Here is a 44,703-nt window from a genome sequence, read left to right on the forward strand (position 1 = left end):
TTAAAAATTAAATGTCTCGCTCCTCATCAACCGGGTGCGTTAACTGAACAACCGTTGCGCATCAAACGGGCCACTTTGTTGCGTATACTGTTGCTTTCCGTTCCGGCGCACGCTTTCCGGAGGGCGTGGCTTGAACCGCTTCCTTCGCTGCGCTCCGTCCAGGGTCTCAAGACGCACGCTGATCCTCTCGGAGTTGGCGCCTGCACTTCAAGCGACGGAGTGTATTATATATAAAGTGTCCATTCAACAATAGGGCCATTTTGCTGCATAACGTTTATTGAGCTAACGGGGATTGGAGAAGTGGAAGTTTTGAGTAAAATATTCAAATCAAGTTTTTTAATTTTATTATTTGGAGCCTTATTCTTAGCTGGTTGTAACGGTAATGAAGTAAATCTAACAGATGGAGATAAACATATAACCGAAGAAATGGACGAGATTATTTCAGATTTCATTATTCAAAAATATTCCTCTATAAATTCTGATACGGAGAAGCAATTTGAAGTCCACAAAGTATATGGCACGAGTGAATCAAACGGGGTTCTAAGTGTCTATATGTGGTCTTATTATGGCGGTTTTAATAAAACCACTGGGATTGAAAACCAAGCTGGTCATTACTTACCAGCCCTAATTCAATTAAGTAAAAAAGGAGAAAAGTATTCTGTCATCAAATATACGGAACCCCAAGACGGTGACTTATATCAGTCTTCTACGAAAACAATGTTTCCTGAAAAGTATTTGAAGTTAATTCAACAAGACAGTGGAAATAGAGAAGAATTACAAAAAAAGATGGATAAGAAAGTAAAACAATGGTTAGAGAAACAGGAGTAGTTATGAGTCAAGTTTAATATTCTGGTAGGGTAGCATTATTTTAACAAAAAAGTGTATTTATGAATTTCTGGAATCGGGCGCGATTCCGTAAGAAGGATTTGGGCATACGCCTAATTAGCAATTAACCAATTAGAACTGTATAATAAAAGGTAAGATTGTACTGATAAAGGGGTTGTTTATATGAAGGCATTGGATCTTGACTCAAAAGAATTTAGAAGAGTGATGCATAATCTTCATCTCGAAAATCTAAGACTTTCTCCTGATGTGCAGGAAAAAGTCTTAGAACTCATAAATACAAAGACCTCAATTAACTCTACTTTAATTAAGGATATATTGCGTCATGGGAAAGTATAATGATGAAGAAAATGATGATTACCTAATAAAATACAATTTATTGGAGATTGATTCCCATAAAGAACTTGAAAGAGCAGAGGCATTGGCATTTTCTCTTCGTGCAATGGCACTAGAACAAAACGATTTCATATTCGAATCATTTACCTTGAAAAAGTTTCAACAACTGCATCATTACCTATTTCAAGATATCTACCCATTTGCAGGAAAATTTAGGGATGTTCAACTCATGAAAGGTGCTACTCGTTTCTGTCAAGTTCAATTTTTGAATAGCTATGCAAGTAATTTGTTTATGGAGTTAAATGAAGAGCCTCTTTGGAATTCATTGAATGAAGCTGCGGATCGTTTAGCTTATTTTAAAGCAGAATTAAATATGTTGCATCCTTTTCGTGAAGGAAATGGTAGAACTATCCGGATTTTTCTACATGCTTACGCAATTAGTAGAGGGATTGAGTGGTCGTATGAAACGCTGGAGAGTGAAAAGTATCTACATGCAATGATTCAATCTGTCACTGATTTAGAGTCACTAAGAGAAGTATTCTTGGAAACGATTCAATATGTTGAATGATGTAACGGGCCATAATGAATCAAGGACGATATGATATTAGCCGTACTAATACATTGATAAGGATGTTTTAAATGCTCGGAATAAAAGATTATAACCCTAAAATTTATACTAACCCATCCAGCATCTTAAAAGACCATAAAGTTCAGCTTGAAAGACTAAAAGGGAAACATATAAAAGATATTTGAGTAGCCTTGGAACAAGCTAGCAACGAATGGTTTAAAGATTGTCCAGTTATTATTCGTTTTGAAGAGTGTCAAATAGAGTTATGTGCCTTTAAGTGGGATGAATACTTTATTACATTTGATAAGATCTCTGTTTTACAAGATATTGAATGGTATGGAACTGATTTACCGATTAAATGGGAAATGAACAAGATAGACGGGTTGAATTTTGCGATTAATAAACGAGTAAATGATATTGAAATTATTGAAAGATGTGAACAGAATAGCAACGGCTTTTATTATTTAGATGGCATAGGGTTTCAATTAAATGATGGTTATTTTGCCGTCAGTAATGGATTGGATGAGAATTTAATTATCACTGACAGAAAAGAGGGACCGAATTATAAAAGAACAAATATATGAGGAACAACTCTTTAGCTATCGGGCGCGATTGCGTTACATGATTTATTCGTAGTCACTTAGTTGATTGGAGCGGAAGCCGGCGACTCCGGGAGGATCAGCGGGACAGGTGAAACACCTAGCGAGCGAAGCGAGGAGTGTGGTTCACCGCCCGCCCTCCGGAACGCGTCCGGCTGCAGCGCAGATCAACGGCTTAGAACCCCTATCCCGTTAACGGGGACGATTGTTGAAGAAAACGTTATTTCTTTCGTTCAATTAGATTCATCAAAAAGTAAAGTAAAGCCGCTCAGTTTTCCGAGCGGCATTACTTGTTAATATTGTATCCGAATCCGTCGTTAATTGAAATTCGTTGAGTTCCAAAGGCTACTAAAACTACCTTGTACCCAATAGCGTAGGCACAACTGCGGGGTCGGCCGAAACAAAGAGACAGCTAGCGTCCTTTGCTTGTTGGCTCTTTGTGGGAGGCAATCCCCCACGTGCCGGAGCGTTGATAGGAAGCTGATCCTCTCTAGCTACTATAACATTGACGATTCCTAAACATACTTCAATGTACTTTGCTAACTAATACTACTTAAAAAAACGAAGGAGCCATCCGCCAGCGCAGAAGTGAGTACAATGAAGAATTACTTCTCTATAAACAGAAATGTATTGAAGTATCTAGGAGTTACTTAAGACATCGCACCTAATTCACGTGATCTGGCTTCTGCGCTGTTGATGCAGTCGGCGATGACGGATTTGAAGTGGTGGGATTCTAATGCGTTGAGTCCAGCTGCGGTTGTGCCGCCTGGGCTGGTGACGTTTGTGCGTAAGGTGCTCGGTTCTTGGCCTGTTGTTTTGAGCATGGCTGCAGCACCTTCTAGTGTTTGGACGATTAATTCGCGAGCGTCTGCGCCGTTTAGGCCGCGGGCGACTGCTGCTTCTTCGAGTGCTTCGACTAAATAATAAATATACGCGGGACCGCTGCCGGAAAGGGCGGTTACTGCGTGTAGGTCGTCTTCTTCCACGACTTTTACGATACCGATTGCACTCAGTAGGCACAAGATAGAATCTTTCATTTCGCTTGCAACGTCTTCATTAAATGCTATGCCGCTTGCGGATAAACCGACGGTAGCGGATGTGTTTGGCATAGAGCGGGCGATAGGTCGTTTGCCTAGGCCTTTTTCGAATGTCTCGATAGAGATTCCTGCAATGACGGATAGGAACGCAGTATGCTCTGTGATGAACGGACGAATATCTTTCATCACTTGCACTACGTCTTTTGGCTTCGTTGCTAGCACGACTAAATCGATTTCTTGAATGAATGAACGATCTTCACAAACTTTCGTAATACCATAGCGATCTTCCAACTCGCATAGACGATCCGCATCTGAGCGATTCATGACATATACTTGTTTCCCCGGTAATACATTCTTTTCAACAATTCCTGCAATAATTGCTTCGGCCATTGAACCTGCGCCGATGAATAAAATCTTTTCCATGTAAAAACATCCCCTATAGTGATTATTCTGTCCTATATGTACATATAAAAAAGCGCTTTCGTCCCTAAACTTCAGGACGAAAACGCTTGGTTTCCGCGGTGCCACCTAAATTCGCTGTTTGTGAACAGCACAACTTCATGTCTTCTTTATCGCAGAAGATACGGTCGTGTTTCCACAACAGCTCGGAAGGAGGTTCAATGGGGAGTGGGATGCATGGCTCGCAGCCTTGACCATGCTCTCTTTCATCCGTCACCACATGTACTGATCTTCCTCGACGCTCGTTCCATCTATTTTCATGATTATGTCATGTACATACTAAAATGTCAAACCGTCATTAGCTCTCTAGAAACAGATAGACCATCAAAAGAACGATCAAGACGCTAATGGATACAAAGACGATTTTCATAATACTAAGCGGATAATTTCCAGAAACTTTTCCGGTTTGTCCATTGACGATAAATTGATAGACCTTTTGATTGAAATGAAAAGAGGAAATCCAGATCGGCAATAAAATATGTTTATACGTAATATTTGTATAATCCGTAGACAAATTCACGACTTGTACAATATCGCCCGCCACACTTCTCTCAATTCCACGCGTGATGCCGTTTTTCATAACATCTTGCGCTTCTGTAAAGCCTTGTTGCAAGGACGTTTGATAGCGTTCAGCTAAAAAGCCGGACATATATTCTAGCTTATAATCGGTTAAGCTCGTTAATTGGAACGGTTGTACTTTTTGCAGAAGCTTCGGTTCAACGGTGGAGGACGCTTTAATCAATACATCGTCAAAAAACTCCCGATAATTTCCGCTTTCCTGATGCCAACGGATTTTCTGCACTTGTTCGGTCACTTGTTTCGGCTTACCATCTTCATACACAGTACGAGTCACCGTTTCGTAGTAATAGTTACCGACGCGTACGACATAGTGCGACTGGGTATGACTGTCATACGTCCAGTAAGGCAAGTAGGCGCCAGAAATTTTATGTAGCCGGTACGTTTTTTTCAATTGTGTCGGTGCAAAGAAATGGCCTTTAATCCACACTCTAAACTTATCGAGTGCCTGGTCTTGTGAAATCTGGAAGGGGATGAGTAAACCGGGTTGGATTCCTGCATCCTTTTCCGTCACAGAAATATGAGAAGAGCCGCAAAACGAGCAGAAATCCGCTACTACATTCGCATCGAGTACAGACTCCGCCCCACAGTTTTGACATTGAAAGACACGCTTCTCTTCTTGCCATAGATGATTCCGACTGTTACCCGCAGACTCAAAATCTAGCTCTACTGTATGATTGTACGTCGCTTCAATCGGCATTTCATGACCGCAAAATGGACATTTTAATCCTTTTGATTCGGGATTATATTCTGTGTTTCCACCGCAGGACGTACATTTAATGTTCTCCGTATGTTCTACGACTGGCTGTTGTTGATCGTCAAATGAAGTCAAAATACATCCCTCACTTTACGTCAAAGTCTCACCGCATTCTGCACAAAACTTCGCATTTGGCAGATTGGCATGTGAGCACTTAGAACATTTTTTCTCTGAAATTTGTGCTGTGCCACACACATTACAGAACTTCGCGTCTTTTGGAATCTGCGCGTCGCAGTTAATACAAGTAGCTTTTTCAGCAAACGCTGATTTACCGCATTGTGGACAGAACTTGGCATCTGCATTGATTGTCGCTTGACAGTGTTGACAAGCTTTCGTTGGTGCCGCTTGCGTCGGTTGATTCGTTGGATTCATCGCATTGGACATCATTTGCCCCATCGACATCCCTGCACCCATACCGACACCCGCTCCAGCTAACCCGCCGCCTTCGTTTTGCGCTGCGTCACGAATCGCTTCAGCTGCTTGGTATTGCTGATATTGCTGCATATTGCCGAGCACTCCCATTGTCGTGCGCTTATCCATCGCTTCTTCCACTTCTTTCGGAAGGGATAGGTTTTCGATATACAATGAAGTAATCTCAAAACCGAACTCCGCAAAACGGGGGATCATTTTTTGTTTACTTGATTCACTTAATTCATCATAATGCATCGCTAAATCGAGCGCAGGAATTTGTGACTCTGCAAATAAATCGGACAGGCCTGAAATAATCATTTTCTTCAAATGACCTTCAATCGCGCTCGTATCATATGAACTGTTCGTTCCAAATAACTCACGTAAAAAGGCGACAGGCTCTTTCACACGGTACGAATAAATCCCATAGCCACGAAGGCGAATCATCCCGAAATCAGGGTCACGCATCATAATCGGATTCGACGTACCCCACTTTTGATTAATAAATTGCTTCGTATTAATAAAATACACTTCCGCTTTAAACGGTGAATTAAAACCATATTTCCAAGACTTTAATTTCGTTAAAACGGGCATATTTTGAGTGTAGAGAACATGTCTACCCGGACCAAAGACGTCCGCAATTTCTCCTTCATTCACCATGATTGCTACTTGGGATTCACGAACTGTAAGCTCCGCACCCATTTTAATCTCGTTATTATGCACAGGGAACTGATACACTAAAGTATTCGTATGTTGATCTTGCCATTCAATGACTTCAATAAATTGATTTTTGAAAAAGCCGAAAACTCCCATTGAAAACCCTCCATCTCGACAGTTTTTTTGCAAAACCTGCAATTTCTTGTAGTATACCATACGAAGAACAATGGATTTTGGTTTCATTTTGGAATAAATATTTATAAGCCGTCACGTGACGCATAGGAAAATAAGGTGTACAATAGAATGAATTGTCGTTCACTCTCGAGGGGGATTTTTTATGATACACAAAATTGCCACACCTACACCATTTGGCGTGGGAGATGTAAATAGCTTTTTACTAAAAGGAGATACGTTGACGCTAGTCGATACGGGTACGAAAACACCTGAAGCGCATGAAGTGTTAAAACAAGAATTGCGAAAGTTAGGTTATTCATTTAATGATATCGAGCAAGTATTCGTAACGCATCATCATCCCGATCATTGCGGTTGGGTGGAAGCGTTTGATCGTGCGGAAATCCAAGGGCATGCGTATTTGAATTATTGGTTGTCACGTGATCCGGAATTTTTGGAACGACATGATCGTTTTTATGAACAATCGATGCATGAAGAAGGTGTGCCTGAGGAATATAGTAAATGGGTCAAACGTTTTCGCCGTTCCGTTAAGTTGATGGGCAATCGTCCTGTCGATCGTATATTGAATGAAGGCGATGAATTGCCTGGGCATCCGGGTTGGATGGTGCAAGAGTCATTAGGGCATGCGCAGAGCCATTTATCTTTGTGGAATGAACGCGAAGGGATTTTGATTGGTGGCGATTTATTACTGGAGAAAGTTTCTTCCAACCCATTGGTCGAGCCGCCTTTTATAGAACAACAAGGTCGTCCACGGTCATTGCTTCAATACAATGCGTCCCTTACACGACTACTCGATTTACCAGTGAAGACCGTTTACGGTGGACACGGTGGAGAAATCTATAATGCACATGAATTGATTACAGGACGTCTCACGAAACAGCAAGAACGCGCCATGAAAGTATTTGAGATGATTAAAGAAAAGCCACAAACGGTGTATGAATTAACTAAGCGTCTGTTTCCAGCTGTCTACGAAAAAGAACTGGGGCTAACATTATCTGAAACGCTAGGTCAATTAGATTATTTGGTTTCCCGGGAAATGATTGAAGAAACGCTTGACAACACCGGAGTACATCAATATGCCGTCTGCTAAAACGGTTCTCATTACGGGTGCGACGAGTGGAGTTGGATTTGAACTAGCGAAGCGTTTGGCTAGTGCTGGTTTTCGCGTACTCGCTACGGGGCGTAATGCAGGTGCGTTGCAACAACTTCAAACGTTTGGAATTGAAGGGTTTTGTGCGGATTTGCGCGATACGAAGCAACTAGATTGGCTTGTGTCTCACGTAGGTGTGCCGGATATTATAGTGTACTCTGCAGGTGTCGGGCGCTTTCTTTTGGCGCAAGACGCAACGGACGACGAGATGGAAGAGATGTTTCAGTTGAATGTGTTGGTACCGATGCAGCTGACGAAACGTTTGCTGCCGGCGATGATGGAGCGAAAGAGTGGGCATTTACTGTTTATTGGATCACAGGCTGGGAAAGTGGCGACTCCGAAGACGTCCGTTTATGCTGCGACGAAACATGCGTTGATTGGTTATACGAACGCGTTGCGAATGGAAGTTGCGCCTTACCAGCTAGATGTTTCTGTCGTTCATCCGGGTCCGATTGATACACCGTTTATTGAGTTGGCGGATCAAACCGGAAGTTATAAGCAAGCGCTAGGCTCTCATGTATTATCAGTAGAATCGGTTGTCGATGCGATAGTGAAGACGATTGAGCGTCCGAAACGGGATGTCAATGTACCGCGTGTGATGGGATGGACGAGTAAGTTGTATGCACTTGCGCCTTCTGTTGTAGAAGTGGTCGGCAAGCATTTTTTTTATAAAAAGTAACACGAAACACATGATTGACCTTTGTTGAGGATCAATCGTGTTTTTTTTATTTTGTGTCAAATAATTATATTATGTCAAGTTTTTCGATGGTGAAAAGAAGTTTGAATAGTTTGCGATAAATGATATAGTAGTGTTGAAGTTTACAAAAAAGACATATAGTGAAGTATCTAAAAAACACGACTGACTGATTGCTCATTCAACTAGGATCTTACACCCTGATGAGTAGTGTTCTGAGTGGGCTCATGCAGAGGATTGAAGGGTGGGATTCATATGTTATCTAGTGAACATGGACAGAACATTTGGAAGTATGCATTTGCGAGCGTGGCGGTTACCGTCAGTTCCCTCGGTTTTGGACGAATGTCTTACGGAATACTTATGCCATTTATGAAAGAAAACCTGGAGATGTCGTATAAGGAAGCGGGAATGCTTGCGACGACAATTTCCATTGGCTATTTAGTCATGGTCATTTTTGTTGGTTTACTAGCGTCGAAAGTCGGTGCGAAAAAGCTTGTTATTTTCGGAACGGGACTTGTGTCGTTTGGTTTGTTTATGCTGTCATTTGTACCAAGCTACGGACTGACGATTACGGCGATGCTTATCCTTGGAATTGGAACCGCCTTCACCTATACGCCGCTCATCACGATACTCGTCGGCTGGTTCCCTAGAAAACGTGGGATGCTCATAGGGTTTCTCGTAAGTGGTATAGGGCTTGGGACGTTGATATCAAGTGCACTCATTCCATTTTTCACGACATGGTTCGGGGATATGGGCTGGCGCTATCTATGGTTCTTCTATGGGTTGTTATCGATTCTATCCATTGTCATTGCGATGCTTATTTTGCGCGATCCACCGATTCCGTTGCTGAGGAAAGAACAGCAGAAACGCTCGTTCTGGAAGGCCGTTTATTTTAATAAACGCGTACTGCGCGTGGCGTTCATTTATGGATTGGTCGGCTTTGTTTATTTAGTGCCACAAAGTTTTTTATTCAGTTATATTCTCGAAGTCGGATTGACGAAATATCAGGCAGGACAGATTATGGCGATTAGTGGCGTGATGGCGATTCTGAGCGGACCACTTTGGGGTGGCATTTCGGATCGTATTGGAAGAAAATCGGCATTATTATGTACGCTCGGTATTGGTGCGATTGCATTAGTTATTCCCGTGTTGTTCCCGGTCTACATTGGTCTCGTTGCAAGTCAGTTCTTTTGGGGGGCGACGATTGTTGGGATGCTATCGCTTTGTCAGGCGATGTCGACGGAGCAAGTACATCCGACGTATGCACCCGTTGCGCTTGGCTATGTGACATTTTTCTTTGCGGCGGGGCAGCTGTTTGGGCCGGGGATTGGCGGCTGGATTATTGATTATTTCCAGCACATTCCGTTGGCGTTGATCATGTGTAGTGTGTCGCTAGCGGTTGCGTTTTTGATGGCGACTCGAATGAAGGAGCATGCGGTCGATTTCGATGTGACGGAGCTGGAGGCTAAGCCGGTACATTCTACGTAACGATTGCATGTGAATAGGAACATAAGGTACTACGTCTTTGCATAATTTTGTGAAGACTTAGTTATTCTATAAAATACAACAAGTCACCTTCCACTAGTGAAAGGTGACTTGTTGTATTTACTAATGAATTTGCTTATTTTACTTCGTCGATTCTAGTAGTTTCATCGGCTGGGATTGGATCTACCGCAGGGGGTACTTTTTTAATGTCGTAATATTTGTCCGAACCTAATCCACCTTCACTTATCATTTTTGAAATTTCCATCGTCCGCATTTCGTTCTTAATAATGATTTGTTTTCTGTCATGATCGGTCATTTTTGTTCCCTCCTTTTCTGTGGAAACACGCATACTTACTTAACAATCTACTAGTAGTTTAACGTATATTTAGGAGCTACTGACAATTGTATGAAATGTTCAATTATTTTATGAATATATGCTTATCTATGAATCCAACGTACAATTAGAGACGTAACGAAGTGAATATACTTCATTTGATAACTACTTATAAAGTAGAAGAAACTGAGTGCTTTATTATTTTTCTGAGACCTGTCCACTTTTCGACCCCTGCTCTCTATATAGAGGGAAAAAGGGGTTTTTTCCTATGACACACTACCTTTCTACTTACGCCAAATTCACAACTAAAGAACAAATGGACGTGGCTGCACGCAAGCATTTAGATATTCACTTCAACGCGATGAATAAAACAGATCGTGCGGTGCTGGAGATGATTCGTTGTTATTCTGTGAAGTATTTAGCCGCACACTTGAAGCACGAAACGATGGAAAAGAAATTACAAGTATCAAATTCTACAATTCGACGTTCATTACGTAAATTAGTCAAGCTAGAAATCATTGAGCGAATTCATTTTGTACGACCTGTAATGAATGGGATGGGTGCGAATATTTATGTTATTTTGCCTGTGATTGACCAGGGGAAAATGAACAGCCCGAAGAAAGTAGATGAGCCTTGCTGTGACGCGGTTTCTGAAGTAGTTTTGCAGAAGGAAGCTTCTTTCTTTAAAACTAAAAACATTACACAAGGACCAAAGACGTCTCATCTTGCAGATGAAAAGTTATCCACAACGCTATATTCGAAAATGAAGGACTTACTTGCGTTAACTGGAGATACTTCGAAGGCGAGAGATCTATTTGCGATTCATCGTTCATTGTCAGGTCGGATGTTACGTTTTGAGATTCATCAGGGGAAAGAGAAGCTGTTTGAATATTTAGCGTATCGTGCAGCGAAGATTAGTGTGATGGCGACGAAGACGAAGAATATTCGTAATGTGGCGGGGTATTTTAGTGGTGTGTTGAGACAGTTAATTTCTGATGCATTGTTTGAAGATATTCATAAGGAATATTCGGTGTCGGTGGAGGAGTTTTATTGTCCGATTATGTGATTTTACACGCTAGGCTGTCTACATCAAGTTTGATCTTTCAATTTGGCGTACGCTTCGCAGGGGTGTAAACGTAGAAGATACGAGGCCCTTGTGAAATTCTTGATAGTATGTGAACCTAGTACCTTTATGGGTTACACCAAACCAAACTAAACTCAATGTGCGCCTCCTGTAAATCACCCTAGATTCGTTTATTTATATGTTGCAGTGTACCAATTAGGTCTAGACAATGGAGACTTGGATTTTGGAAACTTTGTTCATTTCTAAAGCGATGGGGCAAGTATCTTCCACCCAGCAGAGTATTTGTCGGGACAAATGAGTCATAAGGCGATGGAAGGGGAATTAGGTGTATCGAATCCGATGAACGCTGTGCAAGTTAGTAAATTAGAAGATGATTGGGTGAATTAATTATGTCAAGCCTACGTTGAATGGGGTGGGTCCGAATATTTATGTGGTGTTGCCGGTAGGGGGGATGCGATTTGATTTGGACGATATTGCTACTAACGGAATTCTTGATCAACATAAAACTCCCAGGGAACAATGACGTTCTCTGGGAGTTTTTTATCTAGCTTGCTATATAAAGGGCGGATCCTTAATTCGTCGCTTTATTGTCACCGTCTTCTTCGTCTTTTATGTCAGCATCCATATCGATATCTGCATCGGGTTCGACATCTACGTTTTCATCCGGTGTCACTTCAGCAGGTTCTTCGATATTCACATCGTCGTTATCTTCAATGACTGGATCTTCTTTTCCACATGCACTTAGTACACCGATTGATAAGAATGCTGCCGCTCCAACTTTTAGTAATTTATTGTATTTTAGATTCATCATAAATTATCCTCCTCTAATGATTTGGTTACTTATCCTACTTAGTTAACATTAGCCGAATGTAGTATTTTTAAACCTTTAGCGGAGGAAATAATTTTTTCGTCTAATCAAGATGACAAAAGTTGGGAGCGGTAGAGAGTTTCGTCCTATGTGAGAATTAGGGCGTCGGATGGTGAAATGTGTCATTAGTGTTTAGCGATTGATTGTTATAATTGAATAACTAGATTGAAAGTTTTGCATAGGTGATGTGGCGGAAATGCAGGGTACCACCTGGCGCTTCTGCATAAGCCAATAACCAAAGAATGTAAGATAACTACAAAGAATAAAGAAATAGTCGAGAAGGCTCTCGACGCTGTACCTTACTATCTTTTTTAATTTACAAAAGAAAAATAATGTAAGGAAACGTGTATCCTTAGGCAAATAGCGCTCTATATAGCTTGTGAAGAGGCAAACTACTGTCGCTCACAACTAGTTAATAGGGGGATTACTATGTCAATTTTAGAAAAGGAACCATTGCAGTTTGATCGAGCGTTAGCAGCGAAGATAGGATTTAATGAATCGATTGTGTTGCAACAACTTCATGCGTTGTTGTTGGATTCGGAAGATATGGAAGGTCAACAGTGGGTGTGTAAGTCGTATAATGCCTGGCGTGTCCAGTTTCCTTTTTGGTCGGTGGATACGATTAAGCGTACGATTAAGAAACTGGAAAAAGCGGGGTACATTCATTCGAAGCGAGTAGGACAGAAGGAAAAATGGTATAGCGTGAACTATGAAACGTGTACGACAGAAGCAATCACATTACTGCCCGTTTATTCGGATGAAAAGAACTAAATGACTTGAGTTGAAGCATCACGCTTCGACTCTTTTTTTTATGTATTTTTAAAAATATTTTTCACGATGTGTATCCTTACGCAAAAAGCCATCTATATAGAAGGTGAAGAGGCGAATAACAACCCTTACATTTTGTATGAGGAGGAAAACAGATGAAATTGTTAATCGATGAAGATCCGTTGCAAGTATTACCTTCATTGGCGAGAAAAGTAGGACTGAACGGTGCGATATTTTTACAGCAATTGCATTTTCGGTCATTGATTTCGAAAAGAGTACAGGATGGGCATCCATGGGTGTGCAAAACGTATGAGGAGTGGTCAGAAGAGTTTTCTTTTTGGTCAATTAATACAATTAAACGCATTACATATGACCTGGAAGACAAAGGCTATCTTTTATCAACATCCGCGTACAACAAAATGAAAGTCGATAATACAAAGTGGTATCGAATTGATTATTCAGCACTGGATATGCAAGCAACCCAAAAGGAGTCAGCAACGAAACCAACTTGGGTCGCTGTATCAACCCATAGTGAGTCAGTAGACTTACCCACTATGGGTCTGCCAATAACTAAAGAATGTAAGAATAAGAAAAATAAAGAACGTGTCGAGATAAATCTCGACGCTATACATGCTGTTATTGACTATCTCAATCAACAAACGAACAAGCAATTTAAAGCAAACGCAGCAGCTACGAAAAAAGCGATTAACGCTCGTTTGACAGAAGGCTACACAGTCGATGATTTCAAACGAGTCATTGATCTCAAAGTCTCCCAATGGCAAAACGATCCAAAGTTTCGTACGTATTTACGACCGTCCACATTGTTTAATCCGACGAACTTTGAAAACTATTTGAATGAAGTTCCAGTAGTGTCTAGACAAAAGAAACCACGAGAAATCCTACGTCCACCCGTATTTGATTTCAGCAAAGGAGAGATGTAAATGAATAGCGAATTAGCAGAGAAAAGTGTACTCGGTACGATGTTACAGGAAAACTATTTAATACTTGATAGCGGAATGAAAGAATGGTTCTTCCAGACACAAATCCATAAAAATATTTACGCATCGATGTGTGAGCTTGCTAGAAAAGGAAAGTCCGTTGATTACATCACAATGATCGTCGTTAGAGAGCCGGCAGAACTTGGTGGTGCGAACTACTTAGCAGAATTGAACCGCTTCGCAAATCCGACCCGTTTTGACGAATACAAAGAAATCGTCATCGATACGTGGAAAGAGCAGGAGAAGATTAAACTATTACATCTTGCACAGCACAATGACTGGACGATTGCACAGATTCAGAAAGCCTTTGATACGCTACAAGTAAATGACACTTTAGCACCGCAAACATCGATCAAACCAGATTTGATCGCTCAATACGAAAGACCATTTATTAAGCAAGAAGAAATGACTGGAATTACCACGGGGCTACGTGATTTGGATTATATTTTGAACGGCTTTCAAAAGAGCGAATTCATCGTCGTCGCTGCTAGACCATCAATGGGGAAAACCGATACGCTCAATCATTTCGCCTTGACTGCTGGCTTACATGGTCATCTACCGATTGTCTTTTCACTCGAAATGAGCCGCACATCCATCACCGACCGACTCATCGCCTGTGCGGGTAACTATAGCCGCTTGAAAATGCGTGATCCGCATAAATATTTTACAGAAGCACAAAAAGCGAATTGGACGAGCGCACTCAAGCACTTGAACCATGCCAATATTCATATCGATGACCGAAGTGGATTAAAGGTCAGTCAAATGAAAGCTACCGCACGAAAAATTATTAAAAGCTATCCAGACAAACGACCAATCATTTTCATCGACTACCTACAAATCATTCGTGCTGAACAACATGCTGGCAACCAAACACAAGCGATCGGTCAAATTAGCGCAGATCTAAAAACGATGGCCAAAGAATTCAACTGTCCTGTCGTTGTCTTGTCCCAGCTATCAAGAGCCGTCGAACAACGCCAAGACAAGCACCCAATGATGAGTGACCTACGCGATTCCGGCAACATCGAGCAAGATGCTGACGTCGTATGTTTCTTGTACAGAGACGATTACTACGACAAAGAATCAGACGCTGCAGACCACCTAGAAATCCACGTCGCCAAGCAACGCAACGGTCCGATTGGTAGTTTAGCTGTCTACTATAGCAAAGACACTGGCCAACTGAGAGACATTCAGTACGCTACCGATAAATGAGGGAACTCCTATGATCACCGTACGAGAATTATTTGATTACGCCTCAGAAACCGATATGTCGCTTACAGCCCATAGCATTTATTGGGCGATCATGAATAAGAAAATCCGTTTTGATGAAAATAGCGAGAAATTGAATGACATTGTGTTTGATCAACCGGCCATTCAGCAAATGATGAAAGAAAACAAGCTTCGCATCGGTCGGATTAAACTGTACGTCATGGAAACAAAACATCCAGGTTGGTTCGCGTTTTACTTAGCAGAGCATTCATTGGATGTCTATCGGCTACATGAAGAATTATTCCGTGAGCCAGGGGTAAAAGTGACACAAGCGGATCGGCTGATGGTGCGATTAATGGCATGTGCAGAAACCGGGAAAGAAGAGAGTTTGTATGATTATAGAAAGGGTGTGAGTTTGTTTCCTTGGTATGTGGGGCATGTGATGGCGGGGGAACGGGTGTTGCATCGGATGTAAGAGGAGTGGATCACAATGAATAATAGGTACCAGGTCCCCTAGCAATTTCCTCAAACCTTCTGTTGGGACCTAGTACTGGAAGTGATTGTCCTTTATTGAAACGGATATTCCCGCCTTTTAGGAATTAAATAAGTTGAAGGGGGTGCGCTACCTACTCAATTTATTCCTGCGTCTACTTACATTCAGTACCTAAAGTATCTGCATGTAAAACGCGATTGTATTCTCATATAGTTATAAAGCGTGCGGGCATGTCTACCTTCTTGCGTATACGGATTTATTTCGGAATACAGACGGTCCATAAACTCACAGTCACATTCACAGCGACTCCTACCCGTACGGTAACAAATATCATGTGCCCTACAAGCGGCATCTACATCATTGACAGGTGGACCGGGTCCATTACAACCAGGACCGCACCAGTTATAGCCTGGAAAGATACAAAAACGAGGTCCGCGATTTCTTTGGTTACACATTATTTAAGCCTCCTTTTCTATAGTTTATTCGAGGTTGCGTGAGTGTGTATAAACTGTTGACTAGGGGAGTGGAGATTAAGTTTTGCTAATGTGGGCTGGAACCCCAATTGCAGTTTAGCTGTCTACTACAGACACGTGCTAATTTAGAGGTATTCAGTAGGTCATGGATACGAAACGCCTGGGATGGTTTGCGTTTTACTTGTCAGGGCATTGATTGGATGTGTATAGATTACACGTGGAACAATTTCGTGAGTTGGGTGTGAAGGTGTGGCAATAGGATTATTTGATGGTGATGCGGGGGACCAGTGTCGCATCGGATCTAAATGTATGGGAGGGATGATAGATGGAGATTACGGATGTATTGCTGATTCCGGTAATTGTGGGGTTGGTGGATGCGTTGAAGGGTTATGGGGTGGAGAAGCGATGGCTGCCAGTGGTTTCGGTGTTGTTGGGTGTGGGTGGCGGGGTGTTGTATTTGTTTCCTGAGAATTGGAAGTTGGGTGTGTTGAGTGGTGTGATTCTGGGGTTGTCGGCTGGCGGGTTGTATTCTGGGGGGAAGGTTGTGGTTCAGGGAGGTGGGGAATAGATAGATGTTTTTATGATTGGCCCTTGTTTGTGTCGTTGGTTGACATGGATGGGGGTTTTTTGATTTTCTTGGGATAGGTTGGTTATTACAAATATTGTCGATTGTTGTGCAAAGTAATCTGGATATAGGTATAATAGGACTATTATTTGTAAGAATTAATGAAGTAAATTAAGAGAAAGTGTCTAGTATAAAATGATTGATGGGTGAAGGGAGGACTTTTATGTTTGGTTTATTTAGACCGAAGTGCGGGATTTGTAAACGGAAGATTACGGCTTATCAGCGGTATCGTTTGCCAAATAATAAGAAGGCTAAGATTTGTTTGGCTTGTTGTGAGTATGCGGAGAGGCGGGCGTGGCGTAGATTAGGTTAACATAGTGCTTAGAATACTTACGGCGAACAGTTCGGAAAATAGGTGCTAAATAAAAAGTGCCTATTTGAGAAACAATCGAGATTGTTTATGCAAACACGAAAGCTTCCAGCGAAGGTACTTTTTTCAATAGAACAAAATTACCGGATACCGCTGAGAAGCATAGAAACTTTGCTATACTTGATACTTAAATACATAAAAGTAAGTCGAAAAAGGGGATTTATATGAATAACTTTCAATCAAAAGTAAGTTTTATTTGGTCAATTGCAGAATTATTAAGAGGACCTTTCAAACCGGAAGACTATGGAAAAGTCGTTCTACCGTTAGTAGTATTACGACGTTTTGATAATGTATTAGCAGATACAAAAGAAGCGGTACTTGGAAATAATGAAAAGTTTAAGCATCTGCCAGAAGAATCAAAAGACGAAATTCTAAATCGTATTGCAGAGCAGAAATTCCACAACACAAGTAATTATGATTTTCATAAATTATTGAGTGATTCCGATAATATTGCGGATAATTTACGTGATTATATTAATGGCTTCTCAAAAATGGCACGCGATATCATCGAGCACTTTGACTTTGATAAGCAAATTGAAAAGATGGATCGTAATGACTTGCTGTATTTAGTCGTTAAACGATTTAGCGAAATCGACTTGCATCCATCAGAAGTTTCAAACACAGAAATGGGATATATCTTTGAAGAATTAATTCGTCGTTTTTCTGAGAATGCTGAGGCTGGAGATCACTACACACCTCGTGAGGTAGTGCGTCTGATGATTAACCTATTGTTCATGGACGATGAAGACATCTTGACTAAGCAAGGCATCACACAGACGATTTACGACAGCTGTGCGGGTACAGGCGGCATGGGTTCTGTTGCTCAAGAGTTTTTACAAGAGTTGAATCCAACAGCAGACCTGGAATTCTTTGCACAGGAAATTAACGAAGAATCGTATGCAATCTGTAAAGCGGATATTTTAATAAAAGGGGAAGAAGCAAGAAATATTCGTGTTGGAAACACCCTTTCTAACGATGCGTTCCCTGATATGAAGTTCGACTATATGATTACAAATCCACCATATGGAGTAGAATGGAAGCCAGTGCAAAAAGTAATTGAAGCGGAGTATGAAGATTTAGGATTTGATGGTCGATTTGGTGCAGGACTTCCTAGAATAAGTGATGGACAACTTCTATTCTTGCAGCATATGGTTTCTAAAATGAAGCCGATTACAGACGAAGATCCAAAAGGTTCACGCATTGCGATTATTATGAATGGATCACCCCTTTTCACAGGAGATGCAGGGAGTGGAGAAAGTGAAATTCGTCGCTACTTATTTGAACATGATTTAGTAGAAGGAATCGTCGCCATGCCACCCGATCTTTTCTATAACACAGGGATTTCAACGTATGTATGGATTCTGGCAAACGTTAAGGAACCGCATCGAAAAGGAAAAGTTCAACTCATCAACGCAGTAGATTACTGGCAGCAAATGAGAAAAAGTATGGGAAGTAAAAGAAAACAAATTTCTGATCAACAAGTCAATGAAATCGTTCAGTTGTATGGCGATATGAAGCCGAATGAAAATGTAAAGTGGTTTGATAACGAAGATTTTGGTTTTCAGAAAATTGTAGTCGAACGCCCATTGCGATTAAATTTTGCCATTACTAAGGAACGTATAGAGGAATTACAAAATCAATCAGCGTTCATGAATTTAGCGAAGTCACGCAAAAAAGGTGAAGCGGGTCTAAAAGAAATCGAAGCAGGTGAGCAACAACAAAAAGCAATTATAAAAGTCCTTCACTCACTAGAAGATCAAAAACTATATAAAAACCGTCCGCAATTTATAGAGCTATTGAAAAAACATTTCAAAGCACAAGAAATTACATTACCGGCAGCTCTACTGAAAGCCATTTTGAATGCGTTGTCTGTAAAAGACGAAACAGCTGATATTTGTACGACAGCTAAAGGAGAACCTGAACCAGACACGGATCTACGTGATACTGAGAATGTCCCGTTAAAAGAGGATATTCATGAATACTTCGAACGTGAAGTACTACCACATGTACCGGATGCATGGATTGACGAAACGAAAACAAAGTTTGGCTATGAAATTCCGTTTACACGACATTTCTATAAATATACTTCATTGAGAAGCTCTAAAGAGATTAAAGAAGAGATTCAAGCTTTGGAAGAGAGTATTTTGGAGAAGTTGAAGCAGGTGATGAGTTAAATGTCTATTCATTTGGAGAGAGTTGGACAAGATGATGATGCTTTAACTACTTGGAAAGTAGCGAAGTTAAGGTGGTACTTATCGTGTAAAAGTGGGGGATATTTGGATAATAGTAATACGTCAAAAAAACGAGATGATGAATATATATTTCCTGTCATAGGTGGTAATGGTGTGATGGCATTTACGAAAAATGTAAATATTACTAATGAAACGTTAGCCATTGGCAGGGTTGGAGCGCTGTGTGGAAACATACATCATATTGATTTTGATTGTTGGATTACTGACAATAGTCTATTTATTAGTAAACTAAGAGAAGATATTTTGAGTTATAAATTTTTAGCGTATGTTTTGGAACAACTGAATTTAAATAGTTATTCAACCTCAACTGCACAGCCTTTAATTACAAGTGAGACTATAAAAGATAGGGTAATCTCAATACCACCATTAAAAGTCCAGCAAGCAATTGTCAGGTTTATACAAGTGAAAATTTTTGAAATCGACACCCTAATTACAGACAAAGAAAAGCTCATTACCTTACTTGAAGAAAAACGGCAAGCGGTCATTACTGAAGCGGTGACAAAAGGGTTGGATCCTAATGTCGAAATGAAGGATTCGGGTGTTGATTGGATCGGAAAGGTACCAAAACATTGGCGTCTGAAAAAGATAAAATATTTATTTGAAATTAAAAAAAGAGTCATACCCGAAGAAAATCCAACTATCTTATCTATGACCCAAAGGGGTATAAAGATAAAGGACATAAGCAAAAACGAAGGACAAATAGCCGAGTCTTATGATAAATACCAAAGGGTTAATGTCAATGATTTTGTAATGAATCAAATGGATTTACTTACTGGTTTTGTTGATTATTCAAGTATCAAGGGGGTGACTAGTCCTGATTATAGAGTATTTACATTAAGAGAAGAAAAGAATTCTAAGGAATACTTTTTATATTACTTACAAATGTGTTATTTTAGAAGAATTTTTTATAGATTCGGTCAGGGTGTATCTAAATTTGGAAGGTGGAGACTACAGACTGCTTCATTTAATGAATTTTTAGTTCCAGTACCACCGGTTAATGAACAAGTTGAAATAGAAAAATATATTGAAATGCAAATGCAAGAAATTCAAGCGACAATTGATATAATTTTAAAGATGGTTGAAAAACTAAGAGAATACCGCCAATCTCTAATCTACGAAGCAGTAACCGGCAAAATCGATGTGCGTGACTATATAGAATCAGAATAAAAAAGGAGGGGAGAACTATGGGGATCAATACAACTGAAAAGGGGTTTGAGGCGAACATTGAAAGTTGTTTAGTCTCATCAGGTTTTATGTCTAGGACATTAGCAGGTCTTGCTTCTGATACGTTTAAAGAAACTGCAATCGATGTGGAGATGCTGTTTGGCTTTTTAGAGGCGACGCAACCGAAAGCACTTGAAAGATTAGAAAAAGTATACAAAGATCAGTACAAGAAGAAAATCGTGGAGCGGCTTACTAGTGAGCTAAATAAACGTGGGGTAATTGATTGTTTGCGTCATGATATTAAAGATTATGGCGTAACACTCAAGTTAGCTTACAACAAGCCGCCAAGTACGATGAATCAGACGCTTCAGGAGTTGTATAGTAAGAATATCTTCAGTGTGAGTCGGCAAGTGTATTACAGTAAAAACAATAATAATAGTCTTGATATGGTGCTCTTTTTAAATGGCTTGCCGATTGTTGTGATGGAATTGAAGAATCAGTTGACGAGTCAAAATGTGGAGCATTCAAAGAAACAATTTATGAATGATCGTGATCCGCGAGAGCTTCTGTTTCAATTTAAAAAGCGCGCGGTCGTCTTTTTTGCAGTAGATACAGATGAAGTATATATGACGACACAGCTGAATAAAGGAAAGACTTTCTTTTTACCTTTTAACAAAGGTAATGAAGGAGGTCGTGGAAATCCAGTAGCTTATAATGACTACCGCACCTCTTACTTATGGAATGAAGTTTTACAAAAGGATAGTTTGTTGGATATTCTATTTCGTTTTGTTTTCATTAAAAAAGATGATTTACAGGATAGCACGGGTGAAGTAATTGATAAACGTGAGACGGTTATTTTTCCTCGTTATCATCAATTAGATGTTGTTCGTAAAATTGAAGCCGATGTAGTGGAAAAAGGTGTAGGTCAACATTATCTTGCGATGCATTCAGCGGGTTCCGGAAAGACGAATAGTATTGCTTGGCTCGCACATCGTTTGTCGAAGTTACACTCGGAAGAAAACGAGCCGCTGTATACGAGTATTATCGTCATTACGGATCGTCGAGTACTGGATAAGCAGCTACAAGACGCGGTGTATCAGTTGGAGCATAAGCCAGGCTTGGTAGAACGGATTGATACGGATTCTGAACAACTTGCTAAAGCAATTGCTGGCGGTACACGTATTATTATTACGACGTTGCAAAAATTTCCTTTCATTATCGATAAAGTTGGTGCATTTTCTAGGGGATCCTATGGAATTATTATTGATGAGGCCCATAGTTCACAAGGTGGGAAAGCATCAACGTCACTAACGAATGTGCTATCGAATAAAACTCTTGAAGATGCGATGGAAGAAGATCGTGTTGCTGAGGATAATATGGAAGATACTGAAGAAAAGATTTTAGAGACGATCGCGAAAAGTGGTAGACAGGATAACATCTCCTACTTTGCATTCACAGCGACACCTAAGCAAAAGACCATTGAGCGGTTTGGAACATTTGATGCACAAGGGAAGCCCCATCCATTCCATTTATATTCGATGCGACAAGCGATAGAGGAGGGCTTTATTCTTGATGTGCTAAACAACTATACGACGTACCAGACGTTTTATAAAGTGGCTAAAAGTATCGAGGAAGATCCCGAGGTTGCGAAGAGTAAAGCGACGAAAGAGATTGCTCGATTCGTTTCCCTGCATCCGCATAATATTTCGCAAAAAACGGAGATTATTATTGAGCATTATCGGCAAGTGACACGCCATAAAATTGGCGGCCGTGCAAAAGCGATGGTCGTTACGTCTAGTCGATTACATGCCGTACGCTATAAGTTAGCGTTTGATCACTATATTACTGCTAAAGGATACACGGACTTAAATACACTAGTAGCGTTCTCGGGTACTGTTGATGATGGTGGAGTACCTTATACTGAGCCTGAAATGAATGAATTTGGCGAGAGAGAGCTACCAGAGAAATTTCATTCACAAGAATATCAAGTGTTGATCGTCGCTGAAAAATATCAAACAGGATTTGATGAGCCTTTGCTTCATACGATGTACGTGGACAAGCCGTTATCCGGCATCAAAGCTGTCCAAACGTTGTCTAGATTGAACAGAACTACAAAAGGAAAGAATGACACATTTGTATTGGATTTTATTAATGATGCAGCAGATATTCAAGAAGCGTTTCAGGATTATTATGAAACGACAGGAATCGAAAGCACGACCGATCCCAATTTGTTGTATGACTTGCAGAATGAATTAGACAGCTGCCAAGTATATAACGAAGAAGAAGTTGACCAAGTATGTGAGCTGGAGTTCAATTCCAAGAAAAAATCGGATAAGGCTCAAGAGAAGCTGAATGCTATTTTAGATAAAGCAGTCGATCGTTTTAACAAAGAGCTGACCGATGAAGTGAAAGAAGAGTTTAAGGGTGCCGCAACTAAATTCATTCGCACGTATTCATTCATTCTGCAAATTGGACCATTCACGGATATTGACCTACACAAGCTATACGTCTACTTGAACTACCTTCTGAAAAAGCTGCCAAGAACAGAAGGTTCCAGAATCTATCTAGCCGATGACGTCGCCTTAGAATATTATCGGAACGAAAAAGTATTCGAGGGAAGCATTTCTTTAGAGGTGCAAGGCGGTGCCGAGTTGCCTGCTGTATCAAATGCCAAGGGTGGTAAACCAGAAGAAGAGACCGAGAAACTATCGTCCATCATTGATCGATTGAATGAACGATTTGGTACAGAGTTTACTGATTCGGACATTCTAAATAAAGAACAACTGGCAAAAGATATGATTAGTAACGAAGAGCTCGTACAAAAAGCGCAAAACAACACGAAAGAGAATTTCAAGTTTTCGTATGAGAAAGTATTTATGGACTTTGTGATCTCTCGATATTCTAAGAATGAGGAATTCTTTATGAAGATTTTGGAGAATCAAGAGTTGAAGGAATATATGATGGCGGATATGTTTGAGGAGGTTTATGCGGGGTTGCGGGGTTAGTATAAGGTATGTTTCCGCTTCATAAGATTTGGGGTAGTCCGGCAAATACTAGTACAAGTGAATTATAGTCATTTTGAAGTTAATAATGGTAATTCCTTTACTTAACTACCTTTCTATAGGTAGGTTATTATCTTTAGTCAAAAAGTAGAATGATCTGTTACCGAATGACGAAAAAAGTGATATAATGGCAGTTATTATATATCACTGGAGGAAGGATTTTGAATACTGTAAAAGTACTGGTATTTTTGATAGGGATATTTCTTATCAATATTGTAGTCGGTTTTCCTTACGACATGAGAAATTTGTTCATTACACACACCATTTTCTTCGTACCTTATATTTTAGAATTTCATAAATATTTAATTATAAAGTTTGATAAAATAATTAGTTGGATAATAAGATTTATATATACTTTCGGTGTTTTTATTTTATTTACTAATATATCGGGTATACTAGGTATAATAGAGGTCGATAAAGACTTAAAATCCATCACTTTTAGTGATACCTATGCATTGCCATTCTCCTTTAGTATTGATTATTATAATTATATATTGATTGCTGGAATCTCCTACTCATCGGTTTTTATTTCCGTAGTAGTATTTGAGCATCTTATTCAATTACAAAAGGATGCAAATAAAGAACCTAGCAGTGAAAGTGCTGAAATAAAAAGATCTGGGGTGGTTAAACATGTTTCTAATGGATAATGTCATTATTATATTGTTTACTGCAGTAATTTTCTTTTTTCTTTTTACTTTTGTAAATATTTATTCTTTTTGTAACCATGGGTTGACGGGTATCCTGCTGACAGCTAAATTTTTGTATCTGTTCTTTATTATGCCGTTTAAAGGGACTGCTGATATTTATAATGATCGTAAGAAAATAATCAGAAGTATAAAGAAAGACAAGCAGATATCCTCGTCAGATAAGTTACATTTAGAAATTATTATTAAAAGTAGATGGAAAACATTCAGGGTCCTTTACAAAGCAGGTGCTTTTTCATATGGAGAACTTATGCTAAGGTACGCTAGGTGGTATTTAAATAAACCATTTCAATATGATGTTAAAATAAATACTCCCGATAAAAAAGTCAGTGCGTATGAACAGCAATACATTTCGAGTTTAGAGTTAAACCTTCGAGAAGCTGTTCACTAAAGGGATATGGAAATGTAACAATAAATGTTGTACACCCCCACATACAAGCCCTTCGAATATTCGAAGGGTTTTTAAAACTATTTTTTTGCACACCACAATCTACTGCAACAACCAAATAAATCAACTCATTTTTACGATGCTCCCCAATTTTAATGGTCGACGTACCTGTTCACTGGCATACTATTGTATTATTTCTTTCGTTAAATTCCCTTTAGCAAGATGACTTGAAAGTTCAAACCAAAATACGTTAGTATCATTAGAATCAATGATTGGCGGAAATGGGTGTCCGTATCTTGCTTTGGAAGGAATCATTCGTTCGCCGTTATCGTGTCAAAGGATTCTGTATTTGAAGAAATCTCTTCCAAAGTGAAAAACTAGGGAAATTTACTTACACCCCCTGCAACTCCCGTGAAATCCAATTTAAAAACAGGTACCAGATCCTCGAACAATTCAGAACTGTTTAGAGATCTTCCGCTTTAGTTATAAATTCCTTGGTCCAACTCGTGATTCCTTGAAAATCTAAAAAGAGGTAAATTTGGGACAGTAAATTGTACAGTTAATTTGTTAAGCCTCTGCCCCATTAACAGTACAAAGTCTTTATGTATCATTCGAAAAAAAGATTCTATCGACTTTATACTAGGTGAACCAGTGCTTTACCGAGGGTATGTAAAGTACTGAAATGTTGTTTGATGTAACTAGAGTGAATACTGAAAGATGGTACCATAGAATTACATGAATCTACTCTGGAGGTGAAGATTACATGCTGAATAAATTACTGTATCACATGACACATATTAACAATATCCCATCAATAGTAAAAAGTAATGGGTTATACTCCCATTCACTAATCCACAAAAAAAGCGTAAGCTATCAAGATGTTGCAAATATAGATATACAAGATAAGCGTGGTCAAAAAATAGTACCCATTTCACCTGGTGGTAACCTTCATGACTATGTACCGTTTTATTTTGCACCCCGGTCTCCGATGTTATATGCAATTGTAAATGGCGGAATTTCACAAGAGGAAATTGTATATTTTATGACCAATACTCAAAATGTTCATCGTGATGAAAATAACTACGTTTTTACAGATAGCCATGCTATTATGAGGTTAACAAACTTTTATTCGAATCTACAGGATTTGGATCAAATTGATTGGGATATTATGCAATCAAAGTATTGGCATGATCATATTGATTATCCAAATCGTAAAATGAAGCGGCAAGCAGAATTCTTGATTTATAATCAATTATCTATGTCGTCATGTATTGGATTTGCTGTATATAATAAGGAAGCAGAATTAAAACTAAGGAAAATCTTAAATGATTTAGACCAAGATATCTTCATTGGGATACGACCAGATTATTTTTTCTAAAGGAGTGATGAAGCATGATTAAATCTGTGCAGGGTAATTTACTAGAAGATTCAGCGGAAGCTTATGTAAATACAGTAAATACAGTTGGCGTCATGGGAAAAGGGATCGCTCTTCAATTTAAACAAGCATTTCCAGATGTTTTTAAACAATATGCAAAAGACTGTAAGAATGGACAGGTACACGTTGGACAAATGCATATAGTCCCTACTTTTAGTTTAACAAATCCGAAATATATTATTAACTTTCCTACAAAGCAGCATTGGCGGAATCCTTCGAAACTGGATTTTATCAAGGAGGGGTTAGAGGACTTAAAACGTGTGATTAAAGAAAATAATATCAAGTCGATTGCATTACCACCAGTAGGATGTGGCAATGGTGGTTTAGATTGGGCTGTCGTTCGCCCGCTTATTATAGATGCATTTCAAGATGAAGCTGTTGACGTGCATTTATATGAACCATTTGGTGCACCCCAAGTAGATAAGATGATTGTCCGTACAGAGCCACCTAAAATGACAAAAGGTAGAGCATTATTATTAGCAGCGATGAATTCTTATAAGGGACCTGGATATAAGCTGTCGCAGTTAGAAGTACAAAAACTTGCTTATTTTCTTTTTGAAATCGATGCGTTACCTAGACTTCGATTTCAGAAAAGTCATTATGGACCCTATGCAGAAAATTTGAATCATGTACTGCAACGAATGGAAGGACATATGATTCGTGGATATGGTGATCGTACAACGGATTCAGAAATTTATATACTGGACGACGTGATGGATGATGTGCACTTGTATCTACAGAATGACTCGACATCTTTGGTACAGCTAGAAAAGCTCGAGCAATTAATAGATGGCTTTGAAAATCCTTATGGACTCGAATTACTTTCCAGTGTGTATTGGATTATGAAGCATTCACCTTCTCAAGCACAGAATATGGCATACGTTGTCCAAGAACTTCAAAATTGGAATGAACGAAAGAAGAGAATATTTTCAGTTGAACATATTCACGAAGTATGGGAATACCTATCACACGAAGTGAAGTTAGTTTCTTGAATAGAGTATGTTGTGCACGATTCATTCTAGGGAACGGATAAATAACCAACACACAAGAAAACCCTTCATTTGTAGGGTTTTCTTGGTAGTTGTGTACCTTAATCTTTCTTAATAACCAACCGATCCAATCCATTCCCCTCAAACTCTTCCACATAACGTTCTTTAATTTCTATAAGTCGCTTAAACCGTTCAATAACAGGTACCCGGTCCCCGACCAATTCAGAATTGTTTAGGGACCTGGTACCTGGGTTAACGTTACAGATATAGGATTTTTGGTTTTTAGGCAGCCTATCAATTGGTAAACTACTATCATTTTGATATTTAATTTTATTTGTAGTAAGATAGTCAAGTGAAAACTAAATATTGTTTCGAATAGGTGTATATATGTTACATAGATACTTAAAAGGGAAATCGGTGAAAATCCGATACGGTCCCGCCGCTGTAAAGGGAAGTCTTTTGTAAATGTCACTGGGTCATGAGATCTGGGAAGGCACAAAAGATGTTGAACCTCAGTCAGAATACCTGCCTATTTTTTGGAGATACCGTTAAACCTACGGAGAATAGGGGGGTACTGTAAGAAATACGTAATCTAGCATTATGATGTATTTTTAACTGTATCAGTTAAAAATACTTTTTTTTATGAAAAAAATAGGAGTGAAGAAATGAAAAAAAGAAATATATGGGCAGTTTCCCTCATTGTGCTGACTATTATATTAGCTCTTGCTGGATGTTCTCAACAGGATGAAAATAAAATAGCAGCTACAAAAGATGACAAGAAAGTATTTACCTTTTCTTGGTCTGGGGATATTGGTGATTTAAATCCACACACTTATTTTCCAAATGAGTTTTTTTCGCAAGCAATGGTTTATGAATCTCTTGTCTATTATGGTGAAGATGGAGAAATTAAACCATGGCTAGCCAAGAGCTGGGATGTATTGGAAGATGGGAAAGAGTACATATTTCATTTGCGTGATGATGTGAAGTTCTCAGATGGCTCCGCTTTTAATGCAGCCATAGTGAAGAAAAATTTTGATGCCGTACTTGCCAACCGTGAACAGCATGATTGGATTGATTTGATTAATCAAATTAAAACTACAGAAGTCATCGATAACTATACATTTAAGTTAACGTTACATCATGCTTATTATCCAACGCTTCAAGAATTAACGTATGTGCGACCCCTACGTTTTGTTGCAGAATCAGCTTTCCCAGCAAGTGGGGATACATTTACGGATGGTTTAACTGCGCCAATTGGTACAGGCCCATGGGTATTAAAAGAACACAAAGAAAATGAGTACGCTATTTTTGAGAGTAACGATACGTACTGGGGTGAAAAGCCTAAAGTAGACGAAGTAGTTGTGAAAGTAATTACTGACGGGGAATCTCGTGTGCTAGCCTTTGAAAAAGGTGAACTAGATATGATTTTTGGCAATGGTGTAATTAGCCAAGATTCCTTTAAGTTTTTAAAAGAATCTGGAAAATATGAAACAAAAATTTCAGAACCAACAGCTACCCGTACACTGTTATTTAATACGAATCGTGAAACAATGAGTGATAAAAATATACGACTTGCGTTGCAGCATGCTTTTGATAAGGATGCGGTCATCGATAATATTTTCTATGGAATAGAAAGAAAAGCAGATACGTTATTCCCGCAAAATTTAACGTATACAAATGTAGAAGTTGATCCGTATGCGTATGATGTGGAGAAAGCAACAGCTTTATTAGATGAAGCAGGCTGGAAAACTGTAAAGGGTAAGGAATTCCGAGAAAAGGATGGTCAACCTTTACAACTCGAACTGTTATTCATAAGTACGGACAATATTCAAAAGTCAATAGCGGAATTTGTGCAAGGGGACTTACGTAAAATTGGCGTCGATGTGAAATTAACAAGTCAAGAATCAAATACATTCTGGACAACGGCTTTTGATGGCCACTATGATATTTTATTCACTGCAACTTGGGCGAACCCTTTTGATCCGCACTCTTATTTAGCTTCCATCACAACCGATTCTTCTGGTGGCGGCCCAGATTACTATGCACTATCAGGCTTATCCTTTAAAAAAGAGTTGGATACGCGTATTAAAGAAGTATTATTAACAACAACTGAAGAGGATCGCATTAAACAATATCATCAAATTTTAACGATGCTTCATGAGGAAGCGGTATATTTACCCATTTCATATCAATCAAATATCGCAGTTTACAAGAAAAATATACTGGGTGTAGATTTCTTGCCACAAGAAGTAGAAATACCAACAACAACTATTGATATGAAAAACTAAATTAATTTCGCCCATTTCTTTTCGGAATGGGCGTTTGTTTTATAGAGAGGCGTTGACTTATGATTCGTTTTATATACAAACGATTGCTAGGGGCAATACCGTCCATTTTTGGTTTGTCGATCATTACGTTTTTGCTTATACAGCTAATACCTGGTAATCCTGTATTAACGTATTTACGCGTATCAAATATTCAGGCTTCTGAAGAAGTTGTTCAAGCATTACGTGTGAAAATGGGACTAGATCAGCCACTTATCATGCAATATGTACAATGGCTAGCAAATGTACTGCAGTTTGATTTTGGAACGTCCTTTATATCAAAACGGCCAGTCGTAGATGAAATGGTGCTTCATTTTTTACCGACCTTGCAGTTAACAACCGTTGCGTTTTTATTGATTATTGTTTGCAGTATTCCACTAGGCGTTACGTCTGCTTTACATAGAGGAAAATGGTTTGACAAATTGACGCAGCTTTTTGCTTTTAGCAGTGTGTCGTTACCTACGTTTTGGTTAGGGTTTCTACTTATGTACTTTTTCTCTGTACAGTTTGACCTATTACCTGTACTTGGAAAAGGATCAGTAGTGCACTTTGTGTTACCAGCAACAACATTGGCTATTGGCTATATTGGAACGTATTTACGTTTAATAAGAGCCAGTACAATCGAAGTGTTGGAGGAGCCGTTTATATTATATGCACAGGCACGTGGTTTGAAAGAGCGCACGATTGTTTGGCGGCATATTCTTAAAAAAGCAGCTTCCCCGACATTAACTGGCCTTGGCATGAGCTTTGGTAATATGCTTGGAGGAACGATAATTGTGGAGAACATTTTTGCTTGGCCAGGTATGGGGCAATTATTAGTAGAATCGATTGTCAATCAAGATTATCCAATGATCCAAGCTTGCGTTTTACTATTAGGAATTGTTTTCTTTCTAACCAATTTACTAGTAGATATTCTTTGTGGGTGGCTAGATCCACGCATTCGACTGGCAGATGATCGGATAAAATGAAGACATTTCGCCAGCATTCTTTATTAATTGTCAGTGCGACAGTACTTGTAATATTTACAGCTGTTGCTATTTTTGCACCGTTCATAGCTCCAAATGATCCATATTATGTAGATTTGACACAAAAACTACAGCCATCTTCTAAGGGCTATCCACTTGGTACAGATCATTTAGGGCGTTGTCAACTGTCGCGCTTATTATTTGGAGCACGTACATCTTTAAGCACTGCATGTATCGTGATGAGTATTACGTTCTGTATTAGTGTGCCAATAGGTATTTTTGCGGGATATATGGGTGGAATTATTGATACGTGGTTTATACGTATTTGTGATATGTTGATGGCTTTTCCAAGCTTTTTATTATCGTTGGCATTTGTTGGAATGCTTGGTCCTAGCTATGGGCATTTAATTTTAGCGATGGTCTGTGTGCAGTGGGTTTTTTACGCACGATTTATTCGAGGAATGGTACTAAGTGTGAAGGAACGTTCGTTTGTTATGGTCGCTCGTATTTGTGGAACAAGTCCATTTAAAATCGCCATAAAGCATATCGTTCCTACAATTTTATCTTCCGTCATTGTTTTACTTTTCATGGATATTGGCGGAGTTATTTTATCCATTTCAGGTCTATCCTTTCTTGGACTGGGTGTACAGCCACCAAATGCGGAATTGGGCATGATGATAAATGATAGTAAGCCATATTTTAGAAGTCACCCGATGCAAATGATGTATCCAGGTTTAATAATTTTTTTCGTCGTAATTTCATTTAATGTATTTGGTGAATCCTTGCGACAATGGCTACAGGTAGAGAGGAGACTGTAATGATTGAAGTGCAACAGTTAACGATCAAGACTAAGGAAGCTACGCTAGTAAGAGATGTTTCTTTTAAGTTAACACAAGGGAAAGTATTAGGTGTAGTCGGTGAAAGTGGTTCAGGTAAGACCATGACAGCGATGGCCCTTGTCAATTTATTGCCAGAAGGAGTAACATCGTCGGGTTCCATTTCTTATCATGGAAAAGAACTGAAATCCTTTTCAAAAGAAGAATTACGTCGATTACGTGGAGAACAAATTGGGGTTATTATGCAAAGACCTATGATTGCATTTAATCCTGTACGTACAATTGAACGTCACTTTATCGAAACGATACGTGCTCATCAAGCGGTTTCAAAGCGGCAGGCTAAGGCCATAGCCGAGGCCAATTTAGAAAAAATGGGGCTACTACCTGTGCAGATTCTTTCGCACTATCCATTTCAGCTAAGTGGTGGTATGCTTCAGCGTATTATGATGGCGATGACATTAGCATTAGAACCAGCCTTTATTATCGCAGACGAACCTACAACAGCTCTTGATACAACGAATCAACTGACCGTACTAAAGGAATTAAAAGCAATTGTGGAACAGACAAATGTCGGTATGTTGTTCGTTTCACATGATCTAGCGGTTATTCAATACATAGCGGATGAGATAGCGGTTATGTACAATGGCTTTATTGTAGAGCAAGCACCATTAACAACACTTATAAAATCGGCAAAACATCCCTATACAAAGCGTCTCTTACAAGCGGAAGTTGGACAAGGTATTAGCGAGAAACTAGTAAAACATATCGTGCAATATGATAGCTGTCCTTATTTTTCTGCTTGTTCTTATGCTCAAGTGTCTTGTCAATCTTTACCTCCATTAGTAGAAGTAACACCGCATCATCAAGTGCGGTGTATACAGATTGAAAGGGGGGAGTCTGTATGTCCTTCCTCGAAGTGAAACATGTGGCTAAACGCTATGTAGTTGGATCGTTTATGCAAAAGAAAGTGATCTTCGAGGCAGTTTCAGATGTTTCTCTTTCTTTAAATACAGGGAAATGCTTAGGGCTTATTGGAGAAAGTGGTTCTGGGAAAAGTACATTAGGTCGTATGATTCTTGGCGTTGAACGCCCTAGTTCTGGGTCTATTACTGTAGATGGCACGGAACTTTACGGGACTAAGAAAATCCCCTCTGCTATACGTCGAGAAATACAAGTTGTGTTTCAGGATTGCTATGGTGCAGTAAACCCTCGGATGACAGCGAAACAGATAATTGCCGAACCCCTTCGAAACTTTCAAAAGCTAACGAAGGTAGAAGAACAAGCCTATATAAATGAACTTCTCTCAATGGTAGGTTTACAGGAAGAGTATGGTGAAAAGAGACCAAGCGAATTGAGTGGTGGGCAACTTCAACGTATAAATATTGCAAGAGCCATTGCTTTGAAGCCGAGGCTCATTATACTAGATGAACCAATTAGTGCACTAGATGCAATTATTCAAGTGGAAATACTCCATTTATTGAAGCAGTTAAAGGAAAAACTTCATTTATCATATATTTTTATATCGCATGATTTACAAGCTGTGTCTTATTTAGCAGATCAGATTGCTGTGATGCATAAAGGAAAGATTATAGAGCAGGTGACTAGAGTAGAAGAGCTGACAGAGCATCAATCAAAAAAACTACTCCAAGCGAGGTTACCCACTTTATTTTAAAAAAAGCTATCATACGTCTTACCTATCAAAATGACTACCGCTATGTGTTATTTTTCTATAGTAATCTTTTATCAACAATTGTATTTAACAGAGCCAAATGTAAAAGGGACTTTCGAAAACATAACTTTCATAAGAGACTTCAACTAATAATAGGGATCTAGTGCCTAGGTTAACGAGCATCGCATGTAGCGGTGCTTTTATTTATTGAATAAACCTAAAAAGAGTCTAGTTTTTGGGAATTTTTATGAATATCTGCAGTATAGTAACTGAGAGAGTGAAATAAAAGGGGCGAGACACAATTGATGCGTTTGTAATATTTTGAAAAATGAATCTTTCCACAATTGGCGAACGTATGGATAGTAGAACTATACTTATTCAGCAATTGCTCCAAATTTTGAAGGAATAGAAAGTAGCCAAAGATAGGGGGTAGGAATATGGATGGAAGAAAGCGTCATATAGAATATAATAATCAAAGGGTCGTAGGGGTATGGCTCGTTTATATTGGGGTTATTATTATTTTTTCAGCGATTATTGGTGGTGACTTATTCATTCAGCCTTTTATTATGGGATTTGGTTATTTTATTGGTTATTTCCTTATATTTGGTTTGCCTTATGTAAATAGAAAACTATCATATGGGAAGAATTCCAAGTTTCAAGATAAAATGGATAACTATTCGATAATATTCACTATAATTTTGTGCACAGTTATTGGGTTAGTTATAGGCATTGATGACTTAAGATTCCTATGGTTATGTATACTTGTCGTTATTGGAATTCATTTCTTTGGTTTTTACTTTTCTCAAGGAAAACTAATGCTCATATTAGGCATATTAACAATAGTAAACTCGCTAGTCGGCATATTTTTACTCAGTGTCCCTTTCCTATTGTTCGCAGCGATTGACGGTAGTATAAAAGTTATCATTGGGGTTAACATGCTATGTATGCGACGTCAGTTGAATAGTCCACTTTAAATGATAAAACATAACTTTCATAAATAATTTCAAATGATAGGCGCCAGATCCCCGAACAATTCAGAATTGTTTAGGGATCTGGTACCTGAGTTGATTTTCCTTTTTCGTCCTGTGTAAGTTGGTATTGAACTAGAATTTGATCGATTTTACTTTATCAATTGCAATAGTAGCTTCATTAATAATTCTTCCTACAATTTGCTCAGCACTTTCAATCGTCTCAATTAACCCTACTCCCTGACCAGCATTAACCCAACCATTTAAAAGGTCTCCTTCAATCGCTGCCTTTTTGTTAATAGCCCCGCTTATATAAGGCAATACTACTTCCGGAGAGGAATCTGTATGAAGTATCTCCTGAACCTTAGTAACGTAATCAGATTTAATAACACGCATAACTCCACCCATACTTCTTGTTAAAATAGTCGTATCTTCGTCCATGGATTGGATCAGAAGTTGCTTATAATTTTCATGAGCTACGCACTCTGTTGTAGCGACAAAGCGTGTTCCCAATTGAACTCCGTCCGCCCCCAAACTCATAGCAGCAATCATTCCTTTTCCATTCGAAATGCCTCCTGCAGCTATAACTGGAATGTTAACCTTTTGTGTGATTTGTGGAACTAAAGCGAAAGTTGTTAACTCTGCACCACCGTTATATCCGCCGGCTTCATAACCTTCGCAGACGATTATATCTCCTCCAGCCTTTTCAGCTTTTTCGGCATGTTTTACTGATGAAGTTAGAATCATTGTGATAATACCCATTTCTTTGAAAATCGGTATATAAGGAAGAGGGTTACCTGAACTAATACTAATCGCTTTTATTTTATCTTTATGCTTTTCAATGACATTTATAAAAGGTGTATTGTCTTTATGCTCGCTTATTGGCAGGTTTACACCAAATGGGAATTTTGTTTGCGTAGCTGCAATCAAAATTTCTTCTTCAAAACTTTCAGGTGTTCCTCCTGCTGAACCAATTTGACCAAATCCTCCACCATTTGAAACAGCAGCTGCTAATGAGCCGTTACCGACATATGCCATTCCACCCTCAATAATTGGATATCTAATGTCTAGCATCTTGCAAACTCGATTATTCTTCACAGGAATCTCCTCTTTCTATCATTGTATTGATTTTCTGGTTATTAAGTTTTCAAACGTCATGTACTTCGTGACTACTTCTTCTAATATAGATCTAGTACTAACTATTCTGAATACTATACCTAATTGTAAAGTATATTAATTGACCGGTCAATCTATTTTTAACTTTGCTTTCGCAGGACGAAATCAGCGGATAAGCCTAGATATAATTGGATAGGCCAGCGATCCATTGTTATAGATGATTTTAGATAAGTTCTTTAGTGTAGATATTGTCTTTTTCAAGACATCTTGAAAAAGCTCGATCAATTGCATTAGAGCAATTAATCGAGTTCTTTAAGATGCCATAAAACGGATTAAAGCAAAAATGTTTGAAAGTCAGCTATAGCAATGGATTAATAATTCACTTTGATAAATCTAGGCTAGCTTGCCAAATTTACTGTATGAAAGATGGAGTAATAAGAGCAAATAGTTATAAAGTTTGTGGTAAGCCTTACTCCACTTCTGCTTCTCGGATACAGTACTTATTGATCAGTCTAAGTGCTTTAGTTTGACTAATACCAAGCACTTCAGCGACCTTTCTGGATGATCTATGCTTATTGTATGCATTGGTTACCAGTCCTTTTTCAAAGTTTTCGACCAAATAATCAAATTTTCCTATCGTAACCGCTTCAATAGGATTATTAATAATGATATTAGGTAGATCATTCATCTGAATTACTTGTTTTGGAGAAATAATAGTTAGTTTTTCAATAATATTCTTTAACTGTCTAATATTTCCCGGCCAATTATAAGTTATAAGTTTTCTTGCTGCTTCTTCAGAAAGAACTTTTTGTTGAGAATGCTTTTCATTAAACTTATTTAAAAAGTAATTACATAAAGGTAATATATCTTCCTTTCTATCTTTCAGCGAGGGGAGATAAATGTCAAAAATGTTTAATCTCCAATATAAATCCTCTCTAAACCTTTTATCTTCAACTAATTTTTGAAGATCTTGGTTAGTCGCTGCGATAATACATATATTTACTTCTTTAAATGTAGTACCACCTACTGGATAGAACCGCTTGTTTTCGATAACATCTAATAACTTTGCTTGCATATTTAAAGGCAGTTCACCAATTTCATCCAAGAATAATGTTCCAGAATTAGCAAGCTCTATTAATCCCTTTTTACCTTTAGGATTAGATCCAGTAAATGCATGTGGAACATAACCAAAAAGTTCTGATTCCAATAAGTTTTCGGGTATTGCAGCACAGTTAATGGTGACAAATGGAAAGTCCTTTCGAGAGCTTAGCTCATGAATATACTTAGCTAACATACTTTTTCCTGTACCACTTTCACCTTGAATCAAAACTGAGATATCTTTGTCCGCAATTCTTGTTATTGAATCAAATAAAGACTTCATAATTTGTGAATTAGTTACAAAGTCAACAAATTCAGAGTCATTCTGCCTTCGAATCATATGATTTATACTATTATCTTCTACAGTGGAAAAACTAATATCATAATTGTTGATGTTTGCTTGAGAACCGCATATAACCATTTCAATTTCATCATTTTCATCAAAAACAGGTACATCAACGGAGATGATTTTTATCCCTGTAAAGGTAACTTGTTCAATCGTAACACTTCTTTTCTCCTTATAAACAATTGGTAATGCGGTTGGATACCATGAACCGTCCCAAACGTCATAAAAGTTTTTCCCTATTAATTGCTCAGGCAATATACCATATTGTTTTATTGAAACTGAATTAGTGTAAATTATATTTAAATTTTTGTCCGTAACAAATATTTCATTAGGATAGTTTTCTAAGATTTTGAACATAGTCTCTTTTGATAAGTGGTAATAATTTTCTTTTGACCAGTCCATTTAATCCCCCCCCGATTCTAGCTGTCACAAATGTGTAATTTTGCTGGTTGTAATATAAACTTAGTCACCTAAATTCATATAAGAAATGGCCATTCTAAAAATTGGTCTGTCATTGCAGTTAAAGGGATAATTAATGAAAGGATTTTATAATGGCACACCCAGAGAATACCACACAAAGCCTTAAATTTAAATACATATCACTGTCTGAACGCGGAGAAATTGCTAGAAGCTTGGAACGAACTCGCCAGACGATTGCCAATAGAACTTAAGTGTGGAACAACAATTTAACCCAAGACTGGAAGTAAGTCTTACACACCTTATTTGCTGAAATAAGACGGGCGATATTTGAACAAAACAGAGGATATTGAGGTATGAAAAATAAGCTGATTTTCGCGCAAGATTTGTTTGTTTTCAAAAGTAACTTATATAGGGAGATGTCAATGGCAGTGGCAGTGAATTAGGAGCATTTTATTTATACATAAGGGGATCTTTGATTTTAGATTTTTCCTTATGTCTAGACAGCAACCAAGTAAGTTTATAATTCTATTGAAAAATTAATCATCATAAATAGTGGCACTGAGTTTGTTTCACTTCAATGAAACGATTTCAACTCACGATGGATGCTTCCTAAACTATTGAAATATAAGCGGAAAGCAAAGAAAGTATAGACTTTCACGAGAATTGAAAGAAAATTTAGAGTTGGCATGAAACTTGCAATTACTACTAAGTGTCACTATAGAAAGGGGAATCATAAAAGAAAGTTAAGCAAAATATAGCGATATTGTAAAAAAATTAGCGAATTAAAATATTAATCACTCAATGGAGGAATGAAAATGAAAGAACAAAACTTAATTATGTTGTCAGGATCTGTACGGTCAATTGCCCTTGTAGGAGCGAATCATCGATTTGCAACCCAAATTATGTTAGAGAATCTATTTCACTTTGGTTTTGAAGGAGAGATCTTTTTAGTCAATCCAAGATATGAGAGTCTTAATGGAATGAAATGTTATGACTCTTTACTTGACATCGGTAAGCAAATTGATATGGTTGCAGGACTTGTAAATCCACAAATGATGATTGACGTTACTAAACAAGCGGTAAATGTGGGAGCTAAAGTCCTTTTTATTCCAGGCGGGGGTTATGGTGAAAGTGGCTTACACGGGAAGGCGATTGAGGAAATTGTTCTTAAAGAAGCCTCCAAGACGGGGATGCGTGTCATTGGACCAAATTGTATGGGATATGTTGATTTGCATAATGGCTTTACTCCATACATTGGGACTTTAAATAGACCGAAGCGTCCGATTCAAAAAGGACAAGTATCCATAATTTCACAGAGTGGATCAGTGCTCGATGCGTTCGTTGCATCACGCATTGGTTTAAGTAAAATTTATTCGACGGGTAACGAAGTAGAACTGAAGATGTGTAATTACATTAGTTTGCTTGCGAAGGATCCAAAAACTTCAGTTATTATTTTATATATTGAAGCAGTGAGAGATCATGAGGAGTTTTTGAAAGCGCTTAATTTGTGTGCTGAATATAAAAAACCAGTCATTGCAATCAAAGTTGGTAAGACGAAAAAGGCATCCGCTATGGCCAACGCGCATTCGGGAGCACTAGCAGGTGATTATAAAGTTGAAAAATTAGTCCTCGAAGAGCATGGCGTTATATTTGTTTCTGATATTGATGAAGCAGTTGCAACTGCACAATTATTTTCACAGCCGTACGCACCTACTAACAACACGGTATATTCTTTTGCAGTATCCGGAGGACAAGCGGGAATGACACTTGATTTAGCAGGAGAGTATGGAGTTGATTTTCCAGAGTTCTCTGATGTTGTTAAACAGGAATTCAAGAATAAACTGCCTGAACTCATACCTTTATCTAATCCGCTAGATACTTGGGGGAAAAGCTCGAAAGAGTTTTCAGAAGTATCAAAAATATGTTTAGAAGCACTAGCAACAGGCTCTGATGCAGGTATTATCGCTGTTGCCATTGATGCACCGGATGGGCAAGGTGATCATGAATTTGACTTTACAGGAACCCCAGCAAGGTGTCTAGCGGCATTACGAGAAAAAACGGATAAACCACTCGTTTATTTCAGTCATATTCAAGAAGATTTTGATCCACGTGTATTGGCTATTTTAGATGAAGCAGGTATTCCGGCAATACGTGGTAGTCGAAATGCACTTGTAGCGTGCCGTGCAATGTTTCAATACAGAGATTTCTTAGAAAAGAAGGAACAATCACCAATTTATTCGGTGAACAAGAAAGTATTTGAGTATCAGCCGACTTTACTTGATGACGATGATGGACGTAAACTTCTTCAACAATATGGATTTCATGCACCTACTGAGAAAGTGGTTAATACATTGCAAGAGTCTATACAAACTTCAGAAGAAATTGGTTATCCTGTCGTATTAAAAGCGCAAGGATTAGCACATAAGTCGGATGTTGGTGGAGTAGCGTTAAATCTTCGAAATGCTGAAGAGTTAACAAAAGCATGGAACAGTATGCAAAAGCTAAACTCTCCATACTATTTAATTCAAGAGATGATTCACGATGGATTTGAAACTATACTTTCTTATAAAACAGACGCTCATTATGGTCCGGTAGTCATATTTGGAATAGGTGGAATCTATACCGAGATGATCAAAGAAGTAGTGGTTGCCATTCCACCTATATCTCAAGAAAAAGCGAAGGAAATGATTCGTGAAATACCTATGCTATGGAAAAGTATACAAGGCTATCGTGGGAAGGAAACACTTGATTTTGAGGGTCTTGTTAATGCAATTGTAAAAATGGGTGAGATGGCCGAAAGTAACTATGAGGAAATAGTAGAATTTGAAATTAATCCGTTAATTGTCCGATCAACAGGAGCTGGAGTAAAAGCACTTGATGTTCTTGCATCTGTTCGGAAAACTATTAATGAAGAAATATCGGTTTAACCTTTTATATGTTTATTGAAATGGTAAGTAACAAGGTAATTAACAGGAGATAGTAATTGAAGAGTGTTCTTCTAATTCTTTTACTACAGTTAATATATGTCCCAATGTTTACAATCCGCACCATATTTATCGTGAAACAATTACGAATACAGGCAGCTGTACTAGGCCTTTTCGAAGCATTAGTATATGTTTTTGGATTTAGTGTTGGTATTTTAGTGGGGACAAAAATCGAACATAAACTATCAATTGGTTATTCGTCTATATTTGTTAATCTTCCTACAAAAAATCAAATATTAATAGATAAATTGCGATAGGAAGGATATGGGGTTACGATTTTTGTAGGAGAAGGAAGAGTCGAAAGAATTAATAATGAAAAGTGAAGAATACTACTAAATATAAAGATTACTTACATTATACGTTATCAAAATTACTTGGATGTATAACTATATGACAATATAGTTATACATCGTGTTTAAGGGCACTTCAAAAGGAGGAGATATTTAATTATGAAACCGTTACAGGGCATTAAGGTAGTTGATTTCACACAATCGCATGGTGGCTCTGCGACAACAATGTATCTAGCGGACTTTGGGGCAGAAGTAATTAAAATAGAAAGGCGAGAATATGGTGATCCAGCTAGGAGTTGGCCACCATTTAAAGAAAGTAGTAGCGCATACTTTTCTCTTTTGAACAGAGGGAAGAAAAGTATAACTTTGGATTTGAGAAAAGAGGAAGGAGTAGAAGTTATTAGGAAATTGGTAATGGAATCTGATATTATTGTTGAAAATTTTAAAGCGGGAACAATGGAAAGTTACGGATTAGGATATGAAGATATAAAAAAGATAAATCCTAAAATCATTTACGCGCAATTGACGGGATTTGGTAGCACTGGACCACTAAAAGATTATCCAGCATATGATATTGTTGTTCAAGCAATGAGTGGAATAATGGATGTCACCGGATTTAGTGATGGACCGCCTACAAAAATGGGTCCACCCGTTGGAGATTATTTTAGTGCTGTCTATCTAACAGCAGGAATTAATATGGCTTTATTTAATAGAGAAAGAACAGGAATTGGCCAAAAAGTGGAACTAGGTATGGTAGACGCCTTGGTATCAGCTTTAGAGGATAAGATCGCACATTATTCTGTAGCAAACGTCATGCCTAGTAGGGTTGGAAATGCACATCCAATGATTGCACCTTACGATACGTTAGAAACAAAAGATGGCTATGTATCTTTGGGTATTTCTACGGATAATCAGTGGGAGAATTTCTGTATGGCATTGGACATAAGTGAATTAGCAGTAGATAAGAGATACAACAGTAATGAAAAAAGAGGTGCTAACTATTTTACAAGTCTTAGAGTTATTATTGAAAGTATTACAAAAACATTAACTACATCAGAAATATTGCAGAAACTTGACCACTATCAAATACCAGCAGGGAAAGTGAATACAGTAGTAGAAGCTTTGGAACTACCACAAACAAAAGCACGAGATATGTTGGTGGAAATAACAGATAAGTCTTTAGGGAAGGTAAAAGTTCCTGGAATACACGTTAAATTACATGGAACACCAGGTTCTATTGACAAAGGAGCGCCTCTATTAGGATATCATACAGAAGAAGTGCTAGAGAGCATTGGATATTCACAAACCGATATTAGCGAATTGAGAGATAAAAAGATTATTTAATAAATAAATGAGGAAGGTGAAAGTATAGATGGGACCTCTTGAAGGAATTAAAGTAATAGATTTTACACAAGCATATAGTGGGAATTTTTGTACGATGCATTTGGCGGACTATGGTGCGGAAGTAATTAAGATTGAGCGGTATAGTTCTGGAGATCAGGCTAGAGAATGGGCACCAATAAAGAATGGACATAGTGCTTATTTTGCTACCGTTTGTAGAGGTAAGAAGAGTTTAGAAATAAACTTAAAGAGTGATGAAGGCAAGGAAGTTATTAAACAACTAGTAAAAGATGCTGATATTGTTACTGAAAATTTCAAAGTCGGTAGCTTAGATAGATTGGGTTTAGGATACGATGTTTTGAAAGGAATAAATTCAAGAATTATTTATGCATCAATTTCAGGGTTTGGATTAAATGGACCAATGAGTAAGTTCCCTGCTTATGATAATGTAGCGTCCGCGGCTAGTGGAATTATGTATACTTCCGGATTTGAAGGGGGACCGCCGTTAAAAACAGGGCCTGCTTTAGGGGATAGCTATCCAGGTGCTAGCTTGTTTATGGGTATTTGCATGGCATTATTTCATAGGGAAAAAACAGGTGAAGGTCAAAGAATAGACGTATCCATGTTTGATTCGTTATTTTCGCTCTTAGATTTTCCGATATTAGAATATGCAACTACAGGCAATATCCCAAAGAGATATGGAAATTCTGATCCAGGATGTGCACCTTATGATATATTTGAAGCAAAAGATGGATTTATATCTTTAGGAATTGCAAGTGATCGTTTATGGCTACAATTTTGTAATGTATTGGATAAACAAGAATGGATAGAAAACGCTAAATTCAAAACAAATGAAAATCGTGTTGCAAATTATCAAGAGTTAAAATTACAAATTGAAGAAATAACTAGGTCCTATAGAAAGGAGGAATTTCAAAACCTGCTTATTAGTAAAGGAATACCTTGTATTGCTGTCTCGACTGTACCAGAAATGATGGAAAATCCTCAGATTGTAGCTAGGAATATGGTTGTAGATATAGATGATCCTGGAGTTGGCATAATGAAAGCCCCGGGTATACCTATTAAATTTTCCGCAACGCCAGGAATAATCAAAAGTGGAGCACCGTTATTGGGATCTAGTACAGTCGAGGTTCTAGAGTCGATTGGCTATTCAGATGATGAAATAAAACAAATGAGAAGTTCAGGTGTAATTAATTATTTATAAACTAAGACTTACGAAAATAACAACTTGATTGATTAACAATCTATTCTTTTTATGTGATACATCTAATTTCATCGTCTTTTATAAATCTGACTTTTACAAATAAATATCCCGAAGTAAAAACAGTTAATCTATTTACATTACAAAATTAGCTGATTTGTTGTAAATGTATTAAGTTGTCTCGAAAATCAATCTTATAATCTACCCAAATTAATAATACTAGTTTCTATTCGCTTATTTTAAGAAGTTCTGTATTTCAAAATAACAAACATACGAGATAGGAATGATCATATGAAGGTTAGTAACGTTGCTACCAAAAAGAAAACTAGTATTGATAAGAAGTCTATATTAATATCAGTTTTAGGTTTGTCAATTATTATTGGGTACGTTCTAATAAATCCTAAGGAAGGTATGAACCTTTTTGTGGATGTGAGAAATACTATTAATGCGAAGTTAGGTGTCTTATTTCTTTGGACAGGTTTCTTATCTGTTATTCTATGTGGGTATCTAATTTTTTCAAAGTTCGGAAAGGTGAAGCTTGGTGCAGAAAAACCTGAATTCTCAAAGTTCACTTGGTGTGCAATGATGTTTTGCGGTGCTATGGGAGCTTCCCTACAATTCTGGTCTGTTATAGAATGGTCTTATTACTATGCTGATGCACCCCTTGGGATTGAATCTTATACATCTAAAGCGGCAGAGGCCGGACTTGGATATGCTCTTTTTCATTGGGGATTAACGCCATGGGCTTTTTATGCAGTTGGTACTGTATCAATGGCCTACTTATATTATGTTAAGAAAAGGCCTGGTTTAAGATGCTCAAATGTTCTTTTGGGGGTTTTTGGAGAAAAGCATACAAACGGTCTTTTAGGGAAAATTGTAGATATTAGTTTTATATTTACAGTAGTGATTGGTCTAGCATGCACCTTTGGTACAGGAGTTTATATGGTGAGTGATGGATGGGCACAAATATTAAACATCCAAAATACCATCGTACTTACTATTATAATTGTGTCTATTATCTCGCTTGTTTTCATAACCAGCTCTTATTTAGGGCTTGATAAAGGTCTTTCTAAAATTGCGGATGTGAATACCTATTACGCAATTTTGTTTGTTGTGGTTCTCTTTATTATAGGTCCAACCACTTTTATTCTTAATAATACAACAAACTCAATTGGGTTTATGGTAAATAATTTCGTTGAAATGAGTTTATGGACGGACCCAATCGATCAAAAAGGGTTTCCTGAGGCATGGACGATGTTTTATTGGGGTTTCTGGCTAGGAACAGCTCCTTTCTTTTGGATTTTTGCTACAAAGATCTCTAGAGGAAGAACTATTAAAGAACTTGTTTCTTGGATGCTTCTTGCCGGAATAACAGGAACACTTCTTTACTTTGGAGTCATTTCTAATTATGCGATTTCATATCAATTAGACGGCACATATAATATGGTGGAATCTGTAGCTACATTAGGTGCGGATAATGCTATTTCCACATTTCTTACAATGGTGCCGGGTGGCTTATTTATATTAATATCATGGACAATAGTAGCGTCATTATTCCTTGCTACATCAATGGATTCAGGAGCTTTTGCACTTGCAAGTAACACTCAGAGAAATTTAAAGTTAGGAGAAAGTCCGGCTAAAGGATTAAGATTGTTCTGGTGTATAGTTCTTACGGGTTTACCTATTGGTTTTATCATGTCAGGTGCACCGATAGAAGCATTTAAAGCAAGCGCCAATATTAGTGGTACACCTATATTATTAGTGTATTTGTTTGCAATAATTTCCTTGTTCAAGTGGTTTAAAGAAGACTATGGAAAAAAGAGTGCTCATGAAATTGAAGTGGAGTTCAGGGAGCCTAATGTACTGATAGATGTAGGTGTGCGAAATGTACAGGAAGAAGTAGCTGCGGCGCGTGAAGAGGATAAAATATAAAATAATTCAAAGTATTGATCCAGTAAACTGTGCACCGCGGAACTAAAACACTACTCTGAATAACGATAACTAAACAAACGTTCAAGAGTAAGCCCGAAATATAAAAAAGCACACTTATGTAGTGCGCATCACGAATAGCCCTTACATTCGAATTTTTTCTTCGAATGTAGGGCTAGTTTTGCTTTCCGCAAGAAAGCAAGATGTTTTTTGACCATGGCAGA

At 38.2% G+C, this 44,703-nt stretch carries 39 protein-coding genes and 1 riboswitch; of the genes, 31 read left to right on the forward strand and 8 right to left on the reverse strand.

Annotated features, from left to right (window positions below):
• The first annotated feature begins 309 nt into the window (after window positions 1-309).
• From CSV79_RS11625 to CSV79_RS11640, 4 genes are all read left to right on the forward strand, one after another.
• Window positions 310-828 (forward strand): hypothetical protein, encoded by a 519-nt coding sequence (locus CSV79_RS11625; protein WP_143560570.1) that lies wholly within the window; start codon window positions 310-312, stop codon window positions 826-828.
• A 180-nt stretch (window positions 829-1,008) separates the two neighbouring features.
• The gene (locus CSV79_RS11630; RefSeq protein WP_199171917.1) at window positions 1,009-1,182 is read left to right on the forward strand and encodes a Zn-dependent hydrolase; all 174 of its coding nucleotides are present in this window, start codon (window positions 1,009-1,011) and stop codon (window positions 1,180-1,182) included.
• Window positions 1,169-1,747 carry a Fic/DOC family protein gene (locus CSV79_RS11635; protein WP_099689226.1) on the forward strand — a complete coding sequence of 193 codons (579 nt, stop codon included), beginning with the start codon at window positions 1,169-1,171 and terminating at the stop codon, window positions 1,745-1,747. Before CSV79_RS11630 ends, CSV79_RS11635 begins: the two co-directional genes overlap by 14 nt.
• Before the next feature lie 191 nt (window positions 1,748-1,938).
• Window positions 1,939-2,331 carry a hypothetical protein gene (locus tag CSV79_RS11640; RefSeq protein WP_099689227.1) on the forward strand — a complete coding sequence of 131 codons (393 nt, stop codon included), beginning with the start codon at window positions 1,939-1,941 and terminating at the stop codon, window positions 2,329-2,331.
• Window positions 2,332-2,996: 665 nt separating this feature from the next.
• On the opposite strand, the gene proC is transcribed toward CSV79_RS11640, so the two are convergent.
• From proC to CSV79_RS11660, 3 genes are all read right to left on the reverse strand, one after another.
• Window positions 2,997-3,806: a pyrroline-5-carboxylate reductase gene (proC, locus tag CSV79_RS11645; RefSeq protein WP_099689228.1), complete on the reverse strand. Its 810-nt coding sequence runs from the start codon at window positions 3,804-3,806 to the stop codon at window positions 2,997-2,999.
• 334 nt (window positions 3,807-4,140) lie between these two features.
• The gene (locus tag CSV79_RS11655) at window positions 4,141-5,250 is read right to left on the reverse strand and encodes a TFIIB-type zinc ribbon-containing protein (protein WP_099689230.1); all 1,110 of its coding nucleotides are present in this window, start codon (window positions 5,248-5,250) and stop codon (window positions 4,141-4,143) included.
• Between the two features lie 15 nt (window positions 5,251-5,265).
• Window positions 5,266-6,396: an SPFH domain-containing protein gene (locus CSV79_RS11660; protein ID WP_099689231.1), complete on the reverse strand. Its 1,131-nt coding sequence runs from the start codon at window positions 6,394-6,396 to the stop codon at window positions 5,266-5,268.
• Window positions 6,397-6,577: 181 nt separating this feature from the next.
• Here CSV79_RS11660 and CSV79_RS11665 point away from each other — a divergent pair, with 181 nt between their 5' ends.
• The 3 genes from CSV79_RS11665 (at window position 6,578) to CSV79_RS11675 (ending at window position 9,764) form a co-directional block, all read left to right on the forward strand.
• Window positions 6,578-7,522, forward strand: a complete 945-nt coding sequence (locus CSV79_RS11665) for an MBL fold metallo-hydrolase (protein ID WP_099689232.1) — start codon at window positions 6,578-6,580, stop codon at window positions 7,520-7,522.
• Entirely contained in the window at window positions 7,509-8,261 is a 753-nt protein-coding gene (locus tag CSV79_RS11670; protein ID WP_099689233.1) for an SDR family NAD(P)-dependent oxidoreductase, read from the forward strand. The genes CSV79_RS11665 and CSV79_RS11670 overlap by 14 nt, the downstream gene beginning before the upstream one ends.
• 270 nt (window positions 8,262-8,531) lie before the next feature.
• On the forward strand, window positions 8,532-9,764 hold the full coding sequence (locus CSV79_RS11675; RefSeq protein WP_099689234.1) for a YbfB/YjiJ family MFS transporter: 1,233 nt from the start codon (window positions 8,532-8,534) through the stop codon (window positions 9,762-9,764).
• Window positions 9,765-9,897: 133 nt separating this feature from the next.
• Here CSV79_RS11675 and CSV79_RS11680 read toward each other — a convergent pair whose 3' ends face one another.
• Window positions 9,898-10,077: a hypothetical protein gene (locus tag CSV79_RS11680; protein WP_099689235.1), complete on the reverse strand. Its 180-nt coding sequence runs from the start codon at window positions 10,075-10,077 to the stop codon at window positions 9,898-9,900.
• A 286-nt stretch (window positions 10,078-10,363) separates the two neighbouring features.
• On the opposite strand from CSV79_RS11680, the gene CSV79_RS11685 reads away from it, so the two are divergent.
• Window positions 10,364-11,161, forward strand: coding sequence for a hypothetical protein (locus tag CSV79_RS11685; protein WP_099689236.1), 798 nt, complete (start codon window positions 10,364-10,366; stop codon window positions 11,159-11,161).
• 589 nt (window positions 11,162-11,750) lie between these two features.
• Here CSV79_RS11685 and CSV79_RS11690 read toward each other — a convergent pair.
• A complete protein-coding gene (locus CSV79_RS11690) occupies window positions 11,751-11,990 on the reverse strand; it encodes a hypothetical protein (protein ID WP_099689237.1) in 240 nt (79 codons plus the stop codon).
• 486 nt (window positions 11,991-12,476) lie between these two features.
• Between CSV79_RS11690 and CSV79_RS11695 the strand changes: the two genes are divergently transcribed.
• From CSV79_RS11695 to CSV79_RS11710, 4 genes are all read left to right on the forward strand, one after another.
• The gene (locus CSV79_RS11695) at window positions 12,477-12,818 is read left to right on the forward strand and encodes a hypothetical protein (RefSeq protein WP_099689238.1); all 342 of its coding nucleotides are present in this window, start codon (window positions 12,477-12,479) and stop codon (window positions 12,816-12,818) included.
• A gap of 152 nt (window positions 12,819-12,970) precedes the next feature.
• Window positions 12,971-13,756, forward strand: a complete 786-nt coding sequence (locus CSV79_RS11700; protein ID WP_099689239.1) for a conserved phage C-terminal domain-containing protein — start codon at window positions 12,971-12,973, stop codon at window positions 13,754-13,756.
• Complete coding sequence (locus CSV79_RS11705) at window positions 13,757-15,022, forward strand: replicative DNA helicase (protein ID WP_099689240.1); 1,266 nt, start codon at window positions 13,757-13,759, stop codon at window positions 15,020-15,022.
• A 10-nt stretch (window positions 15,023-15,032) separates the two neighbouring features.
• On the forward strand, window positions 15,033-15,494 hold the full coding sequence (locus tag CSV79_RS11710; protein ID WP_099689241.1) for a hypothetical protein: 462 nt from the start codon (window positions 15,033-15,035) through the stop codon (window positions 15,492-15,494).
• A 182-nt stretch (window positions 15,495-15,676) separates the two neighbouring features.
• Here the strand turns inward: CSV79_RS11710 and CSV79_RS11715 are convergent, their stop codons facing one another.
• Window positions 15,677-15,967 carry a phospholipase gene (locus tag CSV79_RS11715; RefSeq protein WP_099689242.1) on the reverse strand — a complete coding sequence of 97 codons (291 nt, stop codon included), beginning with the start codon at window positions 15,965-15,967 and terminating at the stop codon, window positions 15,677-15,679.
• Between the two features lie 267 nt (window positions 15,968-16,234).
• Here CSV79_RS11715 and CSV79_RS16845 point away from each other — a divergent pair, with 267 nt between their 5' ends.
• The 14 genes from CSV79_RS16845 to CSV79_RS11785 all read left to right on the forward strand — a co-directional run bounded on the left by CSV79_RS16845 (window position 16,235) and on the right by CSV79_RS11785 (window position 33,742).
• Window positions 16,235-16,453 (forward strand): hypothetical protein, encoded by a 219-nt coding sequence (locus CSV79_RS16845; RefSeq protein ID WP_158232528.1) that lies wholly within the window; start codon window positions 16,235-16,237, stop codon window positions 16,451-16,453.
• Between the two features lie 691 nt (window positions 16,454-17,144).
• The gene (locus CSV79_RS11725) at window positions 17,145-19,154 is read left to right on the forward strand and encodes a type I restriction-modification system subunit M (protein ID WP_099689244.1); all 2,010 of its coding nucleotides are present in this window, start codon (window positions 17,145-17,147) and stop codon (window positions 19,152-19,154) included.
• Window positions 19,155-20,399, forward strand: coding sequence for a restriction endonuclease subunit S (locus CSV79_RS11730; RefSeq protein WP_099689245.1), 1,245 nt, complete (start codon window positions 19,155-19,157; stop codon window positions 20,397-20,399).
• Window positions 20,400-20,416: 17 nt separating this feature from the next.
• Entirely contained in the window at window positions 20,417-23,401 is a 2,985-nt protein-coding gene (locus tag CSV79_RS11735) for a type I restriction endonuclease subunit R (protein WP_099689246.1), read from the forward strand.
• Between the two features lie 218 nt (window positions 23,402-23,619).
• A complete protein-coding gene (locus CSV79_RS11740) occupies window positions 23,620-24,105 on the forward strand; it encodes a hypothetical protein (RefSeq protein ID WP_099689247.1) in 486 nt (161 codons plus the stop codon).
• On the forward strand, window positions 24,089-24,553 hold the full coding sequence (locus CSV79_RS17115; protein ID WP_099689248.1) for a hypothetical protein: 465 nt from the start codon (window positions 24,089-24,091) through the stop codon (window positions 24,551-24,553). Before CSV79_RS11740 ends, CSV79_RS17115 begins: the two co-directional genes overlap by 17 nt.
• Before the next feature lie 760 nt (window positions 24,554-25,313).
• Window positions 25,314-25,928 carry a type II toxin-antitoxin system toxin DNA ADP-ribosyl transferase DarT gene (gene darT, locus CSV79_RS11750; RefSeq protein WP_099689249.1) on the forward strand — a complete coding sequence of 205 codons (615 nt, stop codon included), beginning with the start codon at window positions 25,314-25,316 and terminating at the stop codon, window positions 25,926-25,928.
• A 14-nt stretch (window positions 25,929-25,942) separates the two neighbouring features.
• Complete coding sequence (gene darG / locus CSV79_RS11755) at window positions 25,943-26,977, forward strand: type II toxin-antitoxin system antitoxin DNA ADP-ribosyl glycohydrolase DarG (protein ID WP_099689250.1); 1,035 nt, start codon at window positions 25,943-25,945, stop codon at window positions 26,975-26,977.
• Between the two features lie 357 nt (window positions 26,978-27,334).
• Window positions 27,335-27,521, forward strand: a riboswitch (cobalamin riboswitch).
• 118 nt (window positions 27,522-27,639) lie between these two features.
• Entirely contained in the window at window positions 27,640-29,262 is a 1,623-nt protein-coding gene (nikA, locus tag CSV79_RS11760) for a nickel ABC transporter substrate-binding protein (RefSeq protein ID WP_099689251.1), read from the forward strand.
• Window positions 29,263-29,321: 59 nt separating this feature from the next.
• Window positions 29,322-30,266 (forward strand): nickel ABC transporter permease, encoded by a 945-nt coding sequence (gene nikB, locus CSV79_RS11765; RefSeq protein ID WP_099689252.1) that lies wholly within the window; start codon window positions 29,322-29,324, stop codon window positions 30,264-30,266.
• A complete protein-coding gene (locus CSV79_RS11770) occupies window positions 30,263-31,081 on the forward strand; it encodes an ABC transporter permease (protein ID WP_099689253.1) in 819 nt (272 codons plus the stop codon). The genes nikB and CSV79_RS11770 overlap by 4 nt, the downstream gene beginning before the upstream one ends.
• Window positions 31,081-32,019 (forward strand): ABC transporter ATP-binding protein, encoded by a 939-nt coding sequence (locus tag CSV79_RS11775; RefSeq protein ID WP_158232529.1) that lies wholly within the window; start codon window positions 31,081-31,083, stop codon window positions 32,017-32,019. Before CSV79_RS11770 ends, CSV79_RS11775 begins: the two co-directional genes overlap by 1 nt.
• Entirely contained in the window at window positions 32,001-32,771 is a 771-nt protein-coding gene (locus CSV79_RS11780) for an ABC transporter ATP-binding protein (RefSeq protein WP_099689255.1), read from the forward strand. The genes CSV79_RS11775 and CSV79_RS11780 overlap by 19 nt, the downstream gene beginning before the upstream one ends.
• Window positions 32,772-33,205: 434 nt before the next feature.
• Entirely contained in the window at window positions 33,206-33,742 is a 537-nt protein-coding gene (locus CSV79_RS11785) for a DUF6609 family protein (protein ID WP_099689256.1), read from the forward strand.
• A gap of 129 nt (window positions 33,743-33,871) precedes the next feature.
• Here the strand turns inward: CSV79_RS11785 and CSV79_RS11790 are convergent, their stop codons facing one another.
• Together CSV79_RS11790 and CSV79_RS11795 are read right to left on the reverse strand one after the other, a co-directional pair.
• Entirely contained in the window at window positions 33,872-34,834 is a 963-nt protein-coding gene (locus tag CSV79_RS11790) for an NAD(P)H-dependent flavin oxidoreductase (RefSeq protein ID WP_233201428.1), read from the reverse strand.
• Between the two features lie 487 nt (window positions 34,835-35,321).
• Complete coding sequence (locus CSV79_RS11795) at window positions 35,322-36,698, reverse strand: sigma-54 interaction domain-containing protein (RefSeq protein ID WP_099689258.1); 1,377 nt, start codon at window positions 36,696-36,698, stop codon at window positions 35,322-35,324.
• An 833-nt stretch (window positions 36,699-37,531) separates the two neighbouring features.
• Here CSV79_RS11795 and CSV79_RS11800 point away from each other — a divergent pair.
• From CSV79_RS11800 to CSV79_RS11820, 5 genes are all read left to right on the forward strand, one after another.
• The gene (locus CSV79_RS11800) at window positions 37,532-39,643 is read left to right on the forward strand and encodes an acetate--CoA ligase family protein (protein ID WP_158232530.1); all 2,112 of its coding nucleotides are present in this window, start codon (window positions 37,532-37,534) and stop codon (window positions 39,641-39,643) included.
• 104 nt (window positions 39,644-39,747) lie between these two features.
• Window positions 39,748-39,957 carry a DUF5698 domain-containing protein gene (locus CSV79_RS17120; protein WP_233201429.1) on the forward strand — a complete coding sequence of 70 codons (210 nt, stop codon included), beginning with the start codon at window positions 39,748-39,750 and terminating at the stop codon, window positions 39,955-39,957.
• Between the two features lie 192 nt (window positions 39,958-40,149).
• A complete protein-coding gene (locus CSV79_RS11810) occupies window positions 40,150-41,334 on the forward strand; it encodes a CaiB/BaiF CoA transferase family protein (RefSeq protein WP_099689261.1) in 1,185 nt (394 codons plus the stop codon).
• Between the two features lie 28 nt (window positions 41,335-41,362).
• Window positions 41,363-42,553, forward strand: a complete 1,191-nt coding sequence (locus CSV79_RS11815) for a CaiB/BaiF CoA transferase family protein (protein ID WP_099689262.1) — start codon at window positions 41,363-41,365, stop codon at window positions 42,551-42,553.
• 288 nt (window positions 42,554-42,841) lie between these two features.
• Window positions 42,842-44,482, forward strand: a complete 1,641-nt coding sequence (locus CSV79_RS11820) for a BCCT family transporter (protein WP_099689263.1) — start codon at window positions 42,842-42,844, stop codon at window positions 44,480-44,482.
• Window positions 44,483-44,703: the final 221 nt, after the last annotated feature.

Source organism: Sporosarcina sp. P13 (assembly GCF_002743055.1).
Lineage (GTDB): Bacteria > Bacillota > Bacilli > Bacillales_A > Planococcaceae > Sporosarcina.

What these genes read in the sequence shown, in the direction of transcription:
- CSV79_RS11770 (WP_099689253.1), top strand. Translation starts at nt 30,263, where the DNA reads ATGAAGACATTTCGCCAGCATTCTTTATTAATTGTCAGTGCGACAGTA.
- CSV79_RS11705 (WP_099689240.1), top strand. Translation starts at nt 13,757, where the DNA reads ATGAATAGCGAATTAGCAGAGAAAAGTGTACTCGGTACGATGTTACAG.
- CSV79_RS11685 (WP_099689236.1), top strand. Translation starts at nt 10,364, where the DNA reads ATGACACACTACCTTTCTACTTACGCCAAATTCACAACTAAAGAACAA.
- CSV79_RS11715 (WP_099689242.1), bottom strand. Translation starts at nt 15,967, where the DNA reads ATGTGTAACCAAAGAAATCGCGGACCTCGTTTTTGTATCTTTCCAGGC.
- CSV79_RS11635 (WP_099689226.1), top strand. Translation starts at nt 1,169, where the DNA reads ATGGGAAAGTATAATGATGAAGAAAATGATGATTACCTAATAAAATAC.
- CSV79_RS11660 (WP_099689231.1), bottom strand. Translation starts at nt 6,396, where the DNA reads ATGGGAGTTTTCGGCTTTTTCAAAAATCAATTTATTGAAGTCATTGAA.
- CSV79_RS11680 (WP_099689235.1), bottom strand. Translation starts at nt 10,077, where the DNA reads ATGACCGATCATGACAGAAAACAAATCATTATTAAGAACGAAATGCGG.
- nikB (WP_099689252.1), top strand. Translation starts at nt 29,322, where the DNA reads ATGATTCGTTTTATATACAAACGATTGCTAGGGGCAATACCGTCCATT.
- darT (WP_099689249.1), top strand. Translation starts at nt 25,314, where the DNA reads ATGCTGAATAAATTACTGTATCACATGACACATATTAACAATATCCCA.
- CSV79_RS11710 (WP_099689241.1), top strand. Translation starts at nt 15,033, where the DNA reads ATGATCACCGTACGAGAATTATTTGATTACGCCTCAGAAACCGATATG.
- CSV79_RS11690 (WP_099689237.1), bottom strand. Translation starts at nt 11,990, where the DNA reads ATGATGAATCTAAAATACAATAAATTACTAAAAGTTGGAGCGGCAGCA.
- CSV79_RS11630 (WP_199171917.1), top strand. Translation starts at nt 1,009, where the DNA reads ATGAAGGCATTGGATCTTGACTCAAAAGAATTTAGAAGAGTGATGCAT.
- CSV79_RS11675 (WP_099689234.1), top strand. Translation starts at nt 8,532, where the DNA reads ATGTTATCTAGTGAACATGGACAGAACATTTGGAAGTATGCATTTGCG.
- CSV79_RS11810 (WP_099689261.1), top strand. Translation starts at nt 40,150, where the DNA reads ATGAAACCGTTACAGGGCATTAAGGTAGTTGATTTCACACAATCGCAT.
- CSV79_RS11785 (WP_099689256.1), top strand. Translation starts at nt 33,206, where the DNA reads ATGGATGGAAGAAAGCGTCATATAGAATATAATAATCAAAGGGTCGTA.
- CSV79_RS11665 (WP_099689232.1), top strand. Translation starts at nt 6,578, where the DNA reads ATGATACACAAAATTGCCACACCTACACCATTTGGCGTGGGAGATGTA.
- CSV79_RS11730 (WP_099689245.1), top strand. Translation starts at nt 19,155, where the DNA reads ATGTCTATTCATTTGGAGAGAGTTGGACAAGATGATGATGCTTTAACT.
- CSV79_RS11780 (WP_099689255.1), top strand. Translation starts at nt 32,001, where the DNA reads ATGTCCTTCCTCGAAGTGAAACATGTGGCTAAACGCTATGTAGTTGGA.
- CSV79_RS11670 (WP_099689233.1), top strand. Translation starts at nt 7,509, where the DNA reads ATGCCGTCTGCTAAAACGGTTCTCATTACGGGTGCGACGAGTGGAGTT.
- CSV79_RS11815 (WP_099689262.1), top strand. Translation starts at nt 41,363, where the DNA reads ATGGGACCTCTTGAAGGAATTAAAGTAATAGATTTTACACAAGCATAT.
- CSV79_RS11735 (WP_099689246.1), top strand. Translation starts at nt 20,417, where the DNA reads ATGGGGATCAATACAACTGAAAAGGGGTTTGAGGCGAACATTGAAAGT.
- CSV79_RS11795 (WP_099689258.1), bottom strand. Translation starts at nt 36,698, where the DNA reads ATGGACTGGTCAAAAGAAAATTATTACCACTTATCAAAAGAGACTATG.
- darG (WP_099689250.1), top strand. Translation starts at nt 25,943, where the DNA reads ATGATTAAATCTGTGCAGGGTAATTTACTAGAAGATTCAGCGGAAGCT.
- nikA (WP_099689251.1), top strand. Translation starts at nt 27,640, where the DNA reads ATGAAAAAAAGAAATATATGGGCAGTTTCCCTCATTGTGCTGACTATT.
- proC (WP_099689228.1), bottom strand. Translation starts at nt 3,806, where the DNA reads ATGGAAAAGATTTTATTCATCGGCGCAGGTTCAATGGCCGAAGCAATT.
- CSV79_RS11775 (WP_158232529.1), top strand. Translation starts at nt 31,081, where the DNA reads ATGATTGAAGTGCAACAGTTAACGATCAAGACTAAGGAAGCTACGCTA.
- CSV79_RS11700 (WP_099689239.1), top strand. Translation starts at nt 12,971, where the DNA reads ATGAAATTGTTAATCGATGAAGATCCGTTGCAAGTATTACCTTCATTG.
- CSV79_RS11725 (WP_099689244.1), top strand. Translation starts at nt 17,145, where the DNA reads ATGAATAACTTTCAATCAAAAGTAAGTTTTATTTGGTCAATTGCAGAA.
- CSV79_RS11820 (WP_099689263.1), top strand. Translation starts at nt 42,842, where the DNA reads ATGAAGGTTAGTAACGTTGCTACCAAAAAGAAAACTAGTATTGATAAG.
- CSV79_RS17115 (WP_099689248.1), top strand. Translation starts at nt 24,089, where the DNA reads ATGTTTCTAATGGATAATGTCATTATTATATTGTTTACTGCAGTAATT.
- CSV79_RS11695 (WP_099689238.1), top strand. Translation starts at nt 12,477, where the DNA reads ATGTCAATTTTAGAAAAGGAACCATTGCAGTTTGATCGAGCGTTAGCA.
- CSV79_RS11800 (WP_158232530.1), top strand. Translation starts at nt 37,532, where the DNA reads ATGAAAGAACAAAACTTAATTATGTTGTCAGGATCTGTACGGTCAATT.
- CSV79_RS17120 (WP_233201429.1), top strand. Translation starts at nt 39,748, where the DNA reads ATGTTTACAATCCGCACCATATTTATCGTGAAACAATTACGAATACAG.